This is a genomic window from Paenibacillus tyrphae (genome assembly GCF_024158745.1).
Classification (GTDB): Bacteria; Bacillota; Bacilli; order Paenibacillales; family NBRC-103111; genus Paenibacillus_G; species Paenibacillus_G tyrfis_A.
Map to the genome: position 1 here is coordinate 1 of NZ_JAMZAW010000031.1, position 57671 is coordinate 57671.

General features: G+C 50.1%; 47 protein-coding genes, 1 tRNA gene and 1 pseudogene (1 of these 49 running past the window's edge). 12 read left to right on the forward strand and 37 right to left on the reverse strand.

Features of this window, described 5'->3' with window-relative positions; translation table 11 throughout:
* Window positions 1–39: 39 nt before the first annotated feature.
* Window positions 40–411: a hypothetical protein gene (locus tag NI000_RS31620; RefSeq protein WP_253415314.1), complete on the reverse strand. Its 372-nt coding sequence runs from the start codon at window positions 409–411 to the stop codon at window positions 40–42.
* 259 nt (window positions 412–670) lie between these two features.
* The gene (locus NI000_RS31625; protein WP_253415315.1) at window positions 671–982 is read right to left on the reverse strand and encodes a hypothetical protein; all 312 of its coding nucleotides are present in this window, start codon (window positions 980–982) and stop codon (window positions 671–673) included.
* Between the two features lie 586 nt (window positions 983–1568).
* On the opposite strand from NI000_RS31625, the gene NI000_RS31630 reads away from it, so the two are divergent.
* The gene (locus tag NI000_RS31630) at window positions 1569–2993 is read left to right on the forward strand and encodes a hypothetical protein (RefSeq protein ID WP_253415316.1); all 1425 of its coding nucleotides are present in this window, start codon (window positions 1569–1571) and stop codon (window positions 2991–2993) included.
* A 336-nt stretch (window positions 2994–3329) separates the two neighbouring features.
* On the opposite strand, the gene NI000_RS31635 is transcribed toward NI000_RS31630, so the two are convergent.
* Window positions 3330–3719 carry a hypothetical protein gene (locus NI000_RS31635; RefSeq protein WP_253415317.1) on the reverse strand — a complete coding sequence of 130 codons (390 nt, stop codon included), beginning with the start codon at window positions 3717–3719 and terminating at the stop codon, window positions 3330–3332.
* A 323-nt stretch (window positions 3720–4042) separates the two neighbouring features.
* Between NI000_RS31635 and NI000_RS31640 the strand changes: the two genes are divergently transcribed.
* Window positions 4043–4612, forward strand: a complete 570-nt coding sequence (locus tag NI000_RS31640) for a hypothetical protein (protein ID WP_253415318.1) — start codon at window positions 4043–4045, stop codon at window positions 4610–4612.
* 202 nt (window positions 4613–4814) lie between these two features.
* On the opposite strand, the gene NI000_RS31645 is transcribed toward NI000_RS31640, so the two are convergent.
* From NI000_RS31645 to NI000_RS31710, 14 genes are all read right to left on the reverse strand, one after another.
* On the reverse strand, window positions 4815–5120 hold the full coding sequence (locus NI000_RS31645) for a hypothetical protein (RefSeq protein ID WP_253415319.1): 306 nt from the start codon (window positions 5118–5120) through the stop codon (window positions 4815–4817).
* Window positions 5121–5155: 35 nt separating this feature from the next.
* Window positions 5156–5572, reverse strand: coding sequence for an SMI1/KNR4 family protein (locus tag NI000_RS31650; protein WP_253415320.1), 417 nt, complete (start codon window positions 5570–5572; stop codon window positions 5156–5158).
* A 164-nt stretch (window positions 5573–5736) separates the two neighbouring features.
* Window positions 5737–5994: a hypothetical protein gene (locus NI000_RS31655; RefSeq protein WP_253415321.1), complete on the reverse strand. Its 258-nt coding sequence runs from the start codon at window positions 5992–5994 to the stop codon at window positions 5737–5739.
* Window positions 5995–6087: 93 nt separating this feature from the next.
* Window positions 6088–6396 carry a hypothetical protein gene (locus NI000_RS31660; RefSeq protein WP_253415322.1) on the reverse strand — a complete coding sequence of 103 codons (309 nt, stop codon included), beginning with the start codon at window positions 6394–6396 and terminating at the stop codon, window positions 6088–6090.
* Between the two features lie 86 nt (window positions 6397–6482).
* Complete coding sequence (locus tag NI000_RS31665; RefSeq protein WP_253415323.1) at window positions 6483–8447, reverse strand: hypothetical protein; 1965 nt, start codon at window positions 8445–8447, stop codon at window positions 6483–6485.
* A gap of 195 nt (window positions 8448–8642) precedes the next feature.
* Complete coding sequence (locus NI000_RS31670) at window positions 8643–9002, reverse strand: GIY-YIG nuclease family protein (RefSeq protein WP_253415324.1); 360 nt, start codon at window positions 9000–9002, stop codon at window positions 8643–8645.
* 28 nt (window positions 9003–9030) lie between these two features.
* Window positions 9031–10107, reverse strand: a complete 1077-nt coding sequence (locus NI000_RS31675; RefSeq protein WP_253415325.1) for a vWA domain-containing protein — start codon at window positions 10105–10107, stop codon at window positions 9031–9033.
* A gap of 35 nt (window positions 10108–10142) precedes the next feature.
* Window positions 10143–11252: an AAA family ATPase gene (locus NI000_RS31680; RefSeq protein ID WP_253415326.1), complete on the reverse strand. Its 1110-nt coding sequence runs from the start codon at window positions 11250–11252 to the stop codon at window positions 10143–10145.
* Between the two features lie 25 nt (window positions 11253–11277).
* On the reverse strand, window positions 11278–11757 hold the full coding sequence (locus NI000_RS31685) for a DUF6530 family protein (RefSeq protein WP_253415327.1): 480 nt from the start codon (window positions 11755–11757) through the stop codon (window positions 11278–11280).
* Between the two features lie 251 nt (window positions 11758–12008).
* Complete coding sequence (locus tag NI000_RS31690) at window positions 12009–13385, reverse strand: extracellular solute-binding protein (protein ID WP_253415328.1); 1377 nt, start codon at window positions 13383–13385, stop codon at window positions 12009–12011.
* Window positions 13386–13549: 164 nt separating this feature from the next.
* Entirely contained in the window at window positions 13550–15865 is a 2316-nt protein-coding gene (locus NI000_RS31695) for a hypothetical protein (RefSeq protein ID WP_253415329.1), read from the reverse strand.
* A 226-nt stretch (window positions 15866–16091) separates the two neighbouring features.
* A complete protein-coding gene (locus NI000_RS31700; protein ID WP_253415330.1) occupies window positions 16092–16970 on the reverse strand; it encodes a hypothetical protein in 879 nt (292 codons plus the stop codon).
* Window positions 16967–25351, reverse strand: a complete 8385-nt coding sequence (locus NI000_RS31705) for a non-ribosomal peptide synthetase (RefSeq protein WP_253415331.1) — start codon at window positions 25349–25351, stop codon at window positions 16967–16969. The genes NI000_RS31700 and NI000_RS31705 overlap by 4 nt, the downstream gene beginning before the upstream one ends.
* 493 nt (window positions 25352–25844) lie before the next feature.
* Window positions 25845–26564: a 3-ketoacyl-ACP reductase gene (locus NI000_RS31710; RefSeq protein WP_253415332.1), complete on the reverse strand. Its 720-nt coding sequence runs from the start codon at window positions 26562–26564 to the stop codon at window positions 25845–25847.
* A gap of 527 nt (window positions 26565–27091) precedes the next feature.
* Between NI000_RS31710 and NI000_RS31715 the strand changes: the two genes are divergently transcribed.
* Window positions 27092–27823, forward strand: coding sequence for a cysteine hydrolase (locus tag NI000_RS31715; protein ID WP_253415333.1), 732 nt, complete (start codon window positions 27092–27094; stop codon window positions 27821–27823).
* 131 nt (window positions 27824–27954) lie between these two features.
* Here NI000_RS31715 and NI000_RS31720 read toward each other — a convergent pair whose 3' ends face one another.
* Window positions 27955–30279 carry an ABC transporter permease gene (locus NI000_RS31720; protein WP_253415387.1) on the reverse strand — a complete coding sequence of 775 codons (2325 nt, stop codon included), beginning with the start codon at window positions 30277–30279 and terminating at the stop codon, window positions 27955–27957.
* Window positions 30280–30281: 2 nt separating this feature from the next.
* Window positions 30282–30986 (reverse strand): ABC transporter ATP-binding protein, encoded by a 705-nt coding sequence (locus NI000_RS31725; protein ID WP_253415334.1) that lies wholly within the window; start codon window positions 30984–30986, stop codon window positions 30282–30284.
* Between the two features lie 259 nt (window positions 30987–31245).
* On the opposite strand from NI000_RS31725, the gene NI000_RS31730 reads away from it, so the two are divergent.
* From NI000_RS31730 to NI000_RS31740, 3 genes are read left to right on the forward strand one after another with little or no spacing between them, the layout of a single operon-like run.
* A complete protein-coding gene (locus tag NI000_RS31730) occupies window positions 31246–31614 on the forward strand; it encodes a GntR family transcriptional regulator (RefSeq protein ID WP_253415335.1) in 369 nt (122 codons plus the stop codon).
* A 7-nt stretch (window positions 31615–31621) separates the two neighbouring features.
* Window positions 31622–32491 (forward strand): ATP-binding cassette domain-containing protein, encoded by an 870-nt coding sequence (locus tag NI000_RS31735; protein ID WP_253415336.1) that lies wholly within the window; start codon window positions 31622–31624, stop codon window positions 32489–32491.
* A 1-nt stretch (window position 32492) separates the two neighbouring features.
* On the forward strand, window positions 32493–33176 hold the full coding sequence (locus NI000_RS31740) for a hypothetical protein (protein ID WP_253415337.1): 684 nt from the start codon (window positions 32493–32495) through the stop codon (window positions 33174–33176).
* Between the two features lie 224 nt (window positions 33177–33400).
* Here the strand turns inward: NI000_RS31740 and NI000_RS31745 are convergent, their stop codons facing one another.
* The 8 genes and pseudogenes from NI000_RS31745 to NI000_RS31775 all read right to left on the reverse strand — a co-directional run bounded on the left by NI000_RS31745 (window position 33401) and on the right by NI000_RS31775 (window position 42101).
* Window positions 33401–35224 (reverse strand): glycerophosphoryl diester phosphodiesterase membrane domain-containing protein, encoded by a 1824-nt coding sequence (locus tag NI000_RS31745; RefSeq protein ID WP_253415338.1) that lies wholly within the window; start codon window positions 35222–35224, stop codon window positions 33401–33403.
* Between the two features lie 499 nt (window positions 35225–35723).
* Window positions 35724–36365, reverse strand: coding sequence for a zinc-binding dehydrogenase (locus NI000_RS31750; RefSeq protein WP_253415339.1), 642 nt, complete (start codon window positions 36363–36365; stop codon window positions 35724–35726).
* 272 nt (window positions 36366–36637) lie between these two features.
* On the reverse strand, window positions 36638–36877 hold the full coding sequence (locus NI000_RS37235) for a helix-turn-helix domain-containing protein (RefSeq protein ID WP_375541021.1): 240 nt from the start codon (window positions 36875–36877) through the stop codon (window positions 36638–36640).
* Between the two features lie 482 nt (window positions 36878–37359).
* On the reverse strand, window positions 37360–37689 hold the full coding sequence (locus tag NI000_RS31755) for a recombinase family protein (protein WP_375541022.1): 330 nt from the start codon (window positions 37687–37689) through the stop codon (window positions 37360–37362).
* Between the two features lie 182 nt (window positions 37690–37871).
* Entirely contained in the window at window positions 37872–38522 is a 651-nt protein-coding gene (locus tag NI000_RS31760) for an acetamidase/formamidase family protein (protein WP_253415340.1), read from the reverse strand.
* Window positions 38523–38537: 15 nt separating this feature from the next.
* On the reverse strand, window positions 38538–38693 hold the full coding sequence (locus NI000_RS31765; protein WP_253415341.1) for an acetamidase/formamidase family protein: 156 nt from the start codon (window positions 38691–38693) through the stop codon (window positions 38538–38540).
* Between the two features lie 596 nt (window positions 38694–39289).
* Window positions 39290–39379: pseudogene (locus NI000_RS31770) on the reverse strand (AraC family transcriptional regulator); the annotation flags it as partial.
* 124 nt (window positions 39380–39503) lie between these two features.
* Window positions 39504–42101, reverse strand: a complete 2598-nt coding sequence (locus tag NI000_RS31775) for an adenosylcobalamin-dependent ribonucleoside-diphosphate reductase (protein WP_253415342.1) — start codon at window positions 42099–42101, stop codon at window positions 39504–39506.
* Window positions 42102–42498: 397 nt separating this feature from the next.
* Between NI000_RS31775 and dat the strand changes: the two genes are divergently transcribed.
* A complete protein-coding gene (gene dat, locus NI000_RS31780) occupies window positions 42499–43350 on the forward strand; it encodes a D-amino-acid transaminase (protein WP_253415343.1) in 852 nt (283 codons plus the stop codon).
* Between the two features lie 22 nt (window positions 43351–43372).
* Here dat and NI000_RS31785 read toward each other — a convergent pair whose 3' ends face one another.
* Both NI000_RS31785 and NI000_RS31790 read right to left on the reverse strand, forming a co-directional pair.
* The gene (locus tag NI000_RS31785) at window positions 43373–44215 is read right to left on the reverse strand and encodes a lipoate--protein ligase family protein (RefSeq protein WP_253415388.1); all 843 of its coding nucleotides are present in this window, start codon (window positions 44213–44215) and stop codon (window positions 43373–43375) included.
* A 53-nt stretch (window positions 44216–44268) separates the two neighbouring features.
* Complete coding sequence (locus tag NI000_RS31790; RefSeq protein WP_253415344.1) at window positions 44269–45360, reverse strand: hypothetical protein; 1092 nt, start codon at window positions 45358–45360, stop codon at window positions 44269–44271.
* Between the two features lie 176 nt (window positions 45361–45536).
* Between NI000_RS31790 and NI000_RS31795 the strand changes: the two genes are divergently transcribed.
* The 3 genes from NI000_RS31795 to NI000_RS31805 all read left to right on the forward strand — a co-directional run bounded on the left by NI000_RS31795 (window position 45537) and on the right by NI000_RS31805 (window position 49515).
* Window positions 45537–47345 (forward strand): DEAD/DEAH box helicase, encoded by a 1809-nt coding sequence (locus NI000_RS31795; protein ID WP_253415345.1) that lies wholly within the window; start codon window positions 45537–45539, stop codon window positions 47343–47345.
* The gene (locus NI000_RS31800; RefSeq protein ID WP_309247951.1) at window positions 47342–48418 is read left to right on the forward strand and encodes a YqhG family protein; all 1077 of its coding nucleotides are present in this window, start codon (window positions 47342–47344) and stop codon (window positions 48416–48418) included. Before NI000_RS31795 ends, NI000_RS31800 begins: the two co-directional genes overlap by 4 nt.
* A 167-nt stretch (window positions 48419–48585) precedes the next feature.
* A complete protein-coding gene (locus tag NI000_RS31805; protein ID WP_253415346.1) occupies window positions 48586–49515 on the forward strand; it encodes a hypothetical protein in 930 nt (309 codons plus the stop codon).
* An 88-nt stretch (window positions 49516–49603) separates the two neighbouring features.
* Here the strand turns inward: NI000_RS31805 and NI000_RS31810 are convergent, their stop codons facing one another.
* Complete coding sequence (locus tag NI000_RS31810) at window positions 49604–49834, reverse strand: YqzE family protein (RefSeq protein WP_036684191.1); 231 nt, start codon at window positions 49832–49834, stop codon at window positions 49604–49606.
* Window positions 49835–50040: 206 nt separating this feature from the next.
* Here NI000_RS31810 and NI000_RS31815 point away from each other — a divergent pair, with 206 nt between their 5' ends.
* Window positions 50041–50454 carry a YjdF family protein gene (locus NI000_RS31815; RefSeq protein ID WP_253415347.1) on the forward strand — a complete coding sequence of 138 codons (414 nt, stop codon included), beginning with the start codon at window positions 50041–50043 and terminating at the stop codon, window positions 50452–50454.
* An 82-nt stretch (window positions 50455–50536) separates the two neighbouring features.
* Here NI000_RS31815 and argS read toward each other — a convergent pair whose 3' ends face one another.
* Window positions 50537–52246 (reverse strand): arginine--tRNA ligase, encoded by a 1710-nt coding sequence (gene argS / locus NI000_RS31820; RefSeq protein ID WP_253415348.1) that lies wholly within the window; start codon window positions 52244–52246, stop codon window positions 50537–50539.
* Between the two features lie 305 nt (window positions 52247–52551).
* Between argS and NI000_RS31825 the strand changes: the two genes are divergently transcribed.
* Entirely contained in the window at window positions 52552–52992 is a 441-nt protein-coding gene (locus tag NI000_RS31825; RefSeq protein ID WP_253415349.1) for an Hsp20/alpha crystallin family protein, read from the forward strand.
* A 201-nt stretch (window positions 52993–53193) separates the two neighbouring features.
* Here NI000_RS31825 and NI000_RS31830 read toward each other — a convergent pair whose 3' ends face one another.
* The 6 genes from NI000_RS31830 to NI000_RS31855 form a co-directional block, all read right to left on the reverse strand.
* Complete coding sequence (locus tag NI000_RS31830) at window positions 53194–53679, reverse strand: GNAT family N-acetyltransferase (protein WP_253415350.1); 486 nt, start codon at window positions 53677–53679, stop codon at window positions 53194–53196.
* A gap of 97 nt (window positions 53680–53776) precedes the next feature.
* On the reverse strand, window positions 53777–55309 hold the full coding sequence (gene hutH / locus NI000_RS31835; RefSeq protein ID WP_253415390.1) for a histidine ammonia-lyase: 1533 nt from the start codon (window positions 55307–55309) through the stop codon (window positions 53777–53779).
* 122 nt (window positions 55310–55431) lie between these two features.
* Window positions 55432–55905, reverse strand: a complete 474-nt coding sequence (hutP, locus tag NI000_RS31840; RefSeq protein ID WP_051775403.1) for a hut operon transcriptional regulator HutP — start codon at window positions 55903–55905, stop codon at window positions 55432–55434.
* A 560-nt stretch (window positions 55906–56465) separates the two neighbouring features.
* Window positions 56466–56549 (reverse strand) — tRNA-Leu (locus NI000_RS31845).
* A gap of 200 nt (window positions 56550–56749) precedes the next feature.
* On the reverse strand, window positions 56750–57133 hold the full coding sequence (gene blaI / locus NI000_RS31850; protein ID WP_253415351.1) for a penicillinase repressor BlaI: 384 nt from the start codon (window positions 57131–57133) through the stop codon (window positions 56750–56752).
* Between the two features lie 2 nt (window positions 57134–57135).
* Window positions 57136–57671, reverse strand: partial view of a BlaR1 family beta-lactam sensor/signal transducer gene (locus NI000_RS31855; RefSeq protein WP_253415352.1) — the 3' end only. Its footprint extends 1246 nt past the window's final position; only the last 536 of its 1782 coding nucleotides appear in the window; its start codon lies off the right edge, out of view; the stop codon is at window positions 57136–57138.

Genomic DNA, 57671 nt, shown 5'->3' on the forward strand with positions numbered 1-57671 from the left:
AGTTCGCATTGTGGTTTACACTGAAAGGTCCGGAGCCAATCAAGGTTTTCTAGTTATCGTTTTCCAGGTAAGTATAAATGAAAATTTATTATGCTCTTTTTCCTGTGCCAGTTCATTATAAAACTCACTGGGTGTTGATTCACGATGTTTCGACCAATATCCTACCTCATCCAAAATTATTGAATCATTTAACTTACCAAGTGTATAAGCTAATCCTGCCGCTAAAGAAAATTGTACTGCCTCTCGACTTCGACTGCCCTCAATACCAATCGTTATCCAAGTTCCTGCTTCAACTATGTTAATATATGGTGACATCGTTTCGATTTTTGTTAATGTAATGCTTACACGTTCATCATTAGAATCTTGAAAATAGATCAAAAATAGGCGATTCTCCTGAAATATTTCTTCCATGGTAACCAAGCAAGTTGTCCCAGATTCTATCTCAACAATATGCAGTGATGTTACATTGCGACAATTAATTAACAAAGCTACATTTTTTAAAGCTCCTCTACTAACTTTTTTAGTGAGATATCTTCTTTAGTTAATTTCACATCGATTTCAATAGACATGGTTCACCTCGGCATAAACGAATTAAGGTGTATACATTTCAAACGGTGAATCTTCATACGGGTAATACATAAGTTATATGTGTTATTGTTTGATGATGGCTTCATTTCTCCCCCACCCCCTCCAAAAAAAGAAACCTTGAAGGCAAGCCAATCAAGGTTAAAAGAACTAAATTATTCTCTTCTAATGCATAAGTTTTTACAGGTTTACCACTTTCTGAATCAAAGAAGTAAATCCGTGCACATTGCGGGCATTTCCATACGTCATATTTAGGAAACGGAATTGCTAGTGGGTCAACAGAATCGTTCTGAGTGATTGAATCCCATTCCCTATCTGTATAGACCCTTAACTCGATATCATTCGGAGATTCGGTTGTAGATAAATGTTTGCCACATTTGCATAAAAAAACTGCCATTATTTTCACCCTTCCTTAAGGAAATAAAATTGTACCATCATTTCAGCGATAATAAAGTCTTTAGTTAACTTAAATGTTGTATATGAATAGATGAAACATCCAACCACCTGAACATAGTGTTTTCGCTTGGTCGTTTTATCTGAATAAAAAATGCTAAACAGAAAATAATTTTAATGTTTGAATTTTCTACAGGCATGCAGTCGTGTCTAGAAAGGAATACACTATGAGTTGTCCAACTTACTCTGTAGTTCCTGGTGCTCCTAATTCCGTACAAGCGACTTTTGGTCCACCAAACAATCAACTTACTATTACGGGTACGTCACTACTCGACGGCTTTGGAAGCATGGCTGGCAGTATCTTATTAGTGTGCGGTAACAACACATCAATTAATCTTCGTCTAATATCTTGGACAGACAGGGAAATCGTTACAATCCTTCCTGATAGCCGTCCTTGTATACCTGACCAACAGAATAATTACCATATTCAGGTACGAAAATCATCGGGCGAGCTTTGTCCGCCTATACCCATCTCGATCTCTGATTCCATCATATCTCAGCCAATCGACTTAGAAAGGCTTGCCCACTTAATGTATATTGATCCTCAACTTCCATCCCCTCCGCCACCGGGGCAACCAGAGTTGCCTGAACCGATCTTCGCCAAGCTTGTTGCCCCAAATATTTCTGGTGTTGTTTTTACCGACCAACTGGGAAACACATTGCCCGTGTATTCGGATCTACATGCATTTGAGAGACCGATTACAGAGGGTACGTCACCTGCTTCGCATGAGCCTTTGAGTCCAATTGTTTCTGATCTTCTACCCGTTACCGTGGTAAAAGTCGAAATTAGCTGGAGTGCCAATCGAGATGACGGAACCCCGGCAGAGTTCTTAGTTAAGCCGAACCTTTCTGCTCCACGTGATGCAAATACACAAGTTGCAGATGTAGTGTTTCTTTTTAAGCCACATGTGGTTGAACTGACGAGAGACAATTTGCGAACTGCTCCGCTACAAAGACGACAAATCCATATAAAAGTAAGGCTGTCGGTTGATAACATTTTAACAACGGGTTGGATCGACGACCTTCCCTTTGTGGAAGTCCTTATCCCCTCCCTCCAGATTCCAACCGTTTTGGCACTGTACCAAGGTATCAACCTACAACAAAGTGTCCTGATTTTAGTCCCATCAAGCTCACCATTTGAGAGTGTGGCGGGACTTAGATTCTTCCTAGAGAGGCTTAATTCCATTGTCTATACGCTTAAAGAAATAGGTTCTTTTGCAAGCTTTCTTCTCGGTCTTGATTCTTTGGTAAATGCCCTTCCCTCCGTTGGTGGTTCAAATTATGTGGTAACTGACGATATTTTACTGGATGACATTTCTTTTGAACCCGGTGCCACATGGGAGGACCGGGTCAGCTCTATACTTTTCATTGGACCACAGGGTAAATGGGTGCATTGTCAGAATAAGTCACATAATGATGAGGAAGGGTCATTTATAATCACTATAGGTGAGGAATATCATGTGATCGTACCAACTCTTCGTGCAAACCCGCTTCATCCAGTGGATCGGATTTTCATCAATCATCAACCGACAGATGATGATCCAGGAGAACACTCATATCTTTTCGATGATACGCTATCAACAATTATTTTCTCCCCTCCCATTCCTGCTAGGCCATACGTTGACATCGTTGGTCCGCGTAGTATCAGATTGGATCATCCGCACGGCGTAATACAGGAATACAGGATCAATTATGAAAATTTGGAAGATCCAATTTCGATCGCATGGAGTTCCAATGGCTCAGTCATAAATCCCGCCTCTAAGATAACTAACATCTCCTTTTTCAATACAGGAACATGGCTTGTACAGGTTGACGTGACGGACATCAATCGCGTACATGTACAGAATCATATAGACGTAATTGTCGAAGTAGCCCCTCTGGGCTGCCTTAGAATTCCACCAATTTGTTGTACCCATCCTAGCTCACCTGTGTGTGGGCCTCGTATGAAACCATGACAAAAAAATCCATCTTGATCATTGGGTGGCCGAGACCGATAACTTACGGTCTCGTCGGGACGGTACTCCACCCGATACCTACGTGATCGGGTCTCATGACGGTACTGGACGCTCGTCTTACGAGACCGGTAATCCCTGCTGCGTATGCCGGTGCTCTCGGAGTGCGCGGCCTAGTGCCGTCACACTCGGGGCGCGCGGTCCGTTCGCCGGCTTCATGCAGCCGGACGTCGAGAAATTGGAGCAGCGACATGGGACGAGAATATGAAGTCCTAGACTGTCGCTGTTTCATTGAACTAACGTACCCATTAGTCTTTTGTCGGGTGCATTTATTTCACTTCATGGAAAAATTATTTCGCCGTTGTCGCTGCTGACATCAAAAAATCCTACCTTATGTTTTAAAGCTAATTCCCGCATTGTCGTATAGGCTTCCTCAGCTACGGAAAAAGCGAAAGCCGCATAGATGACGGCAGAACCAAGCGAGTAGTCAGTCAAGCGGTTATCAGTTCCGGCTTCCTCCAAAGCTTCAAAAATTTCATCATCTACATTCATGTTGGGAAAATGCTTTGATAGATCCCTGTAAAAGCGCTGCAGCGCCTCCGAGCAGACTGAAGGATCATTATATTCATGGTCTTCCGACCATTGCACTTGCCGCTCGTACCAATCCATAAACGCCTTACTTTCCTTCGGTGCCGTGGATGCCTCGAAAGCCATTAGATCATAGCTCATTTGAACTCCTCCCGTATGTAATTACTTTCTATTGTACAGATCGCTTGTCCCTCGTCTATCCATCCTCCATCTCACTTTTAGAGGGAAGATTAGTTTTAATACTTAATCCTGGAAACAATCAGTAGATAGTGTGTATATTATACTAGTCTCGGCTGGTCGCTCCCGATGACACGCGAAGGGCAGTTACTCCATGCAGATAGTAGTTTGTTCAATGGACAGTTAGCGAAGAAACCTTTTCCACTTATTGGCGTCAAATATATAGAAATAATCAATATATAGTTGACACATTTATAAATTTTTAGTGGAAGGATCGATTCAGTTCAATGAATAGAAAGTTCATATTTTTCAGCGATTCTCAATTTATAGAAGAATTTAATGATTTCGCAGATCGACTAGTGTATTTCCAACAGGACTACGAAAAATTTTCTAGACTTGTGATTTGGCCGGGTGATAAAGCCATCTTCGTAATAAGCGAACTGCTTAAGATTACTAAAGAAAAATATGAAATATTTTATATCTTGAGGAGTTCAAGATGCAACAACGAAGAGGCTCGATACAAAATGGAGGCAGTAGACTTAAAAACAATTACTGAGTTTTTAGAGAAATTTGGTACATATTTTGAATACGATAGTCGTCATAGGATTGTTATTCGATCGTCAGATGAGAGACTAACCTATTTTGTTTTTGATGAAGAAAACATTATTTTAGCTTACGGTAACGTTGAGGAATTTAAGTTATTATTGAATCGCCTTGGATTTGATGAATATAATAAACCACTAATGTATCCTGAACCACATATGCATTTGTATCAAGAAGAACTAGATAAATATGAGGATAAGGTGTTAAGCTATTTCCCTTGGGTAAAAAGTAAATTAATGGAAGTAGATCGGTGATAACGCAAACGAAGAGGTTAGTTTAGCAACAATGCAAATGCTGCCACACAATTAGTGGCAGCATTCATTTTTAAATTCGGTAATTCCAGGGAGACTCTACATGTTCTTATGTATGCTTAAATTAGAACGATTATTTGAATAAGGGTTATTCAACACATACGTATACAAATTCAGACAAATCCTTAAAACACTTTAAAACATTTTAAAACGATTTGAAACTCTTTGAAATATTTAAAAGATATAAAGAATTTATAACGATTTCAAAGTCTTCAAAAGTCTTTAAAAGTAGACCGGGGCGAGTGGTTAAGCCATCATCCGATACCCGTGCGCATGCGGCTGCCGCTACGCAGCCGGACGCCGCTCGCCGTCCAGCACCGAATATCGTGCATTGACGGTCGTTGTAGCTTCCAGGGTTGCGACGTTGCTTTGCAACCACCGATGGGTCACCAGGCTTTAAGGTGCCCACTAATAAGAAACCTTGAATGACAAAAAGCCAACCAAGGTTCATTTCAATTTAAACTTTTTGTTTCAATTCTACTTCCACTAGATATTCAAAGAGATTTCGGTACTTCGTTCGTTCAATTTGGCGGTTATCATGGTCATAACAAACAGATTTTTTTCACTCAATCCATTTTCAATTATATATCCATAGTAATCGCCTGCCTGATTATCTGACACAGCAAGAAAATGCTGTTTTTCCAACAAGCCTATTGATTGATTTTGATTTGCTATATTCCATTCACTATCTGCCGAAACGGAAAAGATAACTGTGAAGGCAAAATAACCACCACCAAAGGCCTCAATAAACTCCTTATAATCTTCAGGCAAGCTAACATTCAACTGTTTTTCTACAATCTTAATTTCAGCTTTTATCCCAACTGGGTCTGCATCAAGAGCGAACCATATCGGATTTGAAGCCTTTAGTCGGTTTGCATGTTCATTAAACTGATTAAAATCCACTTACAATTACCCCCAATAAGTTTAGTTTATGAGAAATATGTACCGCTGCTGCGATAAAAACCATCAGATTATTAAAAAAGCAACCTTGAAAGGCTAGTGCCAATGAAGGTTGCTCAGCAAAGAAGCATTTTGTTTTTAATCATTTAAGGCTTCTCGAATTAGATCTAGCACTTCCTGATCTTCTTCTTTTTCTCTTGCGCTGTAGAATATTTTAATAAAACATCTTCAATATGTTGATATACCCCAAAACCACTTCCTCCACCAAAAGAATTCAAAAATAACGGGATACATTTAGGATCAGGATTGTTTAAAAAGTGAATCCTTACTTCGTCATACTTTTTGATGATATCGAACCTTTCTTCACTATCTTTGGGTAAGGGCTGATTGTCTTTCAAAAACATAATGGCTTGTTCAGTGTTCATTTATTTGTCGAATCCTCCCAAAGATTTCTTTAATAGGTTTCCACAAAAGAAACCTTGAAAGACATAAAACCAATCAAGGTTCTAGATAAAATTTTAATTTTTCTGTCTAGTCCAATGACTAGATTCAGTTTCCCTCCAAGCAATCCAACCAAGCGGTAAATCATTAAGAATTGTTACAGAAATATCATAGTCCACAATTTCTTTTAGACTTACGAGAGTTGCATTATCCATATCTACATCTTCTCCACAATGAAACTGCCACATGCCGTCATCCTCATCATGTGAAACAAACAGAATAGGCTTTTTCATTATTAAAACATCCTTAGTTGTTAAAATCATTGTGTTAGGTAAGTCATTAAATAGCCAATTATTTGACAATAGTATCACTCCTGATTTGTTCATTCATCCCATTTTGCCCTGTTTTCTTTTCTTGATAGTACCTGAGCATTACTGTAGCTGTTTGAACAAGACAATAAATTCGTCGCTATTTATATTTTTTGCTTCCGTTTAATTAACTCCCGATTCTCCCACAAAAGCATGCGTAAGTTTGATTTTGACCCTTGAATAACAAAATGCGGAATTTGTCTTTGCTTTGCAATTTCAACGCAGCTCCAGGTAGCTCGGTGCGATGTTGCCGTCAGTAGAAAAAATAAAGCATCGGCTTTGCTTAAATCCGCGTGAATGCGTTCCGGGGCGTCGCCGCTATCATGTACGAGTATTGCGCCTGTCTCCGCCACAACCCCTTCGAACCATTTCCGCAGACCGCCGACAATTACGATTTTACACTGATCCAAGAATGGATCCGGCTTCGTCTTCTCGGCTGGCCTCCTAAGTAAAGATGGTTTATTTGCTTTGAATTCCTGCTCGGCCGCAGACTGTTTTGTTTTCCGGTACAATCGGGATAATCGGGCAAAACGTCCTTCGTGAGCAACATTGAATAGACATGGATCCCCGTGATTAGGTTGTTGTATTTCAATATCTCGTCGGTGCAAAGGATATCGGTTTTGTGAATTGTTGATGTCTACACAGTACCACGTGAAATGATCTCCGAGCTCGACATATCCATCAAATTGGCGGACCGGAGCATAGGTATCGTCTCCTTGAAGCAGGAGCTCGATTTCATATAGGGTCATGCCGTTTTGTTGTTTGCCTGGCGAGCATTGCACTTCGGCTTCATGCTCAAGCCCGTGTTGATGGATCATCGATTCCGTAATGTTAAACGTTGTTCCGTCCTCCAGCACGATGTAACCGCCATGATCGCGACGATAGAACGTACCAACATAAGAATCCCGGCTCACTTCCGGTATGCTTGGTGCTGATTCAATCGAATTATCGCTTATCTGTAGATGATCTTTAGATTGCACCTGCCCATTTCCTTGCTGAAACTGCTCCAAAAGATCAATCAAGTCAAAAATTTTCCTTATCCGAGCCCTAAGAACAGATGCGTTCTCCGGATTGGCTTGCCGAAGCTCGTGATAAAGTTTGTCCGACTCCGGCAACAAGGAATTTAAAAGAAGCCCGATAAGCTCTTCCGTGCTACTTTGTCCTTTCCTCTCATACTGTTGTTTCCATTGTTCCAATTCATCTTCTATTTTTATCACATTGGCTTTCATTTCTTCGACTTTCAATTCGGCTTCTTTCACCAGAACTAGCAGATCGTTTTTATCCTTATTCAAACCATCCAGCCGAGCTTCCAGCTGAATCCGGCAGGCTTCCGCTTCCGTTTTTTGCTTCGACGCCTGTTCTTTCAATATCATGAATTCCGCCGCTAATTGCTTCTTTTCGCTTTCTATTTTTTCCAGCTTCTTCGTTTGAATTCCAAGCTCCTTACGCAACTGCTCGGCTTCCTTTTCCCTCGTCTGGCGTAAGGCAACCTCGTTCTTCAACTTTTGCTCAATAATAGTATGCTTTTCGTCGTTGGAACGGTCATCTTGCGGACTCTTCGCTTCCGGAGCCTTCTCTTTTAATCCTTCTTCAAGCTCTCTTATGGCCTTTTCCCAGGATGTTCTTCCTGTCGCGCGGCCAGGATGAAACCGGAGAGCCCAGTACACGTGCCATCGCCCAAATTTTAAGATGTTCTCCTCTTTTGCAGCCAAAAATGTTTCCAGGGAGACGGGAGATTCGTCTTTTAACAAATCGAATACGGTGAATATGATAACCCAACAAAGTCGTTCTCGATCAGAGGTGAGATAATGTTTTTGCAGTTGGAAGAGTAGTTTATGAAAGAGTGCATCGGGAAATTTCTTATACTTGGAGAAAACGATGGGGAAATTTAAGAAATGGGCTATTGCTCGTTTTTGTTGAACGGATAATTCATTAATTAAAAATCTGAATTTATCGATCGGGAAAGGGAGACTTATCTCTTCTTGTATAGCTTGCATAAAAGTCGGCTTTTGTTCCTCATGTCCCTCCGATAAGGAGCTAATTTGACGGACTTCGGCCTTTTCGCTCATGAACATCCTCCTATTTAATGAATAAAACACCATAATTTAGGATTCGATGCTCAGTTCCTAATTCCTCCAATTTATACAGAAATACTTAGGACCCAGTTAAAAATTCCTGCATACCCGGGCTCCCCGCAAAGCGCCCGGATTCCCTTCCTTGATTCAACCTTGCTTTGCGGGGCGGTGTAACGACCGGAAGTGGATTCACTGCCTCGGCGGCTTGTTGTATCCTCTGTCCCCGTAAGGCTGCAATTTTTCCAGCCACGGTTTTTCCATCATTTTGAGCTCCCACTTCATATCCGTCACATCGTCCGTTTTCTGCTCCTCCAGCACCTCATAGGTGAAGGCTTCGGCTCCATGCTCCTTCCAATCCTTTTGCAGCTCCAAATTGGCGAATCTCCCCATATCCAGCTGCATCTTGATGGTCATCCATTTGTTTTTCAGATTCGGATAGCTGTCCACGAAAATTTTGCCGTTGACTTTATTCGTGATTTGGATGATCCCCATGTAAGTCTTAATCTGCTTAAATTCCTCCAGCAGCTCCTTGCGTTTGCTTTTATCCATGTTTTGTCTCTCCTTCCGGGCCCGTAAATCATAAATACCGGGCGATAATCCGAACCAGCTTGGCCGGAAATTCATTTAGATTGGTAATATCCAGGAATCGCTCATTCCCATAGATTTGGCTAATGACGTCCTTGTCTTGGCCGATCGCGGCGGCAAGAAATGTAATTCCTTTCCGCTCGTATTCGGCAATCGTCTGCTGCATGTCTTGAATGGCATAGCTGCCGGTATAATCGTCCATGGCTTTGGGCTGTCCGTCGCTGATGCTGATCAAGAGCTTCGTCTTTTGCGGCGTGACAGCCAGCCGTTCCGCAATAATTCTTAAAGCCATGCCGTCGCGATTGTTGCTTCTGGCCCGAATCCCCATTAGTCGGAAACGGTCATTCGCATCGGTTCGATCAAAGTCGGTATAGGCATAAATCGACATTTGCTCTAGTCTGGAAGTATCCGCCGTATCGCCATAGATCAAAACGGGGATATGACACAGCTGGCAAAATTCATATACGGCGATGACTGCACGCTTGGCCGCTTCCAATCTGCCAAAAGCCGTCATCGATGCCGATTCGTCGACCCTCAGACCGACCACAAGCGAAGGCGATTCCGTCGGAGGGCGTTTTTTGGCAAAATACCTGAAATCCCGGTAAGCCACGCTGTCCGCTTGAAATTTGCTGCCGTAGTAATGATTTCTTGCAAATTCAAAGGAAGCCTCTTGCTCCAGCAGCGGAAGCGTCTTTCTTGCAATTTCCCCTACGATGGGCATTAGTCCCTTGCTCAGGCGGACATATTCCTGCTGGTTTGCCTGATCGTAATCCGGACGGTGAACGACGAGCTTTACCTTATGATGAATTGAATTGGACACAACTTCCCGTGCGTCTTGATTCAGCTTTTTGCGGAAATTGCGCTCTTGCCGCTTCGCCTCCTCTGACACGGATTCAGGGTTGGCCGGATGATAGGCCGGAGCGTTGCTTTCCCCCAAATCCGAGCTTTCCATGCCGGCATCATCCTCGGAACCATCGGAATCATCGATGCGGTCGGACGAGCTCTCTTCGCTATCCGCGCTTTTTTTCAATGCGATCGCGTCATCGTCCGCAGGATGGTCTAGATCCAAGTCGGTACTATCGACATCTCCCCAAGTCTTGATCTCTAAGGCTTCAGAATCCCGTTTTTTTTTACTTGAGTTTCAACCTCATCCAAGCTTGCCGTCAAGCCATGGCTTGCAAGCGCATCTTCCAACAGCTTGATTTCCTCGGAGTCGGTTGTGATCTTGTAGATGACTTTATGATAAAGGGATTGTTTCACGGAGGCCCCTTCGGCGACCGCATCGGCCCAGTAGAAATAGGAACGCATACCGGCCACCCCTTTAATTGCATTGGCCCGGGCGGTTTTGTCCAGAATAATAATGGTGTCTGCCAAAACGTCCAATACCCGTTCATTTCTGTAACCGGTTTTGGCCATGGCGCGTTCCATCATCACTTCTTTCGTCGGCAGATCCATCTTTTCCGAGTGCTGAACTCTGTCGCGCAATGCCTCGTTTAACGGCCTGGCCCCTGCGTAGCTGCGGTTAGTCGTGATGACCGATATGAAATCCGGATGTCTGCGCACGATTTCCGTAGGGAGATTAATGCTGCCATCCAGTTCTAAGGCGGAATTGAGTGCCATTAACACCGCGGCATCCCGAATGACGTTCGGCTCTTGGATTTCCAGGACGTACCCCTTCTGATAAGCCCGGACGATCTCGGAAGGGTAGAATCGATACTCTACCGCCTCGCCTTCGGTGTTTTCCGCAGCCAGCTTCAGCAGCTGCTTCATTTTTAAGGCAGCCTGCTCCGGGGCGATTCCCAAGACGTCGGTCAAAACTCCGGCTGCGCTTTGAAAACCGTCGCTCTCGTACAACGCCTTCAAAGCCGCCCGGTCCGCAGGCTCCAGCTTCTCCAGCCGCTCAGAGGAAATCACGGGCAAAATTGCGCCGATAATATCCGATTTATCCATATCCGCAAAGCAAGTGACCTTTGTATACGGTAACCCAAAATTCGCCGACAATGCTTTGGCGAGCTGCGTTTTTCCCGAGCCTGCATCGCCCTCCAACAAAATGTTGGCGATTTTCATTTCCCCGCGGTGCCAGTTGCGCTTGACTTCCGCGCTTATGCGTCGTTCTTCTTCGCTGGCCTTATGCGTTGACGGCTTTTGCCATACAAGCGCTTGTTCCGCATCGGTCAGTTGTCTTGCAGGAGACAATACATATTCCTGATTCATTCCTAACCACTTCCTCTAATTCAAGTTAATACCCCATGTCCTTCAAAATTCTGGATAACGTGCGCAACCGTTCCCCGATCAGCTCGCCGTCGTCGCTCAGAGCCTGATTGAACAGCTTGATATCTTCATTGATACGCTCATTGTCCGTACAGATGGACACAGTCATGGCATCCCCTTGCAGACCGACCCGGTCGATCACCGGCTCCTGCGGGTCATACAAATGCTCATACCGGTAAGCTTCGCGAAAATGCGCCATCGTCCGGCAAATCAGAATGGACAAATCAAGAACGCGGTGAAGAGGCATCTCCTCCGATTGCCGGGACCATTTTTCCCCTGTGTATCGCCATACCTTGGCCGAAATATCGATTTTTCCCCTGTCATTCCATTGGGCCAATCCCAAGGATAGACCTTTGGCATCCGTGTTGCGGGCGAATCGGCCGTCAACCTGCTCATAATTTTCGGAAACGACAACTGGCTTATGCTTTAACGTAGTCGGTATTTTCATGTTATGACCTCTTTTCATTTACTAAATCACTGATTTACTAATTTACTAAATTACTAAATTGCAACTTCATTGTATCCTTCACTTGATCGAATGTCAATCCGTTGGTTGACCGGCTGCTTCAAAAAGAAAAAGAGCCGTTTCGGCTTCCCTTATGATGGGGAAACCCGGCTCTTGTTCAATCCAAAGCAGAATTTGGGAGTCTATAACCTTGCGGCTCTATTTATTTATTGCGTGAAATTTCCGGATGACTATCATGAACCAACCGCCAGACGCTCTTCGATTTGGGAGCACAGTGCCTCCTCGGTTTCCAAGCCGGCCCAATACATCTTGAGTTCCTGGTTGATGACGGACAGCTCTCTTGCGCTGATCGCCAAATCCGTAAAATACCGAAAGCCGGGAATCGTTTCGCGAAATAGTGAAAAGCGCGACGGGAGATACCTTTTTTCTCCCCCTACCCACTCGGCGGCCGATTTTCTGGCGGGAAGACTGTACGTGTTCTGCCGAACGAAAAGCTGGGCTTTGTACCCGGTCAAAAATTCCACCAGCTTGGCGGCGGCAGCCTTGACGCGCGACTGCCGATTGATCCCCAGCCCGATGTTCAGCAGCATTGTCATCGGCGTGCCCAGATGCGGTACGGGTGCGATGTCAAAGGATACCCGCTCGCCAAGCAAATAATTCAAATAAAAATAACTGGTCATAATCATCGACGCTTTGCCCTTGGCCAGAAGCAGCTCCGATTCGCCGGTCGTAACCCCTTCCGATAGTGAGGGAATACTATGCTTCATCTCCCCGCAGTAGCGAAGCGCGTCCAGCATCGGCGTACCGGCAAGCTTAAGCCGGCCGTCTTCGTGCCGCTCGAACTTTCCTCCGGTCTGCAACAGCAGAAGAGGCCAGCGGTTCGACGAATACAAGTCGCAATGAAAGCCAAGCCGTTCACCCGGAATGGCAAGCCGCGAAGAATAGTCGATCAGATCGTTCCACTGCCAGCTGCTGTCCGGCTCGGATAAATGTGCCTCTCGAAAATGATCCCGGTTATAACAAAGAATGAGCGGAGAAAAAATAAACGGCTGCACGAGCTGGCGGTCATTCACCTTAAACGCGTCCGACAGGAAGGAATACAACTCCGGATTGCGTTCCATCGGCTCCAGCAGCCCTTCGGCTCCGTTCTCCACACATTCCTGAAAATTCATAAAGTTCATCATGACCACATCGAGGATGCCGCCGGACAAGTACTCACTGATATACCTGTAGTTGGTGCTGGATGTAGGCACAGCTTGTACGCGAATATGCGGGTTTTCCTCCTGAAAGATGGACAACAGTTGATGAATCCCCGCTTCTCCGGTGACGGAGCTGTGAAAGCCCAGCTTTACCGTAACGAAAGCTCCGTCCATAGGACCGACAACCTTCGTACCGACGCGCGGTATTTTTTCGATCAGTCCCTCCGAAACGAGAACCTCCAGCCCTTTTCGCACCGATTGATTGCTCAACTGGAATTGCGCAGCGAAAGATTTTTCGGAAGGCAAATAGTCTCCTACCGGCCGCTTTCCTGTCAATATGTCTTCCCGCAGCGTACTGACGAATTCGCTCAGCCGCTCGCGGGGCGTTTTGCGACTTGTCCTTGCTTCCATCCTTAGACCTCATTTCCATCCGATACACGGTAAAGAACAGGAAATAGGGACGAATCCTGTATCCGCTCTAATAGTTGTTATTATAGCAATATTCTCCTATTCCATGTCAACGTACGAAGGATTCACGGCATAACGATGCCGCTATACCGTGAATCCCGTCAAGCTTAAGTAATCGAAAAATTGCCGGCGCTGTGTTTCACCGTATTGTTTTCCGCCGGCAGCGCTGTCCGGTTGACCTTCTCTTCCAGACACGATGTCATGAAGAAGTAACCTCCGCCTCCGAAAGCACCGTCCGCCGCTTCATACTTGCCGCCCGTGAAGTGGGCGCCGACGGCCTTCAGCTTGTTCGTTCCGCCTTGGATCTGGAAATGTACCGTGTCCGCGTCCGCAGCGGCGCTCCTGCAATTTCCGAAATTCCACGTGATGACGTTTGCCGGATCGGCGCTCTTCAGGAACGCCTTCTCGCCGTTTGTTCCGCTGAATACCGCGCCGCCGTCGATCGCGATCCACTGGTCGGGTTTATTTTTCGGATTGTTGACGTCGCCGACCTTGTCCCATGCGCCGGTGAACAAGAAGCAGCAATCCACAAGTCCGCCGCCCTGCATGACGATTTCACGCGCGCCGACCTTGACCGTGCCTCCTACCTGAGGCAGGCCCTTGAACCACGTATTGATGAGCGTCAGCTTATCGATGCTTCCCAAATTGACATCCTCGACGTTGTAAAACTCGCTGTTGAGAATCGTCAAATCCCCGCTGCACGGCATGTAACCGACTTGGGCCGTTCCTGAGCGGATCGGACGAGCAATTTCATATCCCTTCAGCATGCCGAAGGTGCAGCTGTCGATCATATTTTTCCGTTTGGCCCGGGAGGAGCTTCTCGAAATCGTAATCATCTCTTGCGCCGTACAGCCTCGCATCTGCAGGCCGTCCATGTTGACCCAGAACGAGCCGGAATTCGCCATTTTCACACCGGGCTTCGTATACGTCACGACGGCATGGCAATCCTCAAGCGTCAGGTCGGTAAGCCGCTTGTGCGCGACGATCCGCGACGCGATATGCTTCTTGACGGTCACCCGCTTGGCGCTATGGCCCCAAGTCGAGCCGCTGTTCGCGAACGACAACAGACCGGAGTTGTTGATATACGTCAGATCGTGCTCGAATTGACCATGTGTGACGAACGGGCCGTACTCGTCGCCGTCTCCGTGGCAGTTCTCGACCATGCAGTAGGCCGCGCACGTAAAATCGTTCAAATGACGGGCATTGCTCGTGTTGCAATCCCTGACGTGACCGTACAGCACGTTGATCTGCTGCGTCAAATAGCCGGTGCCGCCCCAATCGCGTTCTTCCGGGTTCATCAGTTGACAGCGCTCCGTCACATAATGGGTGTTATACCTGCGCATGACGACCGGCCAGAACACTTTGGTCGCCTTGATGCCCGATGCGTCGCATTCGACCGCGAATTCGTACGCGACCGGATTCGACCCGATCTGGTCCCAAGTCGGGAACGGCCGGGAGCTCGTACCGTTAGGCGGCACCGGGATGCCGATAAAGCTCATGTTCCGCACATGGCAGCGAAAAGCCGGGTTGATCTTCCGGTAGGTCAACTGGCGTCCCTTCGCCAGCGGCCAGCCGAGCTTATAATTGAAGCGGACATGGGTGGCATCGAGAATTTCCGTTACTTGGATCAGGTAATCGAGCTCACGCTGCGCGCTTCCGCCAGGATTGTTCTTGATTTGCGCGTGCCACCAGCTGTTCACCACGAAGATGGACGAATCGGCGACCTCGAAAATATCCGAGTACTCCGGCAGCTCTTCGCTTAGCGTCACGGTGTGGACCACGTCGGTTTTGACCCCTTGGAAAAACATAACGGCGCCAAACGGATTGTCTACCGTATTCAGCTCGATCCCCTCGGTCGTTACGGTGTGCCCCTGAAAATCAATCTCGATATCACTGCGGTGAAATACATGGCGCTTGACGAAATTCAGGTCCGAGTACGCTTCGACACGGCGGATCGACAGATCGTTGACCAGCGCGTCCAGCGCCCCGTCCGCATTCGTCTTCGCATCGAAAATGCCGAACCAGCGAAAATCTCCCACGCCGTTATGCACGACTTCAAAGCGGCCTTGGCCTTTCGCAGGCTTATGTACCGTGCCGCCGTTATCGGCTTTGGCGCTGCCTGCCATATAGCGAACCAGCTTGCCTCCCCCGTCGCCGCTCTTGTAGTAGCCGCCAACGAACACATGCAAGCTTTCCTTGAGCTGGCCGGGTGGGAGCGATATCAGCTCCTCCACGCTGGCGACCCACATTACTTGACGATCCCCCTTGCCGCTGGATTCCAGACTTTCCGCCGAGGCAAACCGCGTGCCGCCGAAGGCGCTGCCCGCCAATATCGCCCCTCCGATTCCCAAGGTTTTCAGTACTTTTCGTCTGCTGATCGCTTCATTCGCCTTGCCGTTTGTTCCATTCTCTGAGTAGAACATCGTTCAACAGCTCCTTTTCGCCGGGTATCCGTTTTCCGATTTGAACTTTTCATTCTGGTTCCATATTGGTTTATATAATATTAAGATTATCAAACGGTAACGACTTTTGGTTTGTTTCAGGTTTGTTTTCTACATCCATCATTCACGAAAATGTAAGCGTTGTCAATCCTTTTTTTTGTAACTATAAAAAAAGAACCCGAAAAAGCTTCGGGTTCTTAGCTAGATTTCAATACCACAGATCCGCCGTTTGGATGTCTTGCAGAGCGGCCAAAAACGGTTTTTCGTTATCCACGTAAAGCTCGGTATCGAGATAGTACAGCTTTTTATCGTCCAGACACTGCTTGATGTAATCCTCGTTTACGATACTTTTGTCCTTGACATTGGCCGCAAACGCTTGAAGCTTGGGCAGTGCGGTTTGGCGATAGTCCAGCCACGAATGATGAAACCCGGCCGGTTCCTCCAGGCAGTAGATGTCTGGATAGAGCCCTTCGGCAATCCCCTTCTTCCTTAAATAATCCGCCGAGAAAGGCATGCTTCTGAAAAATCGTCCGGTCATCGCAAAGACGCGGTAGCTCCAATGAGGAGCGCCGTGATTGGAGCGGCAGAATAGATTCAGGAAAAAAACGGAATAGTGCATTTTGACGGTAATGACTTGACGTCTTTTCACCTCCGAGACAATCCGGTCCGCCATCCGGCTGTCGATGATCTCGTCGAAGTCGGCCAGAATGATGACATCATCATCCTCGACCCGCTCCCTCAAAATGTCAGAGCACCGGCTTCTCTGGTACGCTTCGTTATGAAATGCACTGTTGTAGCTCAGCAAGCGCCAATACCAGCGGTCAAAGTTCGCCGCTTGGCAAGTCTCCGGGTTAAAATACAATTGGTGCCGTTCCGGCTTGCGAAACACATTGTCCGCTTGCAGCGAATGGTAAACCACCTTCGGACCGAGATAAGCCGGATCGAAGTTTCTCGGCTTGTCGGCATAGCTGAATGTCTTGTTGGCTTCGATCACGTGAAGCTCGTCGATCCAGCGGGCATCTTCTTTCAGTTTGATTTCCGCCACCCGGTTTTCGTTGAAAAACGGGCAAAATTCATAAATTTTCATGACCGGAAACTCCCTTCTCCTGTCGTTGTGAGCGCGTAACTCTCGATACAATGACGCAAATGTCCGGCAAACCGGCGCACCAGCCCGACAATCGTTTGTTCTTCGTAGTGCAGCATGCTGTAATAGCAAGTCAAGCTCAGCCTGTCCCGCTTTAAGCAAGCCGTCATGTTTAACCAATAAGCGGAAGGGTTGTCCGGCGCGTTGGTATTTCCGTACGGAAGGGTCAACGGTTCGTAGAAATCGTCGGCTTGCCAAGCCGTTTCCTCCGATTGGTAGTGGAACAGCATGCGGCTTTCATCGATAAGCGGCTCCGCCTCCGGATGAAGCTCCGGAATGATGTGCCGCAGAGCAAAATAGTCCATGCCTTCCTTGGGAATATCGTGCAGCATCTGCTTGACATGCTCCAGCAGTGCCTCGGCATCGCCCGCAAGCTCCTGCTTCCCGATGCGGATTCGTACGGGATACGCCCCGGCAAAAAATCCGACTGTGCGGTCTATCGCGATGTTCGGCAAAAAGGACTCGCGCTGGTAGGACATCAGATGCAGCAGCAGGTCGGGCTGCTTTTTCAAATCGAAGCAAGCCCGGGACAGTGCCGCTAGCAGGACGCCGAGCGGGGTGGTTTGCCGCTGTGCCGCCAACGCTTTCAACAGGCCAATCTGCTCGTTGTCTTCCAGCAAATCATAGGTGATCGTCGCCATATGACGATGAACCGGCCATTCCTGTGCTTCCCAATCGACCTGCAAAGACTTGCCGCCTCCGACAACGTCCCTCCAATAGGCTGCCGCCTCGGCCGGTATGCCCCCGGCTGCATATTGCGTCAGCGCTAGGCACCAATCGCGGTAGCTGCTTCCCGCTTCCCTGTCGAGCTCTCCATCAGCCCCCGTAAAGAGAAGCTGTCGGAAATCGTCCAAAAAGATGTTCATCGACATTCCGTCAAAAATCAGATGATGGAACAAGAGCAGCAGCACCTGCCCGCTTCCGCCGCCATAATGGTCGAACAATACGGCTTTCCACAAAGGACCTTCCCCGATGTCAAATTCATGCTGAAGCTTCGAGCAATAGTCCGAGATGAAGGCATCGTGGGAAGCCTCGGTCTCCCGCAAATCCACATAGGTAAGTGCCCGGTCGTAATCGATGTCACGCTCGTATTGGTACCATTCTCCATGATCGTGTCGGGCAAAGGTTAGCCGTAGGGCCGCATGTCGATCGACCAGGAGCTGAAGCGCACGGTTCATCTCCTGCTTCGTCATCCGCTGCTTGAGCAAAGCCAGATAAGGCACGTTGAACATGTTGCGGTTTTTCAAGTCGCGGTTGAAAAAACGTCTCTGCACCGCCGACAGCGGAAATCCGTCATTCGGGTACGTCTGCATTTCCGTATCCGGACGGGCCACCGGAGCCGAATCCGAAGCCGGGAGCGTCTCGCTCAAAGAGCGGGCCAAACGTTCGATCGTTTGCTCCCGGAAGATTTGGTTGACCGTCACCGGATAGCCGTTCTTTTGCAGCAGGCTGACGATGCGCAGCGCATGGAGCGAATGGCCCCCTAACGCGTGAAAATCTTCATCCTTGCGGATGTGATCGAGCTTCAGCACAGCGCGCCAGATCTGCTCCATCCGTTGTTCCAGCTCGGTTGCGGCACCGGGTTCGGACGCTTGCCCGGTACGCCGCGCTTCCGGCATAGGTAGCCTTGCCCGGTCGATTTTCCCGTTCACCGTTAACGGAAACGACTCCAGCCGAACGTACCGGAAAGGAAGCATGTACGAAGGCAGGCCGTCGGCCATAAAAGCTTGAAGCCGCTCTTCTTGGATATCCTGTTCATCGATTTCCGATGTATAATAAGCGATCAGCCGCAGTTCCCCATGGAGCTCGCGGGCGACGACGAGGCATTGCTTGACGGCGGGATAGCAGCCAAGACGGTGCTCGATCTCTCCCGGTTCGATCCGGAAGCCGCGAAGCTTCAACTGGCCGTCGCTCCGCCCGATATACTCGATGTTGCCGTCCGGAAGCCATCTCCCGAGATCTCCTGTCCGGTACAGCACCAAATTTCTTCCTTTTTCGCGATCTTCGGCGGAAGCGTACGGATTCGGAACAAACGCCTTCCGCGTCAGCTCCTCCTGCTTCCAATAGCCGCGCGCGACGCCGTCTCCTCCCACGTAGAGTTCTCCGACCGCTCCGACAGGCTGGACACGTCCCCTTTTGTCCAAAATGTAGCAGGTCGTATTGCTGATCGGCTTGCCGATGGGGATGTCGCGTTGAAAAGTCCGCTCGATCGGGTAGCTCGTCGAAAAGGTGGTGTTCTCCGTCGGACCGTAGGCGTTGAGAATGGTCAGCGACGGATACGCGAGCCGCAAACGATTGATCGGCTTCGGCGATAACGCTTCGCCGCCTGCGAGCAGCCAACGGAGTCCGGCGAACATCGTTTCGTTCTCCTGGGTCCACTGATTGCATAATGCGGCACTGAGCCATAACGCATTAATGCCCCATGCTTTCATCCGCTGCTCCAGCAGGCGGACGTTCATCAGATCGTCTTTGGAAACGACGAACAGGCGGCCCCCGTTCAGCAGCATGCCCCAAATTTCAAATGTGGAAGCGTCAAATACCGGCGAACCGGTATAAAGCAGCTTGATATCCGGGGAAAACGGGAAATAGTTCGTATGCTTCACCAGACGGACAATGCTCCGATGCTCGACCATCACGCCTTTCGGCTTGCCCGTCGAACCGGACGTATACATCAGATACGCAAGATCGCAGGCGGTCACGGGGACTTTTCCTTTTTCTTCCTGTCCCACAAAGGTAACGGTGTCTAAATCATCGGCGCAGATCAGCTTTAAGCTCACACCCCGACAAGCTTCCGCCAGGCTGTCCGCTCCGCTACGCGAGGTGATGATCGTGTCCAATCCGGCGTCCCGGACCAAGTCGCGGGTGCGTTCCGCCGGGAAATCGGGATCGATCGGCACATAGACGCAGCCCGCCTTCAAGATGCCCAGGATGGAAACGATAAATTCGAGCGAGCGCGGCAGACAGACGCCGATGAACTTCCCGCGAACCGGCACATCCTCCGCGAGCAAGCTCGCCACATGCCGGGATAGTTGATCGAGCCGTTCGTAAGTCACGACCGTGTCGTATGCGATCACCGCCGGTTGAGAAGGCCGGAGCCGGACCTGTTCCCCGAACAGCTCGGGAACCGAACTCTCCCGTGGATACTCCGTGAACGTACGATTCCAATCGTAGACGATTCGGTCGTAATCGTCTGTGGTCATTAAACGAATGTCTCCGACAGCGCTATCCGGATGCTCCACCGCAAAATGCAAAGCCTGACGCAGATGGTCCGTCAACCGGCGCACCGTTTCCTGCTCCAATCGGTCGGCATCGTAAATCAGCTTGATGACGATCCGGTCTCCGTCGCTCGCGATGGTGATCGTCAGTGGGTAATTCGTTTTCTCGCGTTCCTCCATCGCCGACATGTTCAGTCCGCTTGCCGGCTGACGGTAGTCGTTCAAATAATTTTCAAAAGCGACGATGCTGTGGAACAACGTATGGTCTTGCACGGAGCTCCAGCCTTTCAATTCGTTCAGGCTGACGTAGCAGTAATCGTTCAGCTTTTGAATCGTGTAATGAAGCTCCTTTACATAGTCGGCGACGGACTGCTCCGTATTCCAATGCATCACCAAAGGAAGCGTATTAATCAGCAAGCCGGTGATACGGTCCGCTTGGGCAAGATCGGACCCACGGCCGGACACGACCATGCCGAATACGGTTATATCCGCATCATGAAGCACTTGCAGCACTTTTCCCCAAGCGAACTGCACCAAGGTATTGAGCGATATTTGCGTCTGCTGCACAAACGCTGTCATGCGTCCGGTAAAGCCTCTATCCAATTGCAGCGTTTCGATCTGCTGCTTGCGGATCGGTTGGTGGGCGACATCGAAGCGCAAGCCGCTTTTCTCCATCGGCAGCGGGGTCGGCTCGGTAACGTCAGCCAAATAAGCCTTCCAGAAGGTTTCGGCTTCCGTCTGGTCCTTCGCCATCAGCCACCGCATGTAAGGTTCGAAAGAGAGCGACGGATTGCGGTGAGGCGTTATGTTCTGCAAGCTGCATTCATAAAGGTCGTGAACCCGGTTGAGCAGCAGCGGCAGGCTCCATCCGTCCAGCAAAATATGGTGGTAGCTCCAAACTACCGTCCATTCCTCCGGACCGCTGCGAATCAACGCAAATCGGTACGCGGGCCGTCGCAGGTCGAAGCGGCGCTCGCGGTCCAGCGTCATCCACCGTTCGAAGTACTCTTGCTGCCGATCCGCAGGCTGCGAGCTGATATCCTCTATCGTCCAATCCGGTTCCGCTGCTTGAACGACGCACTGTACCGGCTCGTCCAGCGCTTCCCAGACGAAGCACGTCCGCAAACAATCGTTTTCGGCAACGACACGCTGCCACGCTTCCCGATAACGGGCAACATCGAGCCTGCCTTCGTATTTCCAGCTCGTCTGCACAAAATATTGGTCGGAGGACGGATGGTCCAAATAATGGAACAAAAGTCCTTTTTGCAACGGACTAAGCGGCAGCATTTTATCCAAACCGTATTGTGCATGGTACGTATTTACGATCCGGTCTAGTGAATGCTGTTCGATGGAAACCAGTGGAAAATCGCTCGGCGTAAACTCTTCGCTCTCTTTCCCCTCACAGTGTTCGATAATGGAAAGCAGACAGGAGATGAAGGAATCGGTCAACCCGGCAATCGTCGCTTCCTCGTAATGACGTCTGCTGTATTTCATGAACATATGCAGCTGGCCCTGAACGATGGAGCAGTTAAGCTCCAACAGACTCGTTCCGTGGTTCCGCAGCGAACTATGATCCTGTGCGGTATCGCGACTGAAGCTTAACCATTCGTTCGTTTCCCCGGCTTCGGCTTGATTGAACTGGCCCAAATAGTTGAACAACGCCTGCGGCTCGGAAGCGGTCAAGGCCGTTCGGACCGCCTCGTCCGGATGGCAGTACCGCAGAGCCCCATACGAGATGCCCCGGTCAGGAATGCGGCGCAGCTGCTCCTTGACGGATTTGATCGTTTCTCCCAAAGAAACGTCAGCCGATAAACGGATGTATACGGGAAACATCGACGTGAACCAGCCGATCGTCCGGGTCAAGTTCATGTCGGATACGGAGTGCTCCCGTCCATGGCCCTCTAACCGGAAGGCAACCGTCTCCTGTCCGGACCAGGCGGACAGCATCAGCGACCAGGCGGTAAGCAGCAGATCGTTGATCTGCGTATGGTAAGCGTGAGCGCACCGGTGCAGCAGCCGCTGCGTATCGCTTAGCGGCAGCGTTGCAATTAGCTCCGCGGATTCGGCGCTGCTTAGATTATCCGCGCTACGGTCTACAGGTAACTGGAATGCGACGGAACGGGTCAGTTCATCGCTCCAATAGCTGATATGGTCGCGTATGTCCTCTTTTTGCGCATAGTCCGTGATCGCAGCCTGCCACTTTTTAAACGGGCTTGGAACCGGGAGCAGCTCGGCGCCGTGGTACAACTGGTACAGCTCTTGAAGCAAAATTCTCCAGGAAACCCCGTCGATGACCAGATGATGAACGGTAAGGAACAGACGAATTTTACCGTCGGGATGGCCTCTGATCACACCAGTACGAAGTATCGTTCCCGACTCGTAGTTCAGTTGGCCGTGCCATTTCGCGCAGATGGCGGAAATTTCCGGATCGGGGCGGGTTGTCTCTTGAATGGTATAGGAAGCAAGCTGTACGACGGCATCCGTTCGGTAGCGCTGCGCATACGTATGCCCCTGCCTTACGAATTGCACCGCAAGCTCCGGATGCAGCCGGACCAGCCGGTTGAGAGCCGTCTCCAGCCTTGCCGAGTCGCAATGGCTGAGCAGCAGCATATGCGACTGATTGAAATAGTTCGGCTCTTCGAACCGCTGCTCGAAAAACCAGTGCTGAATCGGCGTCAGCCCGAATTCGCCCGGCAATTCGGTGGCCTGCTCCTTCTGCTTCTCGCCGTCTACCCAAGCGGCTACGGCCGCCAAAGCCTTCACGGTCGGATGCTCCGCCACTTGTCTGGGCGTCACGACAATTCCGCGATCCCTGGCCATGGATACCGTCTGTATGGCGAGGATCGAGTCTCCCCCAACGGCATAAAAATGATCGTCGACCCCGATATTTTGCCGCTTGAGCAGGTGCCGCCAAATGTGAAGCAGCCGCTTTTCCATTTCGTCTTCGCCGACTTCCGACGCTTTTTCGGAAGAGTGCTCCCACACCGTACTTGGATGAGGAAGCGCCGACCGGTCCACTTTGCCGTTTGTATTTAAAGGAAACGCTTCCAGTCGGCAAAAGTAAGACGGAAGCATGTAGGCCGGTAACCCGGAGGTCAAGTGCTGCGCCAATTTGGTCTCTTCCAGCTCTTGGGAAGAGGTATAGTAAGCCGCCAGCTTCTGATAATGCCCGTCGTGCCACGCCCGGACCATGCATTGTCGGATGCCCGGATATTGCCGAAGCCGATGCTCGATTTCCCCCAGTTCAATGCGGTAGCCTCTAATTTTGACCTGATCGTCGCTGCGGCCGATAAATAGTAATTCCCCGCCCGGCGTCCATTGGACGATATCTCCTGTTTTATATAACCTCTCGATTTGCGGAGCATGCCCATCGCCCATCACAAGCTCTTTGTGGACGAACCGTTCCTTGGTCAGCTCTTCGCGGTTCAGGTAGCCTCTGGCCAGCCCGACGCCGCCCACCCACAACTCGCCGGGAACGCCGACCGGAACCGGTTGGCCGAACGGATTCAGGACAAACAGCCGTTTGTTATAAACGGGCCGCCCGATCGTCACTTTTTTCCCCGGACGGCAAAGCCCTACGGAACAAATAATCGTCACTTCAGTCGGGCCGTAGGCATTCAGGAATACCCGGTTTTTTCCCCAATCCTTCACGATATCTGGCCCGCAAGCCTCTCCGGCCGACACGAGCGTGCGCAAGCCGGGCAAGTCCCGCTTACTCATCGTTCGTAAGACGGCCGGCGGCAGCATGGCAAGGTGAATGTTTTTTTGCTCGAGCACATCTGAAATATCCGCATAGGGAGGCAGTTCCTCTTCCGACAGGACAACGAGCGTTCCGCCGACCGTTAACGTGCCGATCCATTCGTAAACTGACGCATCAAAGCTGATGGAAGCAAATTGCAGCACTCGCGTATCTGAAGTTAGCCCAAACCTGTCGAGAAGATAAGGAATCAGCGCAACAAGTCCGGCGTGTTCGATGAGCGTGCCCTTCGGTTTTCCGGTGGAGCCGGATGTATAGATGACGTATGCCAGATCGTCCGGCTTGACCTCAACGTTCAAATTTTCAGCGGAATCGCAAGGCTGTGCAAGCCACTCGTCGATACAAATAAGCGCCCCCGCCTCCATGCCGGCTTGAGAAATGACCGGCTTCAGCTTGGCGGCCAATCTGCTGGTCGTAATAATAATTTGGGCTTGAACGTCCTCCAAAATAAACCGAATGCGTTCCTCCGGATACTGGGGATCGACCGGAAGGTAAGCCCCCCCCGTCTTCATCACGCCCAGCATAGCCGGTATCACATCCGCGCTTCGCTCCATTATGATGGGAATCAGTGTCCCTCGCGGCAGATCGTCCTGCTCTTTCCTCCGATACGCATCCACAATAACGCGGGCAATTCGATTAGCCCGGCGGTTTAATTCGAAGTAGGTCAGCTTCTGCAGACGAAACTCCAAAGCGACCGCCTCCGGCGTCTTGGCCGCCTGTTCCTCGACCAATTGATGCACGGTTTTATGCGCGGGATACGCCTTGTCCGTATCGTTCCATCGAAGGAATCGCTTCCCTTCGCTTGCGGTCAGGAAAGGGTGGAAAAGCATAGGCTTCTCCGGGCCATTCAATGCGTTGGTCAGCAGCACCCGGAACTGCCCCACAAGCCTGGAGATCTGTGTTTTGCCGAAACGCTTGCCGTCATACTGCACCGCACATTCGAGTTCGTCGAGGCTGTAACGATAACGGAATGCAATCTCCGGCTGGTCCATACCACGACGATCTGATGCCTCCGAATTGGCAGTCGGTAGCAGACTCCTTCCGCGCGCTTCCAAAATGCCGACATTAAAATAGTCGCCGCGCCCCGGTGCAGAAAGGCTCCCTTCGGCTTGCCGTGCTAACGTTTCGCTCCAAGAACCGCCGCCTGTCTTCCGATCATCCAATTGCGTTTTGACGTTGCACACTAAATCCAGAAGACAATCTTCCTTCCGAATGTTGACGAGCAGCGGATAGTTAAGATAGCTTTCGCCCCCGGAATCGTCCGGCATGACGGAATACAAAACGGGCAGCTCATTTTGATTGGCATAATGGGATAGCAGGACAGACCATACCGCTGTTAGAAAAGATGGCATACAAAGCTGATGCCGGCGGACAAATTCAGTCATTGCTTTGAATTGTCGGTTCCCCAAACGGATCTTATGGAAAACGTAATCGCCCACGGGTTCGCCCTGGCCCCTATTATTCGAAAATAGCGGCAAGCCGTACCGGCTGCCCCCTAAAGTATCACTCAGGGCTGTTCCGTCAGCAGGTGTCATCGGTTCCTTCATCTCCTCTCTTTGTTTCTGTACATTTCAGAAATATTTTCTATTACTCTACTATAGCCCAATCTATGTATTTATTTCCATTATTAATTATTAATACAAATGCAATTTTCCAGAATTAATAAAAAAACAGAGCCCGCAAACCCGCGAGACTCCGTTTTTGTAAAACATATTCACCATTTCGAAGAATAGATTTATTCCAACTATCCTGGATACTCGATGTAAAGTTGAAATCTCCTTTTTCCATGCCGCATGTGTGGTCCAATACGGATTCCCATCATACCACGGGCGATCGCGACCAGAACTATTGCGGATTGGTCGTCCAAATCCCGGCGTTTTTAATAAAAACGCGTGCCGGCAGCTTTAATGTGGCGAGCACAAGATCCGCTACGTCCTCCGGCTGCATCATCCGGTCTTCGTCACCGATTTTGAGACCGGCGTTCGTTGCGAGCTCGGTGTTGACCGTGCTTGGCGTGAGTGCCGTTACGCGAATGTTGGATTTGCGGACCTCCTGCATCAGCGCTTCCGTAAAACCCATCACCGCGTGCTTGGACGCACAATAAGCGGAGCCGGTCGCGAAGCCCCGCTCTCCAGCCGTAGACGAGATGTTGATGATACTGCCGCTCGCTTGCGCTAGCAGCGTCGGCAGCGCGGCGCGAGTGACATAGTAGGTACCCATTAGGTTCGTTTGAATGATGCTCTCCCATAACTCGGGTTCCATATCGGCCACGGTGCCGAACTGTGCGATCCCTGCATTATTGATTAAAATGTCAAGTGAACCGAGGCTGCCGATAAGTGAGCCGACTGCTTGCTCGGCCTCTCCTCTTTTGGCAATGTCTGCGGCTGCGGTATATACTTTGACGCTATATGTACTTTCCAGCTCCGCGCGAAGCGATTCCAGATCGGACGAAGTTCTGGCCGTCAGACCGAGATTTACTCCTTCTTTGGCAAGCTCCACGGCGATCGCTTTGCCGATGCCCTTTCCCGCTCCGGTAATAATCGCTGTTTTATTTTTCAAATCCATGATAACCTCTCCTCATTGATATAATGGCTGCATACTTCGTCATGATCCCCAGTTTTTCCATTAAGCATGCAGAGTGATTATTATGTTATATTGTATCATTAAAATCAAGTACTCACCTTTTTCATCTTCAGTGAAACGAGGACGGATAACACCATGAGACAGGCTGCCGACATATGGTTTCGGCGGCCTGTTCCGCTAACCGGCAGAATAGCGAAGCATTTTTTGCTTACGCAGCCTTTTGCTGTTGAATCCAACAAGCCTATTTAACATCTAACTACGAACTTTTTAGGATAGATGCCCATACATTAAATCATCGGTATGCCAACATAAACGGAGGATAACACTGTATGTGCTTTCACTGTAGCTTCGGCGGTTTTGGGCACGGAGGTTTTGGAATCCCTTTTGAATTGGAGGGCTATGGAAATCATCGCTTATTACGCCTACCTTTAACCTATTACCCGATTACCCTTCAACAACCATCCATACCTTACGTTAGAACATCTCACCACATTTACTCGGAGAAGCAGATGGTACCTAAATTTTACAATGGTTATCATCAAAATGCTGTAGCAACACAAAACGCACCAGTTCCAGCACAGGGAATGAAGGTGGATCGAAACAATACCGCTTTAGTGATCACAGATCCGCAAAATGACTTTTTAAGTCCAAAAGGTGCAGCATGGAATTTAGTTAAAGACAGCGTGGCTGAAAATCGTACGATTGAGAACATTGAATTATTATTAAAAACAGCTAAGGAAAATAAGTTTAAAGTTTTTGTGTCGCCCCACTGGTATTATCCCTATGACCAAAAATGGAGGTTTGGGGGAGTTTTAGAACATTTGATGCACGATCTCAAGATGTATCAACGAAAAAGTCCATTATCGCTTGAAGGCTTTACAGGTTCTGGTGCCGACTTTTTGGATAGGTATAAACCCTATATTGAAGATGGTCAAACCGTCATCTGCAGTCCGCATAAAATTTTCGGACCCGAAGCCAACGACTTGGTTTTGCAACTGCGAAAACAGTATATTTCCCGCGTCATTCTTGCAGGAATGTCTGGGAACCTGTGCGTTGAATCTCATATGCGTGAACTCATTGAACAAGGATTTGAAGTGGCAGTGGTTCACGATGCCACAGCTTCCGCAAAAATGAACGGATTGGATGGGGATAAAGCCGCAAAAACAAATTTTCGAATGATTGCCAGCGCTTCATGGTCTACAAATGAGACTATAGATAAAATGAAATCCATTCATAGATAAGAGCCTCATTCAGAGTAACATCCTTCATCGCCCCCATCTACAATAATGGCATAGGAGACAAGAGAAAAAAAGAACCACCTTTCACTGGACTTTTCATCCTTCGGTGGTTCTTCCGCATTTGACGTTCTCCATTATTCTATACTTTTTAAGGATTCAATCATATGGATTTGGGTTACTTTTCTCCTAAGCAGCAAGTTTGCCAGAATGGTAAGTACGAATGCAAGAATAACGGCTGCCAGCAATACCAAAACGTTTAATTGATCTGGGATTTGTTGATGGGCGCTAGAGAGCGCCTTTACAATAATGGTGTACATATAGCCACTAATCGGTAAAGCAACTATTACCGCAAATGTGGTTAGGATGATGTTTTCAAAGAATATGAGTCTGTTTATTTTATATTTTGGATAGCCTAATACCTTAAGTGTGGCAAGCTCACGATTCCTTTCATAAATGTTTATGGAAGATATCGTGTAAATGGCGCCAAAGGAGAGGATGACGGCACAAATGATAAACATGATAAAAACAAAGCTGTTTTGCTTCACAATATATTGAGCTGATTTCATAAGATCATTCTTATCTGTAATCTTATCTACGTGAGGATCTTGCTCAAAAAAGTTACGAACGCTTACAAGATCTGTAGAGCTATTGGCTTCAACTAAAAGCGAGGATGGATTATAGTCTATGCCAAAGCTCTTTAAGTAGTCTGGCGTGCTATAAAACGACGAATTCGAATACTGGGTAGATATATTTAAAACCTTCATCTCAATCATCTTATTTTTAAGCTCCGGTGCTGTGAACTTGATCTGAATGAGATCCCCTTCTACAATATGATATTTGTCGGCGTAAGATTTCGGCACCAGTACACCATTATTTCCCAAATATAGCTTATTGTTATTTTCGTCAAAAAAATGAATGAGATTGTTTTCTTTTTCAGTAACTGTTAAAGTGGCCTTTTCTTTTTTATCATCTTTTATGAATTCAACAGGAGAGGCGGATAAATCAAATTTTTGCTTAATGCCGGAGGGGAGTTTTGACGCATCGGAAGATGCTCCTATCGCATAATCTACTCTTAAATCATAAGCATAAACCTCTTCAATCTGGTCAGCTACTTTTAGTAAGGCCGTGTGCGTGCCGAAGGCAGTTATCAATAAAACCGTGCTTGCAACAACACCAACCGAGCTCACTAAAGCTTTTTGTTTATTCAGCAGTATATTTCTCAAAATGAGTTTGTAACTGTAAGAAATACGACTCCAAAGACCCGGAATTCTTTCTATGAGAAGCATTTTCATCTTCTTTGGCGGTTTAGGACGCATAGCTTGAGCCGCACGTTCTTTTAATACGGTTCTGCCGCTTAAGTAACACGAGAGGAGTCCAAAAGCACTTGAGAAAATGATGGGAGGAAGGATCGAGTAAAAATCAAGGGCGAATTTTATTCCTGGCAAAGAGTAAGCCCTAGAACTCGACGCAGTTACTAAAGGAATAAATACCATAGCGGCTATGGAGCAGCCTAGAATTGAGCCTATAATCCCTACCAGCAAAGGGTATCCCATGTAATGAAGCATGATCGTTCTGTTTTTAATACCCAAAGCCTTCATAATACCTACTTGATTTCTTTGAGAATCGATCATCCTCGACATGGTAAGGAATAGAATAATAGCTCCTATTAAAAAGAGAACCAAAGGTATAACCTTGCTCATCAAGTTATTATTATGTATCGTTTCCGTTAGTTTGGAATAACTGAAAGTCCTTTCTTTACTTACTTGGTTTAAATAAGAAAGTGGTTTGGAATGTGCTTCAATGGATTTACCTAATTTGTCAATATCGTAACCTTCTTTGGCATCAATCAGGACTTCATTATAGGAGAAGCCGTTTGCCATTTCAGGGATCATCTCTTCGGCCATATAAGCTACTCCGAAGGTTTTATGGTCTTGTATTTCGTTCTTTTTGGCATATTCAACATTTTCGCACAAACCGCTGATTGTAAAGCTATAGTCTTTTTTATTCGAACTTATCCTGATTTTATCGCCGACACGAACCTGATGTTCTTTGGCATAACGGGAATCTAACATGATCTCATCTTTTTTTGACGGGATCCTGCCCTCCACCATAGTAGGCGTATTGATTTCATTGTTCACTGGGATCGAATGAATTTTTATCGAAGCTTTATACCCTTCAAACGCTTGCGTGACGTCCAACGTATAACGTCCTTCTATTTTATTTATCCCTTCAATTTGGCTTAAACCAGCCACATCATCTTTGGAAATTTGACTGTAATACACATTCAAATCGCTTAAATTATGTTCTTTAAAGTAAGCTTTCGTATAAGCACTAAGGGTATCGCTATACGTAATCAGCCCCGCATAGAAAAAAGCTCCTACTGCAATAACCGAAACAATCGCTATGAATTGCCCTATAGATTGTCTAATGTCCCTTACTAATTTTAATAATAATTTCATCATTACCACTCAATCCCTTCAACGCTTTGTTTTTCATTATTAAGCGTCACGCTTTCTATCCTTCCGCTTTTTACTTTAATAATTTTATCGGCCATCGGAGCAATTGCGGAATTATGTGTGACCAATACAACGCACTTTTTCGTTTCCCTGTTTAAATCTTGAAGAAGCTTTAAGACGGACTTACCGGTAACATAATCCAAAGCTCCTGTTGGTTCGTCACAGAGTAAAAGTAAAGGATTTTTGGCGACAGCTCTAGCGATTGCCACTCGTTGTTGTTCTCCTCCAGAGAGCTGGGAAGGGAAGTTTTTGATTCGATCCTTTAATCCGACTCGATGTAAAATCTCTTGAGCATCCAGATGGTTTTTACATACTTCAGCGGCAAATTCAACATTTTCCAGTGCGTTTAAATTCGGAATCAAATTGTAGAATTGAAAGACAAAACCAACCTTCTCACCGCGATATTCGGTTAATTTTTTTTCGTTGAATCTTGTTATTTCTTGATCGCCGACAAACACTTGGCCTGAGGTAGCCGTATCCATACCGCCAAGGATATTCAAAATCGTACTTTTACCGGCACCGCTTGCTCCCAAAATAACGACGAATTCTCCCTCTGAAATGGAAAAATCAACACCATCAAGCGCCTTGATTGGCACTTCTCCTATTTTGTATTCTTTCGTTACTTTTTTGAATTCGATTAACTTTTTCACTTCTTACATCTCCCCGAATACTAATTATGGAACCTTCGTAAGTTACCGTTTGCCAATTTTTCTTCGCTTAGCATATTAGTATGTTACTCATGTAGCACACTATAATTCATGTTCAAATCATTGTCAATCACCGACCATACGTTCGAAACCATCCAATTCGCCCCCTCTACTCGATCGAACGATCGGTTATTGACAATTGTTTGCATATCAATTATGGTATGCTGGATGGATAACATACCGATATACTGAAGGTGGGGCAATGAACATCACTTTCGACGATAAACAACCGATTTTTCAACAAGTAGCCAACATCATTGAGGACGATATTCTGAACGGCACTTTCCGCGTGGACGAGCAAATTCTTTCTGTGGCGCAGTTTTCTCAACTGTTTCAAATCAATCCGGCGACTGTAGTGAAGGGGATCGGCCTGCTTGTCAATGAAGGTATCCTATACAAAAAAAGAGGCCTTGGCATGTATGTCGCGACTGAGGCGAAACAGAAGATTCAGATGAAGCGAAGAGATCGTTTCTACAAGGAACTGTTGTCCAATCTGCTGAATGAAGCCGACAAACTCGGGCTGACAACCGAAGAGATCATGGACATGATCAAACAGTTGAGAAAGGAATGAGCGATCCGTGAGCATAGCATTGACTTGCGGCAATTTAAACAAAAAATACGGTCGAACTTACGCATTGCGGAATCTGGATCTGCAGCTGGAGGAAAACGTCATTTACGGCTTGCTCGGGCGAAACGGCGCCGGCAAAACGACGTTGCTTAACATGATCGCGGGCGGAATCTTCCCGAACTGCGGCACAATCGAGGTAAGAGGGAAAAAGCTGGGCAAAGGAGAGCTTCCGAAGGATTTCTGTTTCGTACGCGAGAAAAACAAACACTTCGGAGGAGCGCGGGTTATCGAGATTTTGCAGTTTGCTGCGAAGTTTCATCCGAATTGGGACTGGACGTTCGCTCATGAGCTGCTCGAGACGTTTCGGCTTGATCCGCACAAAAAAATCAGACAGCTATCAAGAGGCACGGAATCGCTCGTAGGAAACATCATCGGTCTGGCCAGCCGGGCATCGCTGACGTTATACGACGAGCCGGTGCTCGGACTCGATGTCTTGATGCGGGAAAGGTTTTACAAGGCGCTTCTGGAGGATTACGCCAATCACCCTCGCACGATTTTACTGTCTACGCATTTGATTGACGAAATCGCCACAGTCGCAGAAAAAGTTTACATTATTGAAGCCGGCTCCCTCCTGCTTCATGATGAGATGGATCGGATACGTATGGCAGCTCATCTGATCCGGGGAAATTCGGAAGCGGTGGCTTCGTTTACAGCCGGAAAGCGAGTATTATATACGGAAGCCTATGGCCGCGGCACACTTGCCGCTATTTATGAAAAGTTGGACGATGGGGACATGCAACAAGCGCGCGAGATGGACATTTCGATTGAACATCTGACACTTCAAAAGTTTTTCTCGTATTTGATCGAAGGAGGTCACTAAATTGGGCGCATGGGCCGTTCATTTAAAGGCAACCTATTTGCAAATGAGGATTTACATCTGGTGCGTCATTATTCTTATCCTTCTTGGAAGGTTGGCAGATTTCATTGTTAGCCTCTTTACAGACAGCAGCAAAAATACCCGCCTTTCGGACGGCAACATGCTGATTCTCATTTTGCTCCTTATCGCTATCGTGCTGCCGCTCAGTTATTACAAACGCATCGTACATTTGGGCGCAAGCCGAGAGCAATATTTTAAGGGACTTCAATTCGTCTTTGCCGTCTGGGCGGCAGCCATTGCTTTGTTCAATTCTTTATGGTTTGTGCTAGAAGTGAATGTCATCCGGAATTACACGAACACCGTTGATCTTATTGAAGCGTTTCATTGGGTTGACTTTGGCTTGGCAGGTTCTTTTCTTTACCAATCCGCCTTTTATTTGATGGTGATGGCGCTTCTAAGCATGCTGATCTCCGGTTCCTACCACCCTGTCGGTTGGCTGCTGTGGGCGCTGCTCCTTGCAGCGATCCCGATCGGAACGGCGATTCCTTCGCTGCGCGTTCATGTCGTCTTTTTCTTCAAAGCATTGTTATTCAACAGCTCGCTGCCGGCGGGCGTCGGATTTAACTTTATGCTTTATTTCGTTTTCGTAGCCGGCGGCTGGCTTTTTACCAGGGGAAGAACGCATTGAAGCCCGGAATAACGTTATCATGAGACTTTGGACTCTAATCCGGTAATCATGCTGTTTTGCTATGATAAGTAGGTTGATAGATTCACATTCGTTCGACACATGTCCCAAACAAACGAAAGAAAGCCCACTCGTGAGGTGAAGTGGGCTTTTTGGCTGCCAAGAGCTATGTCCTTGACACAACCTGTCTGCAATACGCACGCCGACCCCTGATTCTCGCCTCCTGTTTAAATCCGCAGGATGTTGAGCCACCTTAGGAGGGGAACAAGATATCCGCTGCGCAGTTCTTCTACAACGGAGGTCGCATCTTCCGGATAATCCGTAATGATCCCGTCAACCCCCATGCCGATAAATCGTTCCATACTATCCCTGTCGTTCACCGTCCATACATAGATCGGTTTGTTATGCAGCTTGGCCGAAGCGACGATTGATTCGTTGACCATATATTCTTCCATCACGACAAAATCGGCGCGGATCTGTCCTATATCGGGGACTCCGGCGAACATGATGAAGCCGACCTGAAGCGCCGGCTCCGCGGCTTTGATCTTTTCCACGATTTCATAATCCAGCGATTGCACGACACAATGCGTCTGGAAATCATTTTCGCGAATGGTCTTAATGAACGTATTTACTAAATTACGTTCTTTTCCGTGCGTTTTTACTTCAATATTCAGCTTGATTTTTCCGCGAGCGGCCTTCATTACTTCCGCAAGACTGCTGATTTGGCTTGTGAAACTCCCTTGTTTGACTTCCAGCTTCCGTAGTTCAGCCATCGTCAGATCGTATACTTCCGCGTTGTTGCCTGTCAGTCTTTTCAGATTGGTGTCGTGAATGACGGCGAGCTCCCCGTCCTTCGTTTCCAATATGTCGATTTCCGCATAATCCGCATGGGCGTCTATAGCACCTTGAATCGCTTCGATCGTATTCTCGGGGCCTTTCGAAATATAGCCGCGATGGGCCATCACCGTCACTTTTTGATCGCTTGGCTGGATATCGCTGAGGGCCGGAACCAGAACGAGTACCGTTGCGAAGGCGATGATCAGCCCGAGTACGATCAGCTTTCGTTTATGCTTGTAAAGCAGACCGTAGCTTTGGGAGGAGCGGTTTTCAATGGCGCTCCAGTCGGGCATTTGCAGGACGGCATGATCCGGGTCCGCTTTGGCTATGTAGATTCTGGTGAGCGTTGTAATGTAAAGCGGCGTTACAAACAAGGTAGCAAGGTACAAAGAAATGACGGCGCTCTTCGATACGACGAACCACGCAATTTCAGCAAAAGCTGTCTCTTGAGGCAGCACGATATAAATGAGAATCACCGCGGCCAGAATCAAGACAACGACGACTGCAAACAAAAGAAAAATGCACAGCAGCACCACGAACATTCGGATATAGCTTTTTTTCAGGATAGCTGCGCTTTTTTTAGCGGCTTGCCGGAAGCTGCTTGTTCCCTCAATGACGATCACATGAAGCAGGAATATCCACCGGATATTGAAAAAGGTCATGACGGCGAACAGCCCTAAATAGAGCAGCGTTCCCCAGCCCGTTTTCAACAGTTCTCCGGAAATAAAATTCGGAATTTGCAGGGTAGGCAACAGGGTGGAGCCGCCGCCCGAACCCAGCAAAGGGAGGACCAGCAGTAAGTAAAAGGCCCAGCCGACAAAGCCGTATTTGAAAAGCGACGGAAGATAGGCCACTGATTGCAGAAATGCCGGGATAAGCCCGATTCTTTGTTTCTTTTGCCCGTAGTACGAAATGATCACCAGAACCGAAAATTCCAAAAATATCAATACCGTAGCGGCCGGGATCAAAATAAGCATGCATAGTAAACCGTATCGGCTCACAACGAAATTCAGCAGCTCATAATTCGTCGCACCGACATATCCGCCTAAGCGAAGAAGCCTGTGGAAGATGAAAGAAATCGCCGGAATAAATATGAATAGCGTGAGTGCCTTATACAACAGCTCGAAAATGAAAACTTGCCTGTAAGTAAAAGCCAGTGTATTGAAAATATCGGCAATCAGCTTATGTATGGGGGTCTCCTTGGCATTGCTCATGTTCTGTACCTGCTTTCAATTAGGAAATGAAGAATCGCCGCGCGGCCAGGGCGAAGTTTTCAAACACAAATTGACCGCCCGCAGCCTTGATTTGCCTCATAAAAGGCAATTATAACGTCGAATAACTCGAGTGACAATAGATTCATCTCTTCAAGAAGGAAGCGAACCGATTGAGCTGTACTGAGCCGATATCACAATCGGCAGGTTTGGGACTCACAGTTATATCTACCAAAAAAAGTCTTGGCCTGTCACCTGCAGTTCCATTATAGAACTTGCAGATGCACAGGCCAAGACATTTTCAATCATGTTGTCAGACCATGTTAGTTGGGATACCCTCTTTTGCTTTTTTTAGCGGGCCAGTATTTCCATGATCGCTTGGGAGTACTGGGCGGGATTGTATGCGCCCCCTTTTCGCACCAGTCCGGCGCGGGTTTTGCGCATCTCGAACACCTATAGACCTGCCGCCGCGCGGTGTATATTAAAACAGATACTTAGCGTGTCAGACCATACCAGGATTTCCTGCAAATAACCGCATATCCGCTTTGGTTCCCAATGGATCCAAGCCTAGGTCCTTCAAAAGCAGCACGGTGTAGCTCGTGCATAGCCAGTTCCGAGGTGTGGATCCTGCATTGGTAACAAAGAAGTACTCGAGTATGTTGTTCAGTTTCGCGAAACTGGAGCCTCCCCCTTTTTTATTACTTCTATACCAGTCCTGCATAATATAGCTCAAATACAGAGCTGCCATATCGGGATGATCCCAACCTTTGTAATTCATGGTTCCATGGATATCCAGGATGGCAACAGAGTTGGATACCACATTGCTTCCCATTCCCTGCGCAGTAGGAGTAGCGGTATCTCCGAGTAAAATAACGCGTCCGAATTTGTTGACGAGTTGTGTGGCTTGGGCTAATACAACCGGATGACCCGTAATATCGAAAACAACGTCAAGCATTTTCCCATTAGTCTTCTTTGAAATTTCCCCCTTAGCTTTCGCTGCATCCATAGCCATCCGATGGATACCCGCCTTTTCGGGAACAAGTTGGATTCGGCTTTCCGCTGGATCAATGGCGTATATCTCTTTGGCCCCAGACAGATAGAGGTATTGGGTAACCAATTGTCCAAGGAGTCCAAGTCCGATCACACCGACCGTTTCTCCGAGAAATAACTCGGCTCTCCTTACCCCAAGCTGCGTTGTTTTGGAAAGACGCCTTTCCGAGTTTGGAATCGAATGATTCCTTGCGAATCTCTACCTTTTGTTTTTCTACGAAAACGATACTTAATGTTTCCATCTGAATTCCTCCTCCAAAGGGATGATTTACCCTTGAAATTAGCTTAAAGGTATCGGATTAGGGAAAAAAAAGCATGGTTTTGCTGAAATTCAACACTTATACAGGTCAAAATGTTGGATGAATATTAGAAGTTTTTATTAAACAAACCCTTGTATTGACTAGGGGAAATACCTGTGTACTTTTTGAAAAGACGGGTAAAGGTTTGGATATCGTTAAAACCAAGGCTAGTGCTAATTTCCGTAATGTTCATTTCCTGTATTTTTAGAAGCGATTTGGCTTTTTCAATTTTGATCTCCCGATGTAGCAGGATGGGCGATTTGCCGAACATTTCTTTGAAATGGTTGCTGACATAGGTTGGATTCATATATAATTCCTTGAGCTAAATCCGGTAACGAAAAAGAAGCCTCAGGCTGGGATACTATCTTCAGTAAAATGGATAAAAAGCTGTGAGACTGCTGCCTCGTACCCGCGACGAATTATTTGTGATTTTTCAGCGGATAAATGTAGGGGATTTGTAGAAGTGGCAGAACATCAACCACATTCTGAATCTTATAAGTGAAATTCCACCATAGAAACTCAGTCTCCTCATCATTATCTTTATATTGATCATATTCCAGATGGGGAGGGATAAAGATGACGGTGCCGGATCAATGTCATAGATTTGGTTCTGAACTCTGAGTTTGGCTGATCCTTTTCTTACATAAGTCATCATATAAAATTCTTTAATTATGTTCTTCCTATAGTTCATCTCAGTGCGATGATGGATATTGAACGTCAAAATTTTCAACTCAGCTGTTTCTCGCAAGTGAAGATTTCTATCCAATGCCTGCTCCAATAATGATGACCTTAGAGTTTTGGATTGTCTACACAAAATCCCAAAGTTTCGTTATCCAAGCATACGATGTCTGCCCCGATCTCCCGTATGATAACCTTCCATTCGCTAATGATCCCATCGTATTCCCGGCCCAACCGGTCCAATGCGTCCAAATACACTAGGTCCCCTTTGCAGATCATCATGTGCATGGCCTGATAGCGTGGCCGTTCAAAATCCTTGCCGCTCTGCTTATCAACTAAAATATAAACCTGTCTTCTATACCCAATTCCCGAAACTTCACGAGCTGCCGTTCTGGATTTTAATCTTTGGCCGATACCCGGCCATATGCCAGCTTCAAGCAATTCACTCTCCCTCGAATGCATCAAAATGTATAAAAGTATTTTGAGGGAAGTCTTCAATCATATCAGCGCCCATGTTCGATACGAGAATCGATATAATTGCCTGTCTATACCAGAGCAAAATGGCGATCGCTCCCGGTTCTATACCGTAGAGCGATCGCCATTTTGTCAGATAAACAGTTCTTTTATAGCATGGACAGCACGGCTTTTGGAACTTTACAAACGACGCTGTAGGCGGGGTTGAACACATTGGCCACCTCGTATTCCACAGCCTGGCCCAGGAGCAGGCTTGCTTCCGAGGCAGTCAGGCCGTAGTCTTTCGTCAGCATAGCCAGCATTTCCGTCGTTGCATGCTGCAGCGCTTGATCAAGCGGCCTGGCGTTGCCGATGCAAAACCAGTGCGTGTCCGATTCGCCTCGCGGCCAACCGATCGTTTTCCCCTTCAATACCTGAACAGTGAAACGGACGTCGAGCGATATTTCCACACCGGTGCCTACAATTTCCCCGCAGCCTTGAACGGCATGCCCGTCCCCAAGATGGAAGAGCGCTCCCTCCGCAAAAACCGGAAAATAGACGGTAACACCGGCTACAAGGCCTTTATAGTCCATATTCCCGCCGTATTCCCCGCTCGTTGCCGTTGAAATCGCCTGATCTTTCGGAGGAGCAACGCTAAAGCAGCCCAGAAACGGGCGCGCTTCCAGCTTCAATCCGGCCAAACCGGACGTCGGCTTTTCCAAAACAACCAAGGCTTGCTCAGCGTCCACAGACCAACGCACAATGTCGAATGGCGGCAAAGCTGCGGCAGCTATTGGATCGACGACGTTCGGCGCCAGCACGTTGAACGTCCAGCCTCAATCCCGGCTCGGCACCATCGACTCAAGCCGTACGGCAAGCGTATCGCCGGGCTGCGCCCCTTCCACATAGAATGGTCCCGTCATCGGATTGCCGCGCCCGGCCACGCTTTCCCCTCTGTAGTCCCAGCCTCTGGCGTCTACTGTGGATGTCACGACGAATCGCCGTCGGCAATTTTGAGCACGGATCGTGCGCCCCTATGGTGTTATGGTAATGCTTGGGTTGAAAGTGGTGTACAGCCATCGTTTCGCCTCCTTTAGATCGAGGAATTTTCCTTGGCTTTCACATTGCTTGAGAGCATCGACAATTTCGGTATTTTCAGTATAAGCGCAACCGCTAACAGCATACAACCGTTAATGGCGAACACAATCGTGATGGACATTTGCGAAGATCGACTTTGCATCAGACTTTAATGTGAAAAAACATTAGTTCAACTTATATAGATCAGGCCACTTTGTTATTTCATTACCGATTAAAGTTTTCTTGCTTTAAAAACGAAGGACAGGGTGATCCCAGCTAAATATAAAAGTACCTTGCCTTCTTTTTTCCAAACGGCCACGGGAACGCAAATCCCTTTTGTTGTTCACTTTTTTAAATTTGAATCACAGTAGGAATTTGATTCGCATAGGTCAGAAAATCATGGACATCCTGCCGAGGTTTTCATTTTCATATAACCAGTATTTCCCGATATGTCAACATGATGATCCAGCGATCTTCCATCAATCTCCTCGGAAGCCGTCATTTCGTCAACAAGGGAGCTGCGTAAACGGCGAACGTCCCGGACTGGCGGCAGCCCAAACATCCGCGCATATTCCCGGCTAAAATGCAATGGGCTCTCGTGATCCTGCTACCGCCTAGCTTTCCGCTGGTACGATAAGAAAAACCCGCACCATCAAGGCAAGGGCCAGCGACATTTTTAATTACAACTCACACACAACAAAAAAGAGGCCCGAAGGCCTCTTTTCCTAACTGCAGCGGCTGTAGCCGCAGTTGCTGCAATTTTTACAACCTTCGCTGTTAATCAGCGAAGCCGAGCCGCAGGACGGGCACAAGTCAAGAGACGTAGCCGCGCTGCGTGTTACCGCATATTGAGCGGTCGTTTCCATCACGACCTCCTGCGTCGCGGTGATGTAGTCATCCGCGCTGTCGGAGAAATCGCCGTGCATTTCGAGCGCCTTGGCGACAGCGTCGGCAATCGATTCGACGCGATTCGCGCCGAATCCGATCGCCCCGGAGCCGCCGATGCCCTTGAGGTGCTTGATCAGCAGTTGCACCTTGTTGCCATGATCGCCGTAACGCAGGAACAGCGAGCAGACGCGTCCGAGCGCTTCGGACATCGCGAAGACATCGGAACCGGCTTTGCCGACGTTCAAGAAAATTTCGCTCGGGCTGCCGTTCATATCGTTAATCGTAATGTAAGCCATCCCGAACGGGGTATTGAATTTATACGTCGCCCCGCGCAGAGCCTGCGGACGGCGTTTGTATTCCTTATCGAACACCTGCTCCGTCTTGGCGTCAATATTGACCGCCAGCGATTGGGACAGGTTGGTAAGCGACTTCTCCTCGCCCGCAGCGGCTGGCTCAGCTGCGGCCGGTTGTGCGGCCGGCTTCGCTTCCACAGCCTTATCTTCCTTCTTGTCCGTGCTCAGAACCTGCACGTCGCGGCTGCCGTCCCGATAAATCGTCACGCCTTTGCAGCCCAGATCGAAGGCAAGCTCGTACAGTTGCTTCGTTTCTTCAACCGTAAAGTCGGACGGGCAGTTCGCCGTCTTGGAGATCGAGCTGTCCACCCATTTTTGAATGGCGGCCTGTGCCCGAATATGATCTTCCGCTGACAAATCCATGGCGGTAACGAAATAGTCCGGCAGCTCTTCGTTCGGATGCTGGTCCTTCCATTCCTGAGCGATCGGCACGTACTGCTTGTCGAAGCCGAGACGGCTTTGACGGTAGTACTCGAACGCAAAGTACGGCTCGATACCTGTCGAGGTGCCCACCATCGTTCCCGTGCTGCCCGTCGGCGCTTGGGTAATGACCGTTACGTTGCGCATGCCCTTCTTCTGGATGGCGGCGCCCACTTCCGGGAAGACGGACGTGATATGCTTCATGAAGCCGCTCTGCAGGAACGGTTCCGCTTGGAACTGCTTGAAGGAGCCTTTCTCTTCCGCGATATCGGCAGAAGCCAGGTAAGCTTCCTTCGCCATGAAGCCGTACAGCTTATCGAGGAATTCGAGCGATTCCGGACTCCCGTAGCGGATGCCCAGCTTAATCATCAGCTCGGCAAGGCCCATAGAGCCGAGTCCGACACGGCGCTCGCCTTGCTGGTTCACCCGGTTTTGTTCAAAGTGATACGGCGTTTTGTCAATAACGTTATCCAGGAAACGCGTGGAATAATGGACGACCTTCGCAAGCTCGTCCCATGCCACGTCGTGATTATGCTCGTCGTAAAACTTGGACAGATTGATCGCGGACAGATTGCATACACCCCAAGCTGGCAATCCCTGCTCGCCGCAAGGGTTCGTGCAGATGATCGGGTTGAAGTACCAGCTGTTGGACATCTGGTTGTAGTATTCCATGAACACGACCCCGGGTTCCGCCGATTTCCATGCGGATTCGATAATCGTATGCCACACGTCGCGCGCTTTGACCGTACGGTAGTGATTTATTTTTTTTCCGGTCTTTCTCCACTTGTCCAAATCGCCGTCCCACAGCTCGTCATATTCGGGATCGGTCGTATCGGGATAGACCAATTCCCAATCCAGATCCTCTTTGACCGCCTTCATAAAGCCGTTGCTGACGCATACGGACAAGTTGGCATTCGTGATCTGGCCCATCGTTTGCTTCACGGTAATAAAATCGACCACGTCCGGATGCCAGTCGTTGATCATCAGCATCAGCGCGCCGCGGCGGCTTCCGCCTTGTTCGATCAAGCCGGTCGTATAACTGAACAGTCCGCCCCATGACACTGCACCGCTCGAAGAACCGTTGACGCCTTTGACAACGGAACGCCGTGGACGAAGCGAGGACAGGTTAATACCGACGCCGCCTCCGCGCGCCATAATTTCCGTCATTTCAGACAGCGTCGCCATGATACCTCCACGGCTATCATGCGGGGACGGAATGACGTAGCAGTTGAACAGCGTCAATTCGTCGCTTGCGTCCGCTCCTGCGGCGATCCGTCCGCCAGGCACAAGCTTCCAATCGTCGAGCACATAACGGAACTTGTCCGTCCATTCCTTGCGTTTCTCCGGAGTTGCTTCCACGGAAGCCATGGCAGCGGCCAAGCGGTCCCACATCTGCTGCGGTGTTTTTTCCAGCGTCAGCGTCAGCTTCTCGACGGAGGAATCGACAACCTCTCCGCTCCGCAGCTTGACTTTGACCCGGTTTCCTTGACGTTCAATGACTTCCCCTACTTCCTTGGCCGGAAACTTCGGATCGTCCTTCGTCAGCACCAGTACCGTATCTCCCACTTTCGTATTGCGGGTATCGGCATCCTTCATCGCATAACGGTCAAGAAATATTTTTTCGCTTAAGCCTTCCAATTTGGTCTGCTGCACGGTCTTCAAAACAACAACCTCCCGGAAATATTTTCAAAGATTAATCACAATATCTGGTATGCGAAATTCATTATACAATACAATATATTGTGTTACGAATAGGCAAAAAGCGGATTTAACGGCGTAGTGTGGAATACAAGCCCGCTAGCTTCTTTTTTCGCGGTCAGGCTCTCTTTTTCGTTGATGAAATCTTCATCTTTTTCGACAAAGCCGACCTAAATTGACGGAAAATTGGAACTATGCACGCTCAAAAACATGTCAAACCCAACCTTGAAAATCCGCCCTTTGCTTCGTTTTGACAATGAATCAGCCGATTGTTAGTCTAGTAATAGTATAACCGAATTCAGCAGTATTATCAAACGTATGTTCCCATTTCCAAAACCTACATGATACGGGAGGTGTACCCATGACTCCGATTTACCTGATCCAAGACAGACTCGTTCCCAAGGAAGAAGTTAGCGTCTCGCCGGACGACCGCGGGTACTATTTCGGCGACGGCATCTATGAAGTATTCCGCGTCTACGGAGGCAAGTTGTTCGAAGCTGAAGCGCATTTCAAACGGCTGGAACGCACGGCGGCCGCCGTCCGCATAGACCTGCCCGCTGCCTCAAGCGAATTGAAAAAGCAGCTGGAACAATTAATCGCCGCCAACTCGCTGATAGAAGGTACCGTCTACCTCCAAATTACCCGCGGTACCGCGCCCAGAGCCCATGCGATTCCCGCTCAGGCCGAGCCTGTCCTTATGGCTTATACGACCGAGGTGAAGCGTCCCGTTCACACGATGCAGCAGGGCATCGCCGTCGTCACAATGGAGGATATCCGGTGGCTGCGCTGCGACCTGAAGACGCTTAACCTACTGCCCAACACGTTGGCGAAGCAGCACGCGCTCGATCAAGGCGCAGACGACGTCGTATTACACCGCAGCGGATTGGTCACGGAGTGCAGCGCCTCCAACGTGATGATCGTCAAAGAAGGCGCGATCATTACCCATCCCGCCGACAACCTGATCCTGCACGGGATCACGCGCGCCGTCGCGCTGCGTCTGGCCCGCGAGCTCGGCATCCCGGTCGCCGAAACGCCGTTCACGCTGGAGGATCTCCGGCAGGCTGAGGAAGTGTTCGTCACCGGTACCACCATCGAAGTGACGCCCGTCATTTCCGTCGACGGCCTTCCCGTTGCCTCGGGCAATCCGGGTCCGGTCACGCGCCGCCTGCAGCAAGCCTTCGAGCAGGCCATCACCTCCTCCATCCCCCAATAACGAATAAAAAACCTTCGGAGCGCTATCTCCGAAGGTTCCACTCTTCATTGCCGTATTTTTCTTCCGCCAGCCGTTCCGCCAGCTCCTGCTCGTACGCAGTCAGCTCTCCCGGAACCAGCTTTACGCCCAATCCTTCGGCCATGCCGGCCAGAAACGCTTCTTCCGTCTGTGCCAGCCCGGCTGGAGGTTGTCCGACGCTGCGTAGCAGATCGTTGATCGCGACCGCCTTCCGCAAAAACTGCTGTTTCATCCGTTCCATGATCCGTTCGTTCTTGAACCTCAGTAGCCGGAACAGCTGATCTGCATCGAGATCGAGCAAAATCGACCCGTGCTGCAGCACAACGCCCTTCTGCCGCGTCTGCGCACTGCCGGCCACCTTGCGCCCCTCCACGACAAGCTCGTACCAGGAAGGCGAGTCGAAGCAGGCCGCCGAGCCCATCGACTCGTACTTGCTCTTGTCCTCCTCGCTTTCGAGCTGTACCATATCAGCCGCCAGTCCGAGCTTGCGGAATCCGAGCAGCAGCCCTTCGCTCAGCACCCGATACGCTTCCGTCACGCTTCGCGGAATGCCGGGGTAATCCTCGGACACAATGATGCTGTACGTCAGCTCCTTGTCGTGGAGCACCGCCCTTCCTCCGGTCGCCCGGCGGACGAAGCCGATGCCTTCGCGCTCCAGCGCATCGAAATCGATCTCTTCCTTCGCCTTCTGAAAATAACCGATCGACAACGTCGGAGGATTCCAGCCGTAAAACCGCACGGTGGGCGGCGCCGCTCCTTCGCCGTGAGCAGTCAGAATCGCTTCGTCTACCGCCATATTGTAAGCCGGCGAACCATAGCCGGACCGAATCCATCGCCATTCCTGCATCATCCGCGATCCCTCCCTTTTTCTGTCGCCACCGGCCGTAAAACCGGCTCACTTTACCGTTTAACGGTCAGGCATTTTGCCGCCCGCAAACCGGGAACCTGCATCTCCCGGTCGGGTTTGTCGGCCCCGCCGGGCTTCACGAATGCAATCGCGCCGTCTTCCCCGAGCGCTACAAATTCGTCCCCGCTCTTATCCAGCGCCACCGGCCGGTGATCCCAAGCCAGATGCGTCTGCTTGCGCGTTTTTAAGTCCAGCACGGACAGCGGCTTCTCGATATCCGGATGAGCTCCGGTCGCATCGAAGCGCGCGATCAGCATTTTCCCGTTCAGCGCTTGCATTGCGTACGAGTACGGCCGGGTATTGGAAACAAAATGGTGCGCCAGCTCGTAGGGCTCCTGCTTCGGGTCCCAGCGGTAAATTTTGTTCGACCATTCGGTCTTGCTGCGCTGTGAAATCATCATATATAGGTCGCCGCCGGAATCGGCTTCCACTTGATCGAGCGGGTACCGCCGGGCCTCGGCGATGAGCTTGCCCCATTCTCCCGTCTCCAAGTCGACCTTATACACATTCGAGCTTGTCGTCGCATTGTTCGACGTCACAAGCCACAGGTCTTTGCCCCGTCCGGTAATGTCCTCGATGCCGCCCGGCAGCGTCCATTCCTTGATCCACTTGTGTTCCTTCAACTGATAAATGCCGACCTTGGCATGGTCGCCGTCTTTCTGCGCCGTTTTATCGGCGGAAGCGAGAAACATCAGGTCCCCGTAAATGTAGCTGAGCTTGGGCGAGAAACCCGGCGTCGGATACATCGTGAAGCTGTCGCTCCTGCTATCCCGCAAGTAAAAACCTCGGGACGCCTTCGGATCGGACGGCGGAAATACGGTGATCGCCATGTGCTCTCCCGTATAACTGACCGAACTGACCGGCTGCTCCGTCTGCAGCACCTCCCGGGCTTCGTTCGTTTTGCTGTTGACGCTGAATACCCGGTTCTCTCCGGCTACGAGCAGATCGCCCGTCTCGTCCAAAGCTTTGGACGCTTCCGCATCGACCGGCGTCGTGCGGGGCTTGGCGTCCGAACCGAATATAGAACATCCGGCGCAGGCCGCAGTCAACAGAAGCGTGAGACAGATACGAAAGCGTCTGCTCAAAGATAGCTCTCCCTTTCTTTACCGTCCTGTCACCTCAGAAATCGAGAGCCCGGCGTCCGTCCGCCAGGCCCCATCCCTTTCATCATATAGCATTGCCGGTTCGTTTGAAAGACTTTATTTTCGTGCATACTAAAAATTGACTCGATTCGTTACCCGATGGAAAAGGAGCGCGTCCGATGCAATCCACCGAGCGAAAAGAACACGTGCGTCAATTGAATGAGCATGTTCAGCTGTATTTTGAACGGGATTGGTTCGAGGAACTGCACGGCCGGGCGCAGCGCAACGGTCCGTGGGATGACTGGACGATGTTCCGGCTGGCCGAGGAGGCCGAGCAATCGGGGCTGATCCGCAGCTTCGACGAGCTCCAATGCTTGTCGCATTTGCCGAATCTGGTGCCGATGGACCATCAGATCGATACCGCCAAAAAAGTATTGACCGAAATGCGCGGACGGGCCATTCTCGCGGACGAGGTCGGGCTCGGCAAAACGATCGAGGCCGGACTCATTCTCAAGGAGTACATGATCCGCGGACTTGTCCGCAAAGTGCTCATTCTCGTGCCCGCTTCGCTGGTGCTGCAGTGGGTGCGCGAGCTGAACCAGAAATTCGGCATTTCGGCCGTTGCCCAGAAGAAAGAATACATGTGGGCCGCAAACGATGTCATCGTCGCCTCGATGGATACAGCCAAGCGCGACCCTCACCGGGACATCGTGCTCGGGCTGGAATACGATATGCTAATCGTAGATGAGGCCCACAAGCTGAAGAACAAAAAGACGACCAACTACCAATTCATCAACGAGCTGCGCAAAAAGTACTGCCTGCTGCTGACGGCGACGCCGGTGCAGAACGACTTGAAAGAGCTGTATAACCTGATTACCCTGCTCAAACCGGGGCAGCTTGGCGGCCAGGGCAGCTTTCAGGCAAATTTCGTCGTGGACAAACGGATTCCGAAGAACGAAGAGCAGCTTCAGCACGAGCTGAGCAAGGTCATGATCCGCAACCGGCGCAGTGACGGCAACGTGAATTTCACCAAACGGATCGTGCGCAATATTCCTTTGCAGCTCTCGCCCGAAGAGCAGGCGCTGTACGACGGCGTGACCAACTTCGTCCGCGGGCGTTACGAGGAGTCCGGCGGCGATATCGGCAGCATTTTGTCGCTTGTCACGCTGCAGCGCGAGGTGTGCTCCAGCCGGGATGCGGTATTTATCACGCTCGTCAATTTGTTCAAGAAAACCGAAGAGAACTCGCCGCTCCGCGCCAAAATCTGGGAGCTCGTCGAGCTGATCCGCAGCATCAAAGCGAATACGAAGGCCGAAAAAGTGATGGAGCTGATCGGCGACATCGGGGAAAAAGTGATTATTTTCACGGAGTACCGCGCGTCTCAGGAATATTTGCTGCAATATTTGAAAGATCGGAAAATTTCGGCCGTCCCTTACCGAGGCGGTATGAACCGGGGCAAAAAAGACTGGATGATGGACTTGTTCCGCAACCGGGCCCAAGTGCTGATCGCCACCGAAGCGGGGGGCGAAGGCATCAATCTGCAATTTTGCCACCATATGATCAACTTCGACCTTCCGTGGAACCCGATGCGGGTAGAGCAGCGGATCGGCCGAGTGCACCGGCTCGGTCAGCAGGAGGACGTCAAAATCTACAACCTGTCTACCCTTGGCACCATCGAGGAGCATATCTTATCGCTGCTGCACGAGAAAATCAACATGTTCGAGCTGGTCATCGGCGAGCTGGATACGATTCTGGAGCGGTTCGAGAAAAAAACGTCGCTCGAATCTCATCTGGCCAAAATGATCTTGTCTTCGCGCAGCCAGGAGGACATCCACCGGCAGCTTGACGAACTGGGACGCTCGTTCATCGTCGTCCGCTCCGAGGTGGAGCAGGAATCGCAGGAGAACCTGCGGCTGCAAAGCGTGCTGAACGCGGTAGGCAGCCCCATCCCCGGGCAGGACCACGGCGGGGAGGAGGCCCGGCTATGACGATGACGGCGGACCAAATCCGCTCCTTCGTGCAGCGCTATCTGGAAGCGGAACAGTGCGACATTATGGAGAAGCATCCGGCCTACGTGACCGTGAAGCTGTCGCCCTCCGCCGACAAGGATTTGAACCACCGCCCTTATTATTGGAGCTTTGTCGAACGGACCGGCGTTACCCCGGAGACGATGACGTGCACCTTCGTCTTCGACCCGGAGGCCTACCGCGAGCTACAGCCTCACGGCCCTCCCGGCGGGCCGCAGCCCGGCGTCAGCACCGCCGCTCCCGGGCTCGCGGGCACGACTGGGACGTCGGCCGCCGGGGCGACGGCCGGCCAGCCCTCTGCCGGAAGCCCCGCAGGAGCTGCGGCGCAGACAGGCGCAGCTCCCGGCGGAGCACAGCCGCAGGGAGACAGCATCCTCGGCCGCTACTTCGGCTTCGTGCCGACGTCGTTTACCGCGCGCATTCCACGGGACGAAGTCACCTATGGCAGCCGGCGGCTGGAGCAGCTTTTTGCCGCCGTCCGGGCCAAGGGCAAGTATGTCCGGCTGTTCGAGCAGCATGTGCCGGAGCAGCCCCGGCGATCCGCAACCGTACCTTACGATACTTGGCTCGCCGTCAATTACAAGGTGGAGCTGGCTTGCGATATGAAGCGCAGCGAAATTCACTCTCTGGCCATCCAGTTGCAAACAGGCGTGATCCGCGAGCGGTTCATGGATTGGATCGCTCCGCTCGCTTTTACGCCGCAGCTGCCCGCTCACGTCTACATTACCCCGGACCGGATTGCGCTGCCCCGCGCGGTGCTCTACCTGGAGGAGCATCTGGAAAGCAAGCTGGCCAGGTACGACCACCGCTGGGCGAAGGAAGCTCAGCTTCGGCTCGCGGATGAACAAGCCCGCATCCGCGATTATTACGAGGCGCTGCTTAAGACCGCTGAGCTCGATCAACGCCCGGACATCGAGGCGCAGTACGCCGGCCGCTCCCGGGAAATCGAATGGCAGTACCGCCCGCGCATCCGAATATCCGCCATCAACTGCGGATTGTTCCATGTTTCCTCTGCGAAACCGCCCGCGTACTGACGAACGGGCGCGAAACGGTGCGTTTTTCAGGGGAAAGTATTTTTGGACAGACTACAGGTTCTAACAATCTTTTCGGCGCATACCTTGTACAATAAAGGCATATTCGCAGCGGAATGCGCATAATGCCGATCTCAGGCCAACGACTCCTAAGCGAAGCAGGTGAAACTATGAAAAAGCTTACGTTCGCGCTCGTCTCGCTGCTGCTCGGCACAAGCCTGCTTGCAGCCTGGCCGCTCGAATCGCCTCCCGCGCATGCAGTGGAGGAAACGAAGCCATCGGCTCCTCCATCCGCGCCATCGAAGGAACCGGCAACCGACATTGCCGGCCCGACGCTGCAAGCGGCCGTGGAGCGGTTTATGAAGCAGCTCGCGCTCCAACCCGGCTTCGAGCCGTGGCAGCAAGCGTCCTGGACAAGCTATCCGCTCGGTCCGGGCATGCACGGCTGGGTCATCATCGTAAGCGCCGAAGGCTCGGAAGCGGGCTATCTGGTTATCCACGCCGGAGAACCGGATACATACAAGCTGACCGAGTACGGCAAAGGCTCCTACCCGTTATTCAGCTTGCAAACGCTGCATCGAAGCTTGGTGCAGCTTGAACTTATCGAATATCCGCATCAAATCGAGAGATTATACTTCGGTCCGCTGCAGGCTCTCTGGAAAATTACCGTGCAGAACGCGGACCGCATCTGGTATATCGACGCCAAAACTGGCGAGGAACTGCCATTCGCCAGCGACGCTAAGCTGCCCAAGAGTAAACCGGCGCCAGCGCCGAATGTCCAGGCATTCACCAATACCGATGCGAAGCATACGATACAGGAAAGCGGACAATCGGAGCCCGCGGAGCCTTATGCCCGGCTGCCGTGGGTACAAAGCAAATCAGGCAAGCCATTGCCCTTCGACGATCTGAAGCAGTTGATCGCTCAAGGCAGCAAGCCGGTGTACGCCGCCGAGCTTTACGAAGGCAGCGTCACCGTGCCGCTTCCCGTCGCAGGCTTTCAAGTATGGTCCAGCGGGGATCGCTTCGTGCAATTCCGGCAGGACGACGACCGTTTTCTTCCCTACGAGGCGCTGCAGCATCTCGGCAGCTTTTACCCTTAACCTACGGTTTTCTCCTCTTCCCTATATAGAAAAGCTTCCCGCCTGTCGGCAAGAAGCTTTTCCTTTTTTTTATTCAGGCACTGTTGATTCACCGCTCCGCTCTTTTGCCCAGGCTTCTCCCGAGACGCCGGGCGCCCTCGCGCAAAGGCTTCGTCCACATACCGATGGCCACCGGCAGCATGCCGAACCAGCGGTACTGCCATGGCTCCTTGCCTTCCCTCCGGTCCGCCCGCACCTGCCTGCGCACTTCCTTCGGCATCTCGATGTACCGGACGAACCGCTCCGTTACATATTTCACAAGCTCGTCGCTTTTTGCCACGTTGCCGTTCACCTCTACATCCCAGTATAAACCGCACCCGGTTGCGGCAAACCTGTCTTCGTCCTATAATGAAGTCGAGCGTAAAATCGCGGTCCGGTTGGTAGCCCAGATGCACGGGATCTCCCGGCTTTTCGAGATGCAAGCCCGTGTCATATCCTTCCCCCCTCGGGATGTCCATCGCTCGCAAGACGTAAGGAGGGGAAAGCATGAAGCTTACCGTTTATTTTGAAGGTGAATTTTGGGTAGGTGTGACGGAACACGAAGCGGACGGCAAGGTCAAAGCCACTCGTTACGTGTTCGGCCCGGAGCCGTACGACGCCGAGGTGATGGAGTTCGTGCAGTTTCGGATGCTGCCGCTGCTCGCGCAAACGTCGATGGGCGTCAGCGTCGATGCCTTGGCCCGGCGGGGCCGCGTCAACCCGAAACGGCTCGCCCGCGAAGCCGCCCGCGAGATGGATCGCAAAGGCATCCGCAGCGCAGCGCAGGAAGCGCTGAAGCTCGATCTGGAGCACCGCAAGAAGACGCGCAAGATCGTCTCCCGGGAGCAGCGGGAAGCCGAGAAGGAACGCAAACGCGAAATCGCCATTCAAAAAGCGAAAGCCAAGCACCGCGGCCGGTAACGGTCGCGTGCAAAAAAACACCCGGATGCCGGGCTGTCTACGACAGTCCGGACAAACGGGTGTTTTTGCCATGGTATGAGGTTTAAATTTTCTCCGGTGCTTCGATACCGACCAGCGCCAGGCCGTTCTTCAGCGTAATCCTTACGGACTCCACGAGCGCAAGACGCGCTTTGCGCACCTCGGCATCCTCCGCCTTCAATATCTTGCATTCATGATAGAAACGGTTGAAACTTTGCGCCAGATCGACCAAATACCGGCTGATAATAGAAGGTTCCAGCTTATGCATCGCCTGCTCGACCCGTTCCTTAAACAAGTACAGCTGCTTCAGCACGCCTTGCGCCTCTTCGTTCTCCAAGTGCTTCGGATCGAAGCCTTCGAACGACTGCGTCTCCGACGGATCGGCTTTGGCAAGTACGCTGCACGCCCGCGCATGCGTGTACTGCACGTAAGGACCGGTTTCGCCTTCGAAATTCAGCGCCTCGTCCCAGGAGAAGACGATATCCTTAATCCGGTTGTTGCTCAGATCGTTGAAAATAATCGCCCCTACGCCGACCTTGCGGGCGACTTCGTCTTTATTTTCGAGATTCGGATTTTTCTCTTCGATAATTTCGCGGGTCTTCTCAATCGCTTTGCCGAGCAGTTCCTCCAGGTTGATCACATTGCCCTTCCGGGTCGACAGCTTCGCGCCTTCCAGGCTGACTTTGCCGAACGGCACATGCATCATTTGCTTCGACCAATCGTAGCCCATCAGCTCAATCACTTTGAACAACTGGTTAAAATGCAAGCTTTGCCCCGCATCGGTCACATAGACACCTTTGTCAAAATCGTACGTGTTCTTGCGGTACTTGGCCGCCGCCACGTCGCGCGTATGATACAGCGTTCCGCCGTCCTTTTTCACCATTAAGGCCGGAGGCATATTGAAATCGTCGAGCCGCACGAGCAGCGCTCCGCCGTCTTCTTCCAGCAGGTTTTGCGCCTTAAGCTCGTCCAGCACCTCCGCCATTTTATCGTTATAGAAGCTTTCGCCGGCATACGAATCGAACTTTACGCCGAGCAGATCGTACATCTTGTGGAACTCCTTCAAGCTGATGTCCACAAACCAGCGCCACAGCCTGTGCGCCTCCTCGTCTCCCTGCTCCAGCTTCACGAACCAGGCACGCGCCTCATCCTCCAGCTCCGGCTTCACGTCGGCTTCGTCATGGAACTTGACGTAAATGCGCTGCAGCTCGTCGATGCCTTCCGCTTCGACGGCCGCCTGATCCCCCCACAGCTTGTAGGCGACGATCAGTTTGCCGAACTGCGTACCCCAATCGCCGAGATGGTTGACGCCCACGCTGTTGTATCCCATAAAGTTGAAAATGTTATAAAGCGCATTCCCGATGACCGTCGAGCGGAGATGCCCGATATGGAACGTCTTCGCGATATTCGGCGAAGAGAAGTCGATAACGATGTTGCGTCCTTGACCGTATTCCTGCGAGCCGTAACGGTCTTGGCGCGCCAATACTTCACCGACGACGTCTTTGGCGAAAACGGCCGGGTTCAAAAATACGTTAAAATAACCGGACACCGCATCGACCCGCTGAACCGCCGCGTCGTCGCTCCAGCCTGCCTTCAGCTCTTCCGCAATTGCCTGCGGCGCCTTCCGGAGCTGCTTGCTAAGCTTGAAGCAGGGCAGCGACAAATCCCCCATCTGCGGATTCGGCGGATATTCGATCAGCTCCGCCAGCGCTTCCTGCGTTATGCCTTCAAGCTTTGCCGCCAGCTGCCCGGCCAACCATTGTTTGTAATTCATACACGATGTGCCCCTTTCTTCGAACGAACGCCGCCATCCCGCAGTACGCTTTCATACAAGAAAGCACCCCGGTCGGGGTGCCGTTTTTCAACGTCGCACGTAGGTTTTGCCAGCCTTTGCATATGTTCCATTATATCGGGCACGAAAAACCGAGTCAAGCCGGGTTTGCTGCGTTAGCCCAAGGATTTTGGCGGTTCGGCGGCGCTTCGTTCCGGCTTGCATGCGATTTTTGTATGAATTTTGAATACCAACGAAAAAATAAGGGAGGAAATGAAAAACAAACTTGAATAAGGAGGCGTCCGTTCATGCCGTTGGTTCCTTTCGAGCCGTTCAGACACGTCGATCATTGGAAAAAAGAAATGGACAAATTTTTTAACGAGGGGCTGCCTTCCGCTTTCGGATTCCAGCAGGAATTCGGCGCGCCGCGGATGGACGTCTACGAAACCGAGAGAGAGGTCGTCGCCCACTTCGAAATTCCGGGTCTGGAGAAAAAAGAGGACGTAGACATCCACGTGGAGCATCAGACGCTCACGATCGTCGGCTCCGTACACAGAGTACAGGAAGCGAAGGAAGAGCAGTTTCACCGCAAGGAGCGTTATACCGGCCGCTTCCAGCGCACCGTTGCGCTGCCGGCGGAAGTGCAGGTCGAGGGCACGGTCGCTACGTATAAGAATGGCATTCTCGAAGTGAAAATGCCGAAGGCTCTGAACAACGCCAGAAAGCGGATCGACGTGGAATTTCATTAATAGACGTCATCCAACTGTAATCCAATTGAAATATGCTTTTCATCTTCCTTTAACGTAAAGCTTCTATAATAAAGCTCGACCCCCTTTTTCATATAGATTCTCTCTTGGCCCGCTGCCCGTTGCTTGCGGGTCGCTTTTTTTTCGCGAAAAGCAAAAAAACGGAGCTTCCGGCTGCCGCCGGTTCCACTCCGGTTTACGAGTTTAAAGCATTTTTTGCAGCATGACGACGTCCAGCAGCTTACCGAATTTGAAGCCGACCTCGCGCATCGTGCCTATGGTATCGAACCCGAACTGCCGATGAATATGAATGCTGCTGTCGTTGCCCTCCACGATCCGCGACAGCACCGTATGCAGCCCGGCCTTTTTCCCTTCGGCCAATACGGCCTCTAGCAGCTTTTTCCCAAGTCCCTGACCGCGGTGCCCGTCCCGGATATATAAGGACAGCTCCGCCGTGCGCGCATAGGCCAGCCGGTCGGAGTATCTGTTCGCGGCGGCCCAGCCGAGAATCTGACCAGCGTCTTCGGCGACGACGACCGGGTAAGCTTCACCATGCTGTTCGAACCATTCCAACTGCTGCTCCAGCGTGCGCGGAACCGTATCGAACGTCGCTACCGTCGTTAGGACAGCTTCGTTATAAATATCCAAAATGTGCTGTATATCCTCATATCCAGCCCGTCTGATCTCCATTAGAAGCCCGCTCCCTCTCACGAAACCCTATCGATTTTTCCGCCTACTATAGCAAGGTTTCGGGAGAAATGCAAGACTTGGAACAGAAAGCTGCTTATTATAAACCGAGCGTCTCCGTCATACCATTCAGCACCGCCGCATCCTTCATCATGCTTACGGCTTTTCGGAAATCCGTGTACATCACGCGGTCTTCGTCCAGAAACGGCACCTGCTTGCGACATTGCGCATATACCCATGCCGTTCCCTTGCCCAGCCCGTCGGCACCGCGATAATCGGCCGCTTGCGAGCCGCAGAGCAGCTCGATGGCGACGACGTTGTACGCATTTTCGACGATTTTGGCCGCTTTTCTCGCGCCGATCGTTCCCATGCTCACGTGATCTTCCTGATTCGCCGAGCTTGGAATCGAATCGACGCTGGCCGGATGCGCCAGCGACTTGTTTTCGGAAACGAGTGAAGCCGCGGCATACTGCGCGATCATGAAGCCCGAGTTCGTGCCGCCGTACTTCGTCAGAAACGGAGGCAGTCCTCCGCTCAGTTGGGGATTGACCAGCCGTTCGATTCGCCGCTCCGATATATTCGCCAGCTCCGCCACCGCAATCGAGAGGAAATCCATCGCCAGCGCAATCGGTTGCCCGTGAAAATTGCCGCCGGAGATTACTTTTTCCTGCTCGGTGAAAATGAGCGGGTTATCCGTTACCGAGTTCATCTCGATTACTAATTTATCGTGAATATATTGGAGCGCATCGGCCGAAGCGCCGTGAACCTGCGGTACGCAGCGCAGCGAATAAGCGTCTTGGACGCGCAGCTCGCCTTGGTTCGTCATCAGGCGGCTGTCTTGGGTCAGCTTGCGGATATTCGAAGCGACCTGCTGCTGGCCGGCATGCGGGCGAATATCGTGCGTTTCCGGGTCGAACGCCTGCTTAACGCCCTGCAAGGTCTCCGTCGTCAAAGCAGCAGCGCAATCGGCCCATTTGGCCAGCTGCAGCGCGTCCCAGCAAGCCAAAGCGCCGACGGCGGTCATCACTTGCGTACCGTTGATCAGAGCCAGGCCCTCTTTTGCTTCAAGCGACACCGGTACGATCCCAGCCTTGTCCATCGCCGCTTTGCCATCCAGCTTCTCTCCCCGGAACAACGCTTCCCCTTCCCCCATCATGACCAGCGCCAAATGGGACAGCGGGGCCAAGTCTCCGCTGGCGCCGAGCGACCCTTTCTCCGGGATCAGCGGCACGACGCCTTTGTTCAGCATCTCGACCATCGTTTCCACGACGGAGTAGCGTATGCCGGAATAGCCCTGGATCAAGGCATTGATGCGCAGCAATACGATCGCTCTCGCCACTTCCGCCGGGAACGGATCGCCGATGCCGCAGGCATGGCTGCGGATCAGATTGACCTGCAGCGCCTTCGCGTCCTCGCTCGAAATGTACGTGTCGCTGAATTTGCCGAACCCTGTGGTCAACCCGTAGACGACCTTTTTCTCCGCCAGCAGCTTTTCCACATATTGTCTGCTCTTCGTTACCTTCGCCTTGACCGAAGCGTCAAGCTCGACTTCGTAGCCGTGGCGCGCCACAAGCACAACCTCCTGCAAGGTCAGCTTGCCGCCGCCGATCGTAATAGGTGCCGTTTTAATCATCACGAATCACTCTCCTTAAGAAATGGACACAAAAAAAGAGGCCATACCAAATCAATGGTCATGACCTCTAAACGCAACTATAAGACTATGGTCTAAAGTTATTCAATTAAAACTTCCGGTCATCAAATGTGATTGATGCCAAAGCCCAGAACTTCATGCTCAAAGCCTTTTTTCGGAGCGCCGATCGTGCCGTACATGCATACGCAGATCCACTCCCCTTCGTCCGGTTGATCTTGTTCGGTCGACATAGGGCCGCGGACAATGGCGAAGGTCAGTCCTACCGTGCGCAATACGTCCCGAATCTGCGGGGTTCCCCGGCTCACCCCTTGCAAAGCCTCCAGGATCGCATGGTACAAGCCGTGCGTTTCCCGGTACCGCTTTTCGTCGATGACCCGATTGTTTTTAGCAGCGGTTTCGATGGCCGCAATGACTTTCGCGCTGTCCATGGAGCCGACCTTCCCGACGGTATGCCGATATCCGTCCGCTTCCAGCTTCCGTACGATATCCGCCCCCATCGCATGATCGTGCATCATCGTCAATAAAGCGGTTAATTTGCCGATAGTAGAAGGTATCCCCTGCTGGCCCGTCACTTGCATGCCCCTTTCCTGCAGAAAAGCCACAATAAAAATAAAAAAGACGCTACAACAGCAAATGGGAAAGCTTCTTCCCGCTCCCATAAGACTTGCCTTGTATCGACCCGACTATACGCTAAATTGTCTAAAAGGATTTTACTTATCGCTAAAAAGTATCTGATGAAATTGTATCATACATCACGCGGGTTGACAATGAGTCGCCGACCAGCAAGGAGAAAGTAAAACAAGGAACCCGATTTAAACCCAAATTCCTTGTATAGACCGATGCGGTCAGCGGTCATGAGTTGGTCATGATGCCGGACAAGCCGGCCCGGTTCAGCATAATAGCCCCAGCACGGCGCCCACAACACGTAAAACCCAGGTCTGTATGCCGATCAAAACAATCGTAGACTTCGGACCGCCCCCTCAAAGAGCGTGCCTTGAACATTCAGGATGACCAGGGCCCAGCCATTTATGCGGCTTCTTCAGCTCAAGCGAGGAGGAGCCCTGCATATTCCGTACATATAAAAAAAGCCTGTAAATTGCTTCAAGAGCAATTTGCAGGCCAGTTATTTTTAAGATAATGCGGTCGAGAGGACTCGAACCTCCACGGCTGTTACACCACTAGAACCTGAATCTAGCGCGTCTGCCAATTCCGCCACGACCGCATATTTCGCCGCGATTCGATTGATTTCGAACCGACAAATGGAATTATATAACGATCGCTCCCCCTATGTCAAGCATGAAATCTACTATAACATGATTCATCGGTTGTCCCATTTCTAATCCGTTAGAGTTGAATGAAAATGTATTGTTAAATGCTCTTTTAGGCATTCGGTGTACCATTTTAACCGGCGTATCCTCTCTCCTAATTTTTCTTCGGCTTATTATCCAAAATAGATCGTAGTTCCTTAATATCGTCATCGGACAAAGATTGCTCCTCGATGAAGTGAACCAGCATAGACTTCAGGGCTCCTCCATAAATTCGCTTAATAAATGACTGTGTTTCGGCTTGCCGACATTCATCCTGCGAGTAAAGCGGAAAGAATGTATAGAGTTTCTGATTTTGATTTACACCTACTACCTTTTTTTGGACTAGACGATCTAACAGAGTGCGCACCGTCTTCGGCTTCCAATCCGTTTTCTCCTGTAGAGAAAGAATAATTTCGTTAGCCGTTTGCGGAGCCTTTTCCCATAGCATGTTCATGACTTCCCATTCTGCTTCTGAAATATTGGGGACTTTATTAGACACTCTTATCCTCCTTCATATATGCCTTTATCCTTCAAAATAGATAACGTTATTTCTGCTGCCTTGCTTCCGTTGGCGTTCTCTTCATTTTGTATATTTGTTGCAAAGAAATAAACGTCGTCCTTTGTCTCTACATATCCAATGAACCAACCATTTATCATTTTTTTATTTACAGTACCTGTAGCTGTTTTTCCGGATAGTAGCGCACCATCTTTTTCTTCCAATCTAATCGAATCTTTGACGGTCTGTATATTGTTCTCTTTAAATCCAAATTGGTTTGTATAAAAAGCTTTTAATAATTGTACCTGCTCTACGGGAGATATCTCTAATGAGGATTCTAACCAATATTGTCCGATTCCTCCAGAAAGATTACGATTACCATAGCCTATTTGGTTCAGATAAGCTTGTATTTTATCCTGTTGGATTATTTTATCCAAATCCTGGAAATACCAATTTACTGAATTTTGCATTGCTTTAAATAAGGTTTGATCCTTATTCCATGAATCAAAAGGATAATGTATGCCATTCCATGGCATGGAGG

What these genes read in the sequence shown, in the direction of transcription:
- NI000_RS31620 (WP_253415314.1), bottom strand. Translation starts at nt 411, where the DNA reads ATGGAAGAAATATTTCAGGAGAATCGCCTATTTTTGATCTATTTTCAA.
- NI000_RS31625 (WP_253415315.1), bottom strand. Translation starts at nt 982, where the DNA reads ATGGCAGTTTTTTTATGCAAATGTGGCAAACATTTATCTACAACCGAA.
- NI000_RS31630 (WP_253415316.1), top strand. Translation starts at nt 1,569, where the DNA reads ATGTATATTGATCCTCAACTTCCATCCCCTCCGCCACCGGGGCAACCA.
- NI000_RS31635 (WP_253415317.1), bottom strand. Translation starts at nt 3,719, where the DNA reads ATGAGCTATGATCTAATGGCTTTCGAGGCATCCACGGCACCGAAGGAA.
- NI000_RS31640 (WP_253415318.1), top strand. Translation starts at nt 4,043, where the DNA reads ATGAATAGAAAGTTCATATTTTTCAGCGATTCTCAATTTATAGAAGAA.
- NI000_RS31645 (WP_253415319.1), bottom strand. Translation starts at nt 5,120, where the DNA reads ATGAACCTTGGTTGGCTTTTTGTCATTCAAGGTTTCTTATTAGTGGGC.
- NI000_RS31655 (WP_253415321.1), bottom strand. Translation starts at nt 5,994, where the DNA reads ATGAACACTGAACAAGCCATTATGTTTTTGAAAGACAATCAGCCCTTA.
- NI000_RS31660 (WP_253415322.1), bottom strand. Translation starts at nt 6,396, where the DNA reads ATGAACAAATCAGGAGTGATACTATTGTCAAATAATTGGCTATTTAAT.
- NI000_RS31665 (WP_253415323.1), bottom strand. Translation starts at nt 8,447, where the DNA reads ATGAGCGAAAAGGCCGAAGTCCGTCAAATTAGCTCCTTATCGGAGGGA.
- NI000_RS31670 (WP_253415324.1), bottom strand. Translation starts at nt 9,002, where the DNA reads ATGGATAAAAGCAAACGCAAGGAGCTGCTGGAGGAATTTAAGCAGATT.
- NI000_RS31680 (WP_253415326.1), bottom strand. Translation starts at nt 11,252, where the DNA reads ATGAATCAGGAATATGTATTGTCTCCTGCAAGACAACTGACCGATGCG.
- NI000_RS31685 (WP_253415327.1), bottom strand. Translation starts at nt 11,757, where the DNA reads ATGAAAATACCGACTACGTTAAAGCATAAGCCAGTTGTCGTTTCCGAA.
- NI000_RS31690 (WP_253415328.1), bottom strand. Translation starts at nt 13,385, where the DNA reads ATGGAAGCAAGGACAAGTCGCAAAACGCCCCGCGAGCGGCTGAGCGAA.
- NI000_RS31695 (WP_253415329.1), bottom strand. Translation starts at nt 15,865, where the DNA reads ATGTTCTACTCAGAGAATGGAACAAACGGCAAGGCGAATGAAGCGATC.
- NI000_RS31700 (WP_253415330.1), bottom strand. Translation starts at nt 16,970, where the DNA reads ATGAAAATTTATGAATTTTGCCCGTTTTTCAACGAAAACCGGGTGGCG.
- NI000_RS31705 (WP_253415331.1), bottom strand. Translation starts at nt 25,351, where the DNA reads ATGCCATCTTTTCTAACAGCGGTATGGTCTGTCCTGCTATCCCATTAT.
- NI000_RS31710 (WP_253415332.1), bottom strand. Translation starts at nt 26,564, where the DNA reads ATGGATTTGAAAAATAAAACAGCGATTATTACCGGAGCGGGAAAGGGC.
- NI000_RS31715 (WP_253415333.1), top strand. Translation starts at nt 27,092, where the DNA reads ATGGTACCTAAATTTTACAATGGTTATCATCAAAATGCTGTAGCAACA.
- NI000_RS31720 (WP_253415387.1), bottom strand. Translation starts at nt 30,279, where the DNA reads ATGAAATTATTATTAAAATTAGTAAGGGACATTAGACAATCTATAGGG.
- NI000_RS31730 (WP_253415335.1), top strand. Translation starts at nt 31,246, where the DNA reads ATGAACATCACTTTCGACGATAAACAACCGATTTTTCAACAAGTAGCC.
- NI000_RS31745 (WP_253415338.1), bottom strand. Translation starts at nt 35,224, where the DNA reads ATGAGCAATGCCAAGGAGACCCCCATACATAAGCTGATTGCCGATATT.
- NI000_RS37235 (WP_375541021.1), bottom strand. Translation starts at nt 36,877, where the DNA reads ATGAATCCAACCTATGTCAGCAACCATTTCAAAGAAATGTTCGGCAAA.
- dat (WP_253415343.1), top strand. Translation starts at nt 42,499, where the DNA reads ATGACTCCGATTTACCTGATCCAAGACAGACTCGTTCCCAAGGAAGAA.
- NI000_RS31785 (WP_253415388.1), bottom strand. Translation starts at nt 44,215, where the DNA reads ATGCAGGAATGGCGATGGATTCGGTCCGGCTATGGTTCGCCGGCTTAC.
- NI000_RS31795 (WP_253415345.1), top strand. Translation starts at nt 45,537, where the DNA reads ATGCAATCCACCGAGCGAAAAGAACACGTGCGTCAATTGAATGAGCAT.
- NI000_RS31800 (WP_309247951.1), top strand. Translation starts at nt 47,342, where the DNA reads ATGACGATGACGGCGGACCAAATCCGCTCCTTCGTGCAGCGCTATCTG.
- NI000_RS31805 (WP_253415346.1), top strand. Translation starts at nt 48,586, where the DNA reads ATGAAAAAGCTTACGTTCGCGCTCGTCTCGCTGCTGCTCGGCACAAGC.
- NI000_RS31815 (WP_253415347.1), top strand. Translation starts at nt 50,041, where the DNA reads ATGAAGCTTACCGTTTATTTTGAAGGTGAATTTTGGGTAGGTGTGACG.
- argS (WP_253415348.1), bottom strand. Translation starts at nt 52,246, where the DNA reads ATGAATTACAAACAATGGTTGGCCGGGCAGCTGGCGGCAAAGCTTGAA.
- NI000_RS31825 (WP_253415349.1), top strand. Translation starts at nt 52,552, where the DNA reads ATGCCGTTGGTTCCTTTCGAGCCGTTCAGACACGTCGATCATTGGAAA.
- NI000_RS31830 (WP_253415350.1), bottom strand. Translation starts at nt 53,679, where the DNA reads ATGGAGATCAGACGGGCTGGATATGAGGATATACAGCACATTTTGGAT.
- hutH (WP_253415390.1), bottom strand. Translation starts at nt 55,309, where the DNA reads ATGATTAAAACGGCACCTATTACGATCGGCGGCGGCAAGCTGACCTTG.
- hutP (WP_051775403.1), bottom strand. Translation starts at nt 55,905, where the DNA reads ATGCAAGTGACGGGCCAGCAGGGGATACCTTCTACTATCGGCAAATTA.